Origin of the sequence: Tenacibaculum litopenaei (genome assembly GCF_964514025.1) — a bacterium.
GTDB lineage: Bacteria > Bacteroidota > Bacteroidia > Flavobacteriales > Flavobacteriaceae > Polaribacter > Polaribacter litopenaei.
Genome location: NZ_CAZEQT010000007.1, coordinates 359971 through 417641 on the forward strand (window position 1 = coordinate 359971; position 57671 = coordinate 417641).

At 37.5% G+C, this 57671-nt stretch carries 47 protein-coding genes and 1 other RNA gene (2 of these 48 only partly in view); 24 read left to right on the top strand and 24 right to left on the bottom strand.

Annotation, left to right across the window (positions count from 1 at the left end; all coding sequences use genetic code 11):
- Positions 1-1023, bottom strand: partial view of a tetraacyldisaccharide 4'-kinase gene (gene lpxK / locus ACKTS5_RS16255; protein ID WP_408044940.1) — the 5' portion only. 21 nt of this gene lie to the left of the window's left edge; the window shows 1023 of its 1044 coding nt (coding positions 1-1023); it begins with the start codon at positions 1021-1023; its stop codon lies beyond the left edge, outside the window.
- Between the two features lie 52 nt (positions 1024-1075).
- On the opposite strand from lpxK, the gene ACKTS5_RS16260 reads away from it, so the two are divergent.
- Positions 1076-2170 carry a Nif3-like dinuclear metal center hexameric protein gene (locus tag ACKTS5_RS16260; protein ID WP_408044941.1) on the top strand — a complete coding sequence of 365 codons (1095 nt, stop codon included), beginning with the start codon at positions 1076-1078 and terminating at the stop codon, positions 2168-2170.
- A gap of 2 nt (positions 2171-2172) precedes the next feature.
- Positions 2173-2943, top strand: a complete 771-nt coding sequence (locus ACKTS5_RS16265) for a zinc ribbon domain-containing protein (RefSeq protein ID WP_408044942.1) — start codon at positions 2173-2175, stop codon at positions 2941-2943.
- A gap of 289 nt (positions 2944-3232) precedes the next feature.
- Here ACKTS5_RS16265 and prfA read toward each other — a convergent pair whose 3' ends face one another.
- Entirely contained in the window at positions 3233-4309 is a 1077-nt protein-coding gene (gene prfA / locus ACKTS5_RS16270) for a peptide chain release factor 1 (protein WP_408044943.1), read from the bottom strand.
- An 80-nt stretch (positions 4310-4389) separates the two neighbouring features.
- Between prfA and ACKTS5_RS16275 the strand changes: the two genes are divergently transcribed.
- The 5 genes from ACKTS5_RS16275 (at position 4390) to ACKTS5_RS16295 (ending at position 9999) form a co-directional block, all read left to right on the top strand.
- Entirely contained in the window at positions 4390-4818 is a 429-nt protein-coding gene (locus ACKTS5_RS16275; protein ID WP_408044944.1) for a hypothetical protein, read from the top strand.
- A gap of 89 nt (positions 4819-4907) precedes the next feature.
- The gene (locus ACKTS5_RS16280) at positions 4908-5585 is read left to right on the top strand and encodes a TetR/AcrR family transcriptional regulator (RefSeq protein ID WP_408044945.1); all 678 of its coding nucleotides are present in this window, start codon (positions 4908-4910) and stop codon (positions 5583-5585) included.
- Entirely contained in the window at positions 5578-7245 is a 1668-nt protein-coding gene (locus ACKTS5_RS16285; protein WP_408044946.1) for a peptidase domain-containing ABC transporter, read from the top strand. The genes ACKTS5_RS16280 and ACKTS5_RS16285 overlap by 8 nt, the downstream gene beginning before the upstream one ends.
- Before the next feature lies 1 nt (position 7246).
- Positions 7247-8605, top strand: a complete 1359-nt coding sequence (locus tag ACKTS5_RS16290) for an HlyD family secretion protein (protein ID WP_408044947.1) — start codon at positions 7247-7249, stop codon at positions 8603-8605.
- A complete protein-coding gene (locus ACKTS5_RS16295) occupies positions 8602-9999 on the top strand; it encodes a TolC family protein (RefSeq protein WP_408044948.1) in 1398 nt (465 codons plus the stop codon). The genes ACKTS5_RS16290 and ACKTS5_RS16295 overlap by 4 nt, the downstream gene beginning before the upstream one ends.
- 345 nt (positions 10000-10344) lie before the next feature.
- Here ACKTS5_RS16295 and ACKTS5_RS16300 read toward each other — a convergent pair whose 3' ends face one another.
- The 7 genes from ACKTS5_RS16300 to ACKTS5_RS16330 form a co-directional block, all read right to left on the bottom strand.
- The gene (locus tag ACKTS5_RS16300; RefSeq protein WP_408044949.1) at positions 10345-10629 is read right to left on the bottom strand and encodes a hypothetical protein; all 285 of its coding nucleotides are present in this window, start codon (positions 10627-10629) and stop codon (positions 10345-10347) included.
- Between the two features lie 2 nt (positions 10630-10631).
- Complete coding sequence (locus ACKTS5_RS16305) at positions 10632-10907, bottom strand: ATP-dependent Clp protease adaptor ClpS (protein WP_408044950.1); 276 nt, start codon at positions 10905-10907, stop codon at positions 10632-10634.
- 5 nt (positions 10908-10912) lie between these two features.
- Entirely contained in the window at positions 10913-11746 is an 834-nt protein-coding gene (prmA, locus tag ACKTS5_RS16310) for a 50S ribosomal protein L11 methyltransferase (protein ID WP_408044951.1), read from the bottom strand.
- A 106-nt stretch (positions 11747-11852) separates the two neighbouring features.
- Positions 11853-12614, bottom strand: a complete 762-nt coding sequence (gene tpiA, locus ACKTS5_RS16315; RefSeq protein WP_408044952.1) for a triose-phosphate isomerase — start codon at positions 12612-12614, stop codon at positions 11853-11855.
- 64 nt (positions 12615-12678) lie between these two features.
- Positions 12679-13182 (bottom strand): TlpA family protein disulfide reductase, encoded by a 504-nt coding sequence (locus ACKTS5_RS16320; RefSeq protein ID WP_408044953.1) that lies wholly within the window; start codon positions 13180-13182, stop codon positions 12679-12681.
- Between the two features lie 3 nt (positions 13183-13185).
- On the bottom strand, positions 13186-13662 hold the full coding sequence (locus ACKTS5_RS16325; RefSeq protein WP_408044954.1) for a TlpA family protein disulfide reductase: 477 nt from the start codon (positions 13660-13662) through the stop codon (positions 13186-13188).
- Positions 13663-13665: 3 nt separating this feature from the next.
- The gene (locus ACKTS5_RS16330; protein ID WP_408044955.1) at positions 13666-14745 is read right to left on the bottom strand and encodes an ABC transporter permease; all 1080 of its coding nucleotides are present in this window, start codon (positions 14743-14745) and stop codon (positions 13666-13668) included.
- Between the two features lie 63 nt (positions 14746-14808).
- On the opposite strand from ACKTS5_RS16330, the gene pyrF reads away from it, so the two are divergent.
- A complete protein-coding gene (pyrF, locus tag ACKTS5_RS16335) occupies positions 14809-15636 on the top strand; it encodes an orotidine-5'-phosphate decarboxylase (RefSeq protein ID WP_408044956.1) in 828 nt (275 codons plus the stop codon).
- Positions 15637-15869: 233 nt separating this feature from the next.
- Here the strand turns inward: pyrF and ACKTS5_RS16340 are convergent, their stop codons facing one another.
- Both ACKTS5_RS16340 and ACKTS5_RS16345 read right to left on the bottom strand, forming a co-directional pair.
- Complete coding sequence (locus tag ACKTS5_RS16340; protein ID WP_408044957.1) at positions 15870-17357, bottom strand: RagB/SusD family nutrient uptake outer membrane protein; 1488 nt, start codon at positions 17355-17357, stop codon at positions 15870-15872.
- Between the two features lie 14 nt (positions 17358-17371).
- A complete protein-coding gene (locus tag ACKTS5_RS16345) occupies positions 17372-20581 on the bottom strand; it encodes a SusC/RagA family TonB-linked outer membrane protein (protein ID WP_408044958.1) in 3210 nt (1069 codons plus the stop codon).
- Positions 20582-21001: 420 nt separating this feature from the next.
- Here ACKTS5_RS16345 and ACKTS5_RS16350 point away from each other — a divergent pair, with 420 nt between their 5' ends.
- Positions 21002-21793, top strand: coding sequence for a LytR/AlgR family response regulator transcription factor (locus tag ACKTS5_RS16350; RefSeq protein WP_408044959.1), 792 nt, complete (start codon positions 21002-21004; stop codon positions 21791-21793).
- Between the two features lie 39 nt (positions 21794-21832).
- Entirely contained in the window at positions 21833-22621 is a 789-nt protein-coding gene (locus ACKTS5_RS16355; protein WP_408044960.1) for an ABC transporter substrate-binding protein, read from the top strand.
- A gap of 304 nt (positions 22622-22925) precedes the next feature.
- Here ACKTS5_RS16355 and ACKTS5_RS16360 read toward each other — a convergent pair whose 3' ends face one another.
- Both ACKTS5_RS16360 and ACKTS5_RS16365 read right to left on the bottom strand, forming a co-directional pair.
- The gene (locus ACKTS5_RS16360) at positions 22926-23633 is read right to left on the bottom strand and encodes a DUF4197 domain-containing protein (RefSeq protein WP_408044961.1); all 708 of its coding nucleotides are present in this window, start codon (positions 23631-23633) and stop codon (positions 22926-22928) included.
- A gap of 61 nt (positions 23634-23694) precedes the next feature.
- Positions 23695-23859 carry a DUF5522 domain-containing protein gene (locus tag ACKTS5_RS16365; RefSeq protein WP_408044962.1) on the bottom strand — a complete coding sequence of 55 codons (165 nt, stop codon included), beginning with the start codon at positions 23857-23859 and terminating at the stop codon, positions 23695-23697.
- A 93-nt stretch (positions 23860-23952) separates the two neighbouring features.
- Here ACKTS5_RS16365 and ACKTS5_RS16370 point away from each other — a divergent pair, with 93 nt between their 5' ends.
- Positions 23953-25062 (top strand): phosphoenolpyruvate carboxykinase (ATP), encoded by a 1110-nt coding sequence (locus tag ACKTS5_RS16370; RefSeq protein WP_408044963.1) that lies wholly within the window; start codon positions 23953-23955, stop codon positions 25060-25062.
- 91 nt (positions 25063-25153) lie between these two features.
- The gene (locus tag ACKTS5_RS16375; RefSeq protein ID WP_408044964.1) at positions 25154-26152 is read left to right on the top strand and encodes a nucleotidyltransferase family protein; all 999 of its coding nucleotides are present in this window, start codon (positions 25154-25156) and stop codon (positions 26150-26152) included.
- Here ACKTS5_RS16375 and ACKTS5_RS16380 read toward each other — a convergent pair.
- Positions 26136-27479, bottom strand: a complete 1344-nt coding sequence (locus tag ACKTS5_RS16380; RefSeq protein WP_408044965.1) for a UDP-N-acetylmuramate--L-alanine ligase — start codon at positions 27477-27479, stop codon at positions 26136-26138. The genes ACKTS5_RS16375 and ACKTS5_RS16380 overlap by 17 nt on opposite strands.
- 195 nt (positions 27480-27674) lie before the next feature.
- Between ACKTS5_RS16380 and ACKTS5_RS16385 the strand changes: the two genes are divergently transcribed.
- Positions 27675-34001: an alpha-2-macroglobulin family protein gene (locus tag ACKTS5_RS16385; protein ID WP_408044966.1), complete on the top strand. Its 6327-nt coding sequence runs from the start codon at positions 27675-27677 to the stop codon at positions 33999-34001.
- A 46-nt stretch (positions 34002-34047) separates the two neighbouring features.
- Positions 34048-34518, top strand: a complete 471-nt coding sequence (locus tag ACKTS5_RS16390; RefSeq protein WP_408044967.1) for a hypothetical protein — start codon at positions 34048-34050, stop codon at positions 34516-34518.
- A 52-nt stretch (positions 34519-34570) separates the two neighbouring features.
- Here ACKTS5_RS16390 and ACKTS5_RS16395 read toward each other — a convergent pair whose 3' ends face one another.
- On the bottom strand, positions 34571-35311 hold the full coding sequence (locus tag ACKTS5_RS16395) for a hypothetical protein (protein ID WP_408044968.1): 741 nt from the start codon (positions 35309-35311) through the stop codon (positions 34571-34573).
- A 375-nt stretch (positions 35312-35686) separates the two neighbouring features.
- On the opposite strand from ACKTS5_RS16395, the gene ACKTS5_RS16400 reads away from it, so the two are divergent.
- From ACKTS5_RS16400 to ACKTS5_RS16410, 3 genes are all read left to right on the top strand, one after another.
- Entirely contained in the window at positions 35687-36421 is a 735-nt protein-coding gene (locus ACKTS5_RS16400; protein WP_408044969.1) for a suppressor of fused domain protein, read from the top strand.
- Positions 36422-36600: 179 nt separating this feature from the next.
- The gene (locus ACKTS5_RS16405; protein ID WP_408044970.1) at positions 36601-38229 is read left to right on the top strand and encodes a DUF1800 family protein; all 1629 of its coding nucleotides are present in this window, start codon (positions 36601-36603) and stop codon (positions 38227-38229) included.
- 23 nt (positions 38230-38252) lie between these two features.
- Positions 38253-39893, top strand: coding sequence for a DUF1501 domain-containing protein (locus ACKTS5_RS16410; RefSeq protein WP_408044971.1), 1641 nt, complete (start codon positions 38253-38255; stop codon positions 39891-39893).
- 464 nt (positions 39894-40357) lie between these two features.
- Here the strand turns inward: ACKTS5_RS16410 and ACKTS5_RS16415 are convergent, their stop codons facing one another.
- The 5 genes from ACKTS5_RS16415 to ACKTS5_RS16435 form a co-directional block, all read right to left on the bottom strand.
- On the bottom strand, positions 40358-42034 hold the full coding sequence (locus ACKTS5_RS16415) for a tetratricopeptide repeat protein (protein WP_408044972.1): 1677 nt from the start codon (positions 42032-42034) through the stop codon (positions 40358-40360).
- 284 nt (positions 42035-42318) lie between these two features.
- Positions 42319-43182 (bottom strand): neutral zinc metallopeptidase, encoded by an 864-nt coding sequence (locus ACKTS5_RS16420; RefSeq protein ID WP_408044973.1) that lies wholly within the window; start codon positions 43180-43182, stop codon positions 42319-42321.
- Between the two features lie 3569 nt (positions 43183-46751).
- A complete protein-coding gene (locus ACKTS5_RS16425; RefSeq protein ID WP_408044974.1) occupies positions 46752-46916 on the bottom strand; it encodes a hypothetical protein in 165 nt (54 codons plus the stop codon).
- 56 nt (positions 46917-46972) lie between these two features.
- The gene (locus ACKTS5_RS16430) at positions 46973-47695 is read right to left on the bottom strand and encodes an SMI1/KNR4 family protein (protein ID WP_408044975.1); all 723 of its coding nucleotides are present in this window, start codon (positions 47693-47695) and stop codon (positions 46973-46975) included.
- Between the two features lie 57 nt (positions 47696-47752).
- Complete coding sequence (locus ACKTS5_RS16435) at positions 47753-47905, bottom strand: hypothetical protein (RefSeq protein WP_408044976.1); 153 nt, start codon at positions 47903-47905, stop codon at positions 47753-47755.
- Between the two features lie 157 nt (positions 47906-48062).
- Between ACKTS5_RS16435 and ACKTS5_RS16440 the strand changes: the two genes are divergently transcribed.
- The 5 genes from ACKTS5_RS16440 (at position 48063) to ACKTS5_RS16460 (ending at position 54169) form a co-directional block, all read left to right on the top strand.
- Complete coding sequence (locus ACKTS5_RS16440) at positions 48063-48404, top strand: nucleotide pyrophosphohydrolase (RefSeq protein ID WP_408044977.1); 342 nt, start codon at positions 48063-48065, stop codon at positions 48402-48404.
- Position 48405: 1 nt separating this feature from the next.
- The gene (locus ACKTS5_RS16445) at positions 48406-50091 is read left to right on the top strand and encodes a DNA/RNA helicase domain-containing protein (RefSeq protein WP_408044978.1); all 1686 of its coding nucleotides are present in this window, start codon (positions 48406-48408) and stop codon (positions 50089-50091) included.
- A 703-nt stretch (positions 50092-50794) separates the two neighbouring features.
- Positions 50795-51400, top strand: coding sequence for a hypothetical protein (locus tag ACKTS5_RS16450; protein ID WP_408044979.1), 606 nt, complete (start codon positions 50795-50797; stop codon positions 51398-51400).
- Between the two features lie 124 nt (positions 51401-51524).
- On the top strand, positions 51525-53270 hold the full coding sequence (locus ACKTS5_RS16455; RefSeq protein WP_408044980.1) for an AAA family ATPase: 1746 nt from the start codon (positions 51525-51527) through the stop codon (positions 53268-53270).
- Complete coding sequence (locus tag ACKTS5_RS16460) at positions 53267-54169, top strand: HNH endonuclease family protein (protein WP_408044981.1); 903 nt, start codon at positions 53267-53269, stop codon at positions 54167-54169. The genes ACKTS5_RS16455 and ACKTS5_RS16460 overlap by 4 nt, the downstream gene beginning before the upstream one ends.
- 263 nt (positions 54170-54432) lie before the next feature.
- Here the strand turns inward: ACKTS5_RS16460 and ssrA are convergent.
- Positions 54433-54827: a transfer-messenger RNA gene (gene ssrA / locus ACKTS5_RS16465) on the bottom strand.
- A 199-nt stretch (positions 54828-55026) separates the two neighbouring features.
- On the opposite strand from ssrA, the gene ACKTS5_RS16470 reads away from it, so the two are divergent.
- The gene (locus tag ACKTS5_RS16470; protein ID WP_408044982.1) at positions 55027-56235 is read left to right on the top strand and encodes an NAD(P)-dependent oxidoreductase; all 1209 of its coding nucleotides are present in this window, start codon (positions 55027-55029) and stop codon (positions 56233-56235) included.
- A gap of 43 nt (positions 56236-56278) precedes the next feature.
- Positions 56279-56491 carry a DUF3820 family protein gene (locus tag ACKTS5_RS16475; protein ID WP_408044983.1) on the top strand — a complete coding sequence of 71 codons (213 nt, stop codon included), beginning with the start codon at positions 56279-56281 and terminating at the stop codon, positions 56489-56491.
- Here the strand turns inward: ACKTS5_RS16475 and ACKTS5_RS16480 are convergent.
- The 3 genes in view from ACKTS5_RS16480 to ACKTS5_RS16490 are tightly spaced (at most 53 nt apart) and all read right to left on the bottom strand, a layout consistent with a single transcriptional unit that may run on beyond the window.
- Entirely contained in the window at positions 56484-56864 is a 381-nt protein-coding gene (locus ACKTS5_RS16480) for a ribosomal maturation YjgA family protein (RefSeq protein ID WP_408044984.1), read from the bottom strand. The two genes, ACKTS5_RS16475 and ACKTS5_RS16480, sit on opposite strands and share 8 nt — an antisense overlap.
- Positions 56861-57337 carry a Coq4 family protein gene (locus tag ACKTS5_RS16485; protein ID WP_408044985.1) on the bottom strand — a complete coding sequence of 159 codons (477 nt, stop codon included), beginning with the start codon at positions 57335-57337 and terminating at the stop codon, positions 56861-56863. The genes ACKTS5_RS16480 and ACKTS5_RS16485 overlap by 4 nt, the downstream gene beginning before the upstream one ends.
- Positions 57338-57390: 53 nt before the next feature.
- Positions 57391-57671: the 3' portion of a winged helix-turn-helix domain-containing protein gene (locus ACKTS5_RS16490; RefSeq protein ID WP_408044986.1), read on the bottom strand. It continues 16 nt past the right edge of the window; the window shows 281 of its 297 coding nt (coding positions 17-297); the start codon falls outside the window, past its right edge; it ends in the stop codon at positions 57391-57393.

The window sequence follows — 57671 nt, forward strand, 5'->3', positions numbered from 1 at the left end:
AAAGGCATCGATATGCTCTGTAATAGCTTGGTCAAAGGCTTCTCCTCCTTCTATAAATTCACTTTCTATAGCAAGGTATTGCAAACTGGGTAGTTTCCCTTCTAAGCGCACAAAATCTTTCTCTGTAGTCAAAATACAAACTGCATCTTCAGTGCGTTCAAATCGTTCCTGAATCCCCTTTAAATCGCTTTCGTTGAAATTGTAATGATCTGGGTAACTCAAATGTTCAAACAGTACTTGCTGACTTTCTAAATATGTTAATAAAGGCGTCGGATTCGCAATTCCAGTTACTAAAACCACTTTCTTCTTTTTTAAATCCCCGATGTGTATGACTTGTGCTCCCCTTAATTGTTCATCGTATTTAATTCGTGAAAAAAACAAGCGTTGCCCAGCTGCTAATTGCAGTGATTTTTCAATGCGTTCTCGTTCTGAGTTCGACAGATTGTTTGGACATTTCGTCACAACTACCAAGGCTGCTCTGCGCGCTCCTGCTCTCGATTCTCTTAAATTCCCCGTCGGCAATACATAATCTCGACTGTACAAGTCGTCGTACTTTGTTAATAAGATGTACAAACTCGCTTTCACTTTTCTGTGTTGAAAGGCATCGTCTAACACCACCAATTCTGGAATAGGAGTTCCCTGCAACAAGGTTTCAATTCCCGCTACCCTGTCGGCATCTACAGCAACTTGAATTTCCGTTCCAAATTTCCTAAAAAATTGTTTGGGCTCGTCTCCTACCTCCCCTGCAGTATGGCTAGCAGTCACTAACTGATATCCTTTGGTACTTCGCTTGTATCCTCTGCTGAGCGTCGCCAATTGAAAGCGATCTTTAAGAAGTCGAATAAGATATTCAACTTGAGGTGATTTCCCTGTTCCTCCCACACTCAAATTTCCGACTGCAATGACTGGTATTTGAAATGAGCGTTGCGGAAACAATCCCCAATCAAAAAAGGCATTTCTCAGGCTGGTAATCCCGCGGTACACTAGTGACAGCGGAAACAATAGATATCTCAGTAGTTTCATCAGAGCGAAAATAATTAAAAATCTTAACTTTGAATTTCAAAAAAGAGCCAATATGCAAATAAGAGACATTACCAATTATATAGAAGAGTTAGCTCCTTTAGCCTATGCAGAGGACTTTGACAATGTAGGCTTATTGGTAGGAGACTACCAAACTACCGTTACCGGAGTCTTAGTCACTTTAGACACCTTAGAAAATACTGTAGACGAAGCCATTTCCAAGGGATGCAACTTAATTGTTAGTTTTCACCCTATTATATTCAAAGGCTTAAAAAAGATTAACGGATCGAACTATGTCGAACGCGTTATTATCAAAGCCATCCAACACAATATTGCCATCTATGCTACACATACAGCGTTAGACAATGTTAACCGAGGGGTGTCAGCAAAAATGTGTGAGGTTTTAGGATTGAACAACTACCAAACACTTATTCCTAAAGCGGGCAACATTAAAAAACTAACCACTTTTGTTCCAACGACGCATGCGAACGCACTGCGTTCTAAACTATTTCAGGCCGGCGCAGGAACTATAGGAAACTACGACAACTGTTCGTTCAACTTTCAAGGCATGGGCAGTTACCGCGGTAACGAACACTCGAATCCAACCGTGGGAAAACAAGGTGATCTTATGTTCGAAGAAGAAACTTCTATTAATGTGACCTACGAATCACATAAGGAGGGAGCACTGCTGAAGGCCTTGTTCGTCAATCACCCCTATGAAGAAGTTGCCTACGAACTTACCCAACTCACCAATACAAATCAACACGTAGGAATGGGAATGATCGGAGAATTCGATACTCCCATGGCTCCAGAGGCGTTTTTACAACAAGTAAAAACTACCTTTAATACCGGTTGCGTAAGACATTCAAAAATACTGGACCGCCCCATTAAAAAAGTAGCCGTTTTAGGCGGATCTGGAAGCTTTGCCATCAAAAATGCACTTCGAGCAAAAGCGGATGCTTACCTCAGTGCCGATTTCAAATATCATGAGTTTTTTCAAGCAGAAGGGAAAATTTTACTAGCAGATATTGGACACTATGAAAGTGAGCAGTTTACAAAAAATCTTTTGGTTGATTATCTTAGCAAAAAATTTAGTACTTTTGCAATTATTTTAAGTGAAGAACGAACAAATCCAATATATTATATATAAAGATGGCAAATAAAGAAATAACGGTAGAAGAAAAGTTAAGAGCGTTATACGACTTACAATTAATCGATTCAAGAATTGATGAGATTAGAAACGTTCGCGGTGAGTTACCTTTAGAAGTTGAAGATTTAGAGGATGAAGTTGCAGGATTAAACACCAGACTTTCGAACTTAGCTAACGATTTAGCCACATTGGAGACAGATATCAACAACAAAAAACTTGCGATTACCGAATCAAAAGGATTGATTGCCAAGTATGTTGAACAACAAAAAAATGTGCGTAACAACAGAGAATTTGACTCGTTGACAAAAGAAGTTGAATATCAAGAATTAGAAATTCAATTATCAGAAAAGCGCATTAAGGAGTACAAAGCAAAAATCGTTCAAAAGAATGAAGTGATTGCCAATACTAAAGATAAGTTAGCTCAGCAAGAAAATCACTTGGCTCACAAGAAGAACGAATTGGATGCGATTTTAAAAGAAACTGAAAAAGAGGAGCAATTATTAAAAGAAAAGTCAGCGGAATTTGCGGCTTCTATCGACAAGCACCTCATTACCGCTTATACGCGAATCCGAAATAAAGTAAAAAATGGATTAGCTGTTGTATCTATCGAGCGTGGAGCTGCTGGAGGATCTTTCTTTACCATCCCTCCACAGGTTCAGTTAGAAATTGCCAACCGTAAAAAAATCACTATCGACGAGCACAGTGGTCGTATTTTAGTTGATGCTGCTCTTGCTGCCGAAGAGCGCGAAAAAATAGACAACTTGTTCTCTTAAGATAAAAAGAACAAACTCAATATAACTTAAACCATCGATACATATCGGTGGTTTTTTTGTTAGTACCCTGAACTCTACGGCAATCGTCAGATCACCTCCTCTCTCCTATCAATCCTTATCAACACCAATGTACCAATACCGATATCCTTATAACTTCATTCGCTGGGCTTTCATATCCCCATAGACTTGTGACGCCAAGCATAAAAGACGCTGCTTAAAAATGGAAGAATTCAGGATTCAAGAGCTATATAAAGAGCAAAAAAAACTCGCCTTTTCGGCGAGTTTCTTTTTAGATGGTTTCTCCAAGCTCTTTGAGCTTCGAAGTATTTTCTGCGAGCATGAGCTCGTCGATAATTTTCTGTATATCTCCGTTTACGATGTTTTGTAGATCGTATAAGGTTAACCCTATTCGGTGATCGGTTACCCTTCCTTGCGGATAGTTATAAGTTCTAATTTTAGCAGAACGATCTCCTGAGGTTACCATAGATCCTCTTTTTGCAGCATCTTCTGCTTGTTTCTTGGCTAACTCTAAATCGTATAAACGAGAACGCAGTACTCTAAAGGCTTTTTCCTTGTTTTTATGCTGAGATTTCTGATCCTGACATTGCGCCACTAATCCCGTTGGGATATGGGTTAAACGCACTGCAGAATAGGTAGTGTTTACAGATTGCCCTCCAGGCCCTGACGAACAGAAATAATCAATACGTACATCTTTCGGGTTGATTTCTACGTCAAATTCTTCTGCTTCTGGGAATACCATACAGGTAGCTGCCGATGTATGTACACGCCCTTGAGTTTCTGTTTGTGGTACGCGTTGTACACGGTGCACCCCAGCCTCAAACTTTAGCGTTCCATACACATCTTCTCCTGACACTTCAAACTGGATTTCTTTAAATCCTCCGTTTGTTCCTTCACTGTAGTCTACTACCGATACATTCCAACCTTTACCTTCACAGTACTTGGTATACATTCTGAACAAATCACCGGCAAAAATACTAGCTTCGTCTCCACCAGTACCTGCACGTAGCTCTACAACGGCATTTTTAGCATCTTCAGGATCTTTTGGAATTAATAAGAACTTGATCTCATCTTCGAGCTCAGGAATTCTCCCCTTCGCTTCATCCAACTCCATTTTAGCCATTTCCACCATTTCTGCATCACTTCCATCAGCAATGATTTCCTTAGCTTCTTCCATGGTATTTAAAAGTCCTTCGTACTCATTGGCCTTCTTAACCACTTTTCCTAAGTCCTTGTATTCTTTATTTAACTGAACATATCGCTTTTGATCAGAGATAATGTCCGGTTGAATAATCAAATCGGATACCTCGTCAAATCGTTGTTTAACTATCTGTAATTTATCTAGCATTGTATCTTTTCTATGGTCTGCGAATTTACGATTTTTCTTTAAATTTGAATAATATATAAAGAACTAAAAACAAAGCCATTATGCGCAATGCTCTTTTACTACTCCTCTTCGCCATTCTTATTTCCTGCCAACAGGACACTACGCAATACCCTAACTTTCTGTTAGGTTCATGGAAACGGGTCAACGACTCTCCTGAAAATCACACCTATGAACACTGGGAACCCGATTTTACAGGTATCGGATACACACTGCATAGCAACGATACCGTATTTAAAGAGCACTTAGCAATCATCAAAAAAAATGGGAAGCTCTATTTATCGATTACCGGTGTGAACGAATCGCCTACCTTGTTTGAATTCACACAACAAAACGCCTCGAGTTTTACTTGCAACAATCCCGAAAACGCCTTTCCTAAAATTATTCATTATGAGTATAAAGACAACTTTCTCCACGCGAGTATCTCCAACGAACAACAAACCATTAATTTTAAATTTGAGAGACTCCCGTAGTCTCTTATTTTTTTCTTAAGCTAATTTTAACATCTTTTCTCTCATTATTGATAGTAATACTATTAAATTTGCAATGTAAACGATTACGCATGAAAAATTTACTATCAAATCTAAAAATTGACATTCCGTCGGGGATTTACCTGAAAGACCCAGAGTCTTCCGATTTAGGAAAGCGAATTATAGGAAACAGCATAGTACTCATCGAAGAAATTGGTTTTGAGAAATTTAACTTTAAAAAGCTAGGTCAAAAAATCGGAAGTAATGAGAGTTCTATCTATCGTTATTTCGAGAGTAAACACAAGTTGCTAATTTACCTCTCTTCATGGTATTGGGGATGGGTAGAATACCAACTGGTACTCGAAACCTTCAGCATACAAGACCCGAAAGAAAAATTAGAAAAAGCCATCGAAGTAGTTACGAGAACTACCCAGCAAGACAACAACTACGGACATATTAATGAAGTTGCATTGAATCAGATTATGATCAATGAGAATTCTAAATTTTATTTGACCAAAGATGTAGACACTGAAAACAAAGAAGGCTACTTCTTAACATTCAAACGAGTAGTTCGACGCCTCTCAGAAATTATCGAAGCTTACAATCCAAAGTATTCGTATCCGTTAACACTGGCGAGTACACTCACGGAAAACGCACTGCATCAACACTTTATCAAATCGCATTTTCCATCAATTACGAATTGTAATGATTTAATAACACCTACCTCGTTTTTTAAATCATTAATTTTAAACACCTTAGCAAATGAATAACCAGCCACTATCGCCTTGGAAGCGATTTATAAGTCTACTTGAAACCGATAAAAAAGACATCTTTCAGATAGCCTATTTTGCCATTTTTGAAGGTCTTGTAGCACTCTCTCTCCCTTTGGGAATCCAGGCCATCATCAACCTTATCCAAGGAGCCCAAATTTCAGCTTCATGGATCATTCTGATCATCTTAGTGACTTGTGGTGTCGCTTTTTCAGGTACGCTTAAACTCATGCAAATGCGCATTATTGAAACCATCCAACAGCGTATTTTTACGAGGGCATCTTTAGAACTCAGTTATCGCTTTCCAAAAATTAAGACGAACGAGTTACGCAATTACTATTTACCCGAATTAGCGAATCGTTTTTTTGATACGCTTACCATACAAAAAGGTCTGTCAAAGATATTGGTTGACGTTCCTTCGGCGTTCTTACAAATACTTTTTGCCCTGGTATTGCTTTCATTCTACCATCCGTTCTTTATTTTCTTTGGTTTGTTATTGTTGGTATTGATTTACGGAGTATTTAAGTACACTGCTCAAAAAGGACTCGATACGAGCTTAATAGAATCAAAACACAAGTACCGTGTTGCACACTGGTTACAAGAAATTGCTCGAACCGTTATAAGTTTTAAAATTTCAGGAAGTACCAATCTGGCCATCAATAAAAGTGACAGCCTAGTAAAAGACTATTTAGATGCCCGTGAAAAGCACTTTAAAATTCTCGTTATCCAATTCATTCAAATGATCGGTTTTAAAGTACTGGTAACTGCGGGGCTACTCCTCATTGGTGGATTTCTAGTACTCAATCAGAAAATGAATATCGGGCAATTCGTCGCGGCAGAGATCATCATTTTATTGGTAATCACTTCGGTTGAAAAACTCATCATAGGACTTGAATCATTTTACGATGTACTGACATCTATTGAAAAATTAGGACAGGTAATTGACAAGCCTTTAGAGCGTCAAGAAGGTGAAGAAGTCAATAACAAAAAGGATTTTACCCTAGAGCTTCAAGATGTTACTTACGAAGTAAAAGATTTAAACAAACCTGTATTAGACGAAATTTCCTTAACCGTTAATCCTAAAGACAGAATTCTTATCGAAGGAGAAAGTGGTAGTGGAAAATCGAGCTTATTGCAATTGATATCGGGTATTATTCAACCCACTAGTGGATATATGTTTATCAACAACGCTTCAGTAAGTAGTTTAATCATCAGCAAATACCGAGCACATCTTGGCTTATCCCTTTCTGAAGAAACTCCTTTTGAGGGAAGTATTCGAGAAAACATCACCTTTGGAGATACGTCGATTAGTGATGATGTCATTTATGAAGTATTGGACAAAGTTGGTCTGACGGAATTCATCAAGCTACAGAAAAATGGATTAAACACCTTGTTAAAACCGGACGGAAAGCAAATAGCCTATACCATTGCTAAAAAACTCGTTTTGGCAAGAGCTCTTGCCAAGCGCCCTAAGGTTTTAATTTTGGAAGATCCACTTGACCAGTTCAAACAAGAAGAAACACAAAAAATCATTCAATATTTATCGTCTCCTAAACAACCGTGGAGCCTTATAGTAGTAAGTAATAACAAAGCTTGGAAACAACAGTGTAACAAACACATCACTCTTGAAAACGGCGCTATTAAAAACATTACCCTCTAATATGTTAAATATTTCGCACAATAAAATCACAAAATACGTAGATGAGACCTCTTTTAAATCGGGGAAAAACATCTTTACCAAAGAATACCACAAACGCTTTAGAAAATTCCTATTGTTTTTTACTGGATTTCTATTTGTTATCTTGTTCTTACCGTGGACTCAAAACATCAGTAGTGCAGGAAATGTAACTACCTTAAAACCGAGTCAACGACCACAAAGCATACAATCGCAAATTCCAGGACGCATTGAGGAATGGTTTGTACAGGAAGGAGACCTGGTACAAAAAGGAGATACGATATTGCGCATCTCAGAAATCAAAAGTGAGTATTTTGACGAGCTACTCACCAAGCGAACGAATCAGCAGTTAACTGCTAAATCGTCCTCGGTAACTGCTTACAAGAACAAGGTAAAAGCATTACAAAACCAAATCAAAGCACTGAAGCAAGAGCGAACGCTCAAGTTAGCTCAGGCCCAAAACAAATTGATACAATCCCGCTTAAAGGTTACCAGTGACAGTATTGATTTGGTTGCAGCGACTACCAAAGCAAGCATTGCAGAAACGCAATATCAACGAGCGGTTACGCTACAAAAGGAAGGATTAAAAGCAGTCAAAGACGTCGAAGAAAAACGCGCCAAATTGCGTGAGGCACAAGCAAAAAACATTGCCCAGCAAAACAAATTACTCAGCGCTAAAAACAATGTAATTAACAGTGAGTTGGCCATTTCCACATTAAAAGCGACTTACAGTGATAAAATTGCCAAAACCGAAAGTAACTTGTACTCAGCTGAATCGAGTGCATTGGATAGTGAAGCACAAGTTTCTAAGCTCGCGATTAATTTAGCCAATTACGAAAAACGAAGCAGCCTTCGTTTTGTCACGGCTCCACAAACAGGCTTTATTAACAAGGCTATCAAATCAGGGATTGGTGAAACCTTTAAGGAAGGTGAAAAATTAGTGAGTATCATGCCTGCTGCCTATGAATTAGCCGTTGAAATGTACGTACGTCCTATTGATTTGCCACTCATCCACCTCGACGAAAAAGTGAGAGTTCAGTTCGATGGTTGGCCGGCCATAGTTTTTAGCGGTTGGCCTAATGTATCGTACGGAACCTACGGAGCCCGTGTAGTTGCCATTGAAAACTTCATCAGCGACAACGGTAAGTACCGCGTACTAATTGCTCCCGACGAAACAACGGTTCCTTGGCCTAAAGCTATTCGAGTAGGTTCGGGAGCACGTACTATCGCGCTTTTGGAAAACGTTCCTATTTGGTATGAATTATGGAGACAAATCAATAGTTTCCCTCCAAATTTTTACCAGCCCAACAAAACGAAGTCAAGTTCTGATACAAAGAAAAAATGATTAAACGAATAATACGTATACTACTCCTCTGCACTGTTTTTAGTGGTTATGCGCAACAAAGCGACCAGACGCTGAGCCTGGAACGTTATTTGACCGTGGTAAAAAAAAATCACCCACTGTTAAAACAGGCGCAATTAATTAGTAAAAAAGGAAGTGCGAAGCTCCAAAAAGCTAGAGGAGGCTTAGATCCTAAAATTGAGTTGGATTACGATCTTAAAAACTTCAAGAAATCGACCTATTACGACAAACTCAATACCGTTTTAAAAATCCCAACTGCCTACGGGATCTCGTTTAAAGCGAGTTACGAAGTTAACGATGGAAAATATTTAAATCCGGAATACACGACTCCCGATCGCGGTTTATACAGCGCAGGGGTTTCTATTTCTCTTGCCCGAAACCTGCTTATTAATGAACGTGCAGCAACTTTACGCCGTGCAAAACTGTATCAACAACAGTCGCTAGAAGACCAACGTTTACAAGTAAATGAATTACTTTTTAAAGCCCTGGCAGTGTATTTTGATTGGTTGCAGTATTACGAAATAAAAAACACGTATAAAACCTATATTGCTAATGCGGATTTCAGACTGCGTAATGTCAAAAAGAGTTTTGAAGCTGGTGACAAACCCGCCATTGATACCTTGGAGGCTTCGATCAACTTAAAAAATAGGAAAATCGATTTTGAAAAGGCCAAACTAGACTACCTAAAAGCATCTTTGAAAGTAGCTAACTTTGTTTGGTCATCAGAAGAAGTTCCTATGGAATTACGCGAAGGAACCATCCCTTCAACGGTAAGCTCTGAAACCTTAGACGCGTTACTCAACCAGTCGCTTAACGAAGCAACTACCAGTTTTATCAATAAGCACCCTAAAATAAAGGCCTTAAATTTAAAACGAGAAAGTGCGTTGATCAACAAAAAACTCAAAGCAAACAACCTGTTGCCTATAATCGATTTGGAATACAATTTTTTGAGTGCAGATATTCATCGTTTTAGCTCATTTAACACGGCGAATTACAAAGGAGGCATTCGTTTTAGCATACCGTTATTTATGCGCAAACAACGAGGTGACTTAAAACTGGCTAAACTCAAACTGGAAGAGTTAGATTTTGATATCCAAAATACCACGCGTACGTTAAAAAATAAGATCAGTGCTACAGAACAAAAAATCGCCTCTTATACCGAACAAAACAGACTCTTAACGGAGTTGGTTGATGACTATCGCAAATTAGTTGCCAGTGAAGAACGTAAATTTAATCTTGGAGAGGGTTCCTTATTTCTCGTTAACTACAGAGAAGTAAAGCTTATTGAACAGCAATTAAAAGCTATCAAAACTCAAAACAAACTCTACACTTCGAAATCCGAATTGGTAAAAACGCTGGCTAACTTTAGTCTATAAATTAAAAAGGACCTTGAATCTGCAGATTCAAGGCCTTTTCGTCTAACCAAACTTAGTATAAAAACTAACTACTACTATTTTAAAATTAATTATCTTCAAATTAAAAGCTCTCCTTTCAGTTAGATGTCATCAAGGACTTATATAAGGGAATCCTACTCAGAGAGACTTGGGGGGTTTACTTTTATAAACCGAGGGAAAACAAACTAAAACTAATTATATATTGAAATTGTTTAATGATCGTATTTTGTTCAAAGCGGCTTTTTTAAAACTGCCTTCATTCTTTTGACACCCTTTTTTTTGATAGGTCACATTAAAACAAAAAAAAATCTCAAAAAAATTTGAGATTTAATATAAATACTTTCGCAACACGATGCGATGTTCTGGTTTTGACTTGTCATAATCCTCTACAAGTAGCTCTATTATTTCGGGTTTCGCTTTACCAACTTCCCTTGCTGATCCATAGCGGGATACGTATAAATCATAGGACTCTTGGCCTTCGTGTGTTTTTTTTACGAAAATTAAAAAGTGTTGTTCATTTAACACAGAATAACAAATTTCATTTCCTTCAAACTGTCCAGAATTATCCGAAAAAAAATCGGAGAATTCGTAATATCTAAAAACATTTTCCATTGCTATACAATCTCAGCAGATAATCCGAGGTCCAATAATTTTGTACATCTCGGTTCCAAATCCTTATACTCTCCGGTTTTAACGGCACATTTTCCTTTATAATGTACGAGAACCGTACATTGTTCAGCCTGTTCTGGGGTGTGTTCACACACACTGATTAAACTATCGATTACGAAATCAAAGGTATTGACATCGTCGTTGTACAAAATAATTTCGTGCTTTCTAGTCGAAGCTGTCAGCACATCCAGTTCTTCTTGAATTTTCTCTATGGTACTCATACTTCTTATTTTTGATATCGAAGGGCTACCCAATTATTTCTTTCTATAGTTTTCTCTAAAGACAAACCGTACTTAGTGACTTCCGCATCAATGATAGGAATGTCTTCACGGTAAAATCCACTCAACAACAAGACTCCATTTTCATTCAGAGTACTCGTATAAGTTTCCATATCTTTCATCAAGATATTTCGATTGATATTGGCAATAATAACATCGTACTGCTTCCCTACCAATAAACTTGAATCACCTTCGTAAACACTGATACTTTTACAGGCATTACGAGCTGCATTTTCAACAGAATTTTCATAACACCAATTATCGATATCAATGGCATCGATAGGCTCAGCGCCTTTCATTTCAGCGAAAATAGCTAGGATTCCAGTTCCACAACCCATATCTAGCGTTTTCTTCCCTGTAAGGTCGAGTTCCAGTAAATGTTGCACCATCATGTGAGTAGTTTCGTGATGCCCCGTACCAAAACTCATTTTAGGTTCTATCACAATATCAAACGGCAGGTTTGGATTTTCGTGAAATGGCGCTCTAATACTCACTTTATCCGCCACTTGAATCGGTGGAAAATTCTTTTCCCACTCCGCATTCCAATTGGTTTGAGCAACTTCTTTCTTTTCGAAATTCACCGAAAACTCATCAGAACTCAGAATAAATATATCTTCCAAAATACTTCCATTCCACTCGTCTTTTTGAATATACGCCAAAACTCCTGCTTCGTGCTCGACAAAACTTTCAAATCCCACACTACCTAGTTCGGCAATCAAAATCTCTGTTCCCGGTTCTTTGGGACTCACTTCAAAATTATATTCGATATAAATATTATCCATCTAAAATATTCCTTCTATTCTTATTTTGCTCTAAATCATTGTATTCAAAAGGCTACTCTTAAAACATCTACAACGCGTTTTAAGCCTTTCTCGCATTTGTAGGGTCTTACTCCGCTGCAGCAACAATCGCCAAGAAATCTTCTGCTTTCAATGAAGCGCCTCCAATGAGCCCTCCGTCAACATCAGGTTTTGAAAAAATCTCCTTCGCATTTGCCGGCTTCACACTTCCTCCGTATAAGATAGCAACGCTATCGGCTAATTCTTGGGTATATTCTTTAGCTAAGATACTACGGATAAACGCGTGCATCTCCTGTGCTTGTTCGGGACTTGCTGTTTCACCAGTTCCGATGGCCCAAACAGGCTCATAGGCTAACCCCACCTTTTCAAAATTCTCTTTTAACAGGTGAAATAAGCCGTGACGCAATTGATTTTCAACTACTTCAAAATGCTTTTCTGACTTGCGATCCTCTAGTAGTTCACCAAAACAGAAAATCACTTCCAAGCCTTCTGCCAAAGCACGATCTACTTTTTCAGCCAATTGCTGATCGGTTTCTCCAAAATAGGTTCTTCTTTCAGAATGCCCTATAATCACAACGCCAACTCCAATATCTGTTAACATATCTGCCGCTACCTCCCCAGTATATGCGCCATTCTTTGCTGCGTGTACATTTTGTGCAGCCACCTCAATTTTTGATTTTCTGGTGCGTTTTACGGCCCCTACCAAGTTTACAAATGTCGGTGCAATAATTACTCGCTTATTGTCTGTATCTATCGATTTAAGACCTTTTTTAATTCCTTTGATCAATTGCTTAGCCTCGCTAAGATTTTTGTTCATTTTCCAGTTTCCTGCAATGATATTCGTTCTCACGATTAAAATATTTAAGTAATTATTGATTAGTTTTCTACAAATAAATTTGTACTGCAAAAGTACATCATTTTTTTAAGCTTTCGGCGATTTGTTGACTACTCGCTTCCGTTGCATTAAAGACGATAATCTCATTGGCTTCATCGAGTACCAAGTACCTCGGGATCCAGCTCAATTGCAAGAAGCTTCCCAACGGCCCTTCCCAACCAGATGCCAACCAGTAATGCTGCGCTCCTATGTGGTATTTTGTGGCAGCCACTTTAAAATCTTTTAAGGATCTATCTAACGACAGGTATAGAAACTCCACATCGGTAAATTCTTTTTCCAGGGCAGTGAGCTTCTCACTGTCATTCAAGCAATCTCTACACCATGAAGCCCAAACTACGAGTACTTTCTTCTGCTTAGTATTGGATGCCAAGACTGTCTCTAATGGAATGGATTTCCCAGAAGTATCGATCAAAACATCTCGTAAAGCTTCTTTGCTAAAGCTCGTTTCTTTTTTTATGCCACAGGCGGTAAACAGTACAACACTCAGCAAGAGTAAGTATTGTTGAATTTTCGGTAAAATCATCTCCTATAATTTTTTAGCTATATCTCCAACTTTAGACGATTTATACACCAACAACTTACCCGTAGGATCTACTAACAAGAAGCGCGGGATTGTTTTCAGTTTTAAAAACTTCCCCAAGGTTCCTTTACCTTTCCTTGGCAAGTAGTAGTGATCTCCTTTTACAGGGAGGTCTGTCAATCCTCTTTTCCAATCGTGATACGAGTGGTCAACTGACAAAAACACATAGGTCAACTCTTTGTGCTCCTTTTGAAGTGCTACCACATCTTTAAAACTGTCTTGACTATACGGACAGTAACTTGCATATACCTGTATCAATACTTTTTGTCCCCTGTACTTTTCAGTAAGTTCCTCCAACGTTATGGAATTTCGGTCGGTTGTTTGAATGGTATCTTTAAGCGCCGCTTCACTAAAGGTAGCGGGATGAAAAATTGCGCAACTCGAAAAAACCAAGCCACACAAAAGCAAAAAACAATATTTCATAATCTAACTTTTTAAGCGGATTCTAGGATCTAACCAACTGTACACGATATCCACTGCGATATTTATAGCTATAAACAAACTCGCTATAACTAATACACTTCCCATAATAACGGGTAAATCCAAATTATTCAGTGCATTTACAATCTCTTTACCTAAACCGTTCCAATTAAAAACGTATTCAACAAAAACGGCGCCGGCCAACATCGAAGCAAACCATCCGGAGATCGCTGTTATTACTGGGTTCAAGGAGTTTTTCAATGCGTGTTTCACCACGACCTCTCCCCTTCCTAAGCCTTTGGCTTTTGCTGTTCGAATATAATCTAAACTCAGTGTTTCTAAAAGCGAATTTCGCATCAACTGTATAACCACGGCAAGAGGACGGATACCTAATACAACGGCTGGTAACACGAGGTTTTTCCATTGTAGGTATACTCCCTCCCCAAAATCATCGACGACAAACAAACTTCCCGTCATTTCTAATCCAGTGTATTTTCGCCAGACAAAACCAAAAAGCCAAGCTACTAAAATTGCCGAAAAGAACGAAGGAACGCTCATTCCAAAAGTACTTATGATCGCTATAAGCCTATCGAACACACTGTCTTTCCAGAGTGCCGATAAAATTCCCAAGGCAATTCCTAGTACAATCGCAATACAAATCGCCACTAAGGCAAGAACTGCCGTATTGGGTAAGGTTTCTCCGATGATTTCACTTACGTATTTTCCATTCTTTTGAAAGGACTGCCTCAAATACGGAAACTTCAATACCACTACCACCTGGTCCGTAGCAATGAACTCTCGGTACTGATAGGCCTTACTCTTCAAATTCGTGTAGGCATTCTCTTCCGTACTGTGAAAAGATATCGGTGACAGGTCGTTGAGATAATAGCCATACTGAGTTAACAGTGGCTGGTCAAAGCCGTATTTCTTACGTATGAGCTGAAGTTGCTCAGAATTTTCTTGCTGATCGAGCATCATTCGAGCAGGATCGCCGGGGAGTATCGTGAACAGTATAAAAATGACTGTAACTACCCCAAATAAAGTTAGGAAACCGTAAAATATTTTGTTTAAAACATATCTGAACATTAGAGACAAAGATAACAGAAACTAGTAAAATTCATTACTTTTGCCTCATATTTATACAGACCAATGACAACACAACAACTCATCAATCAAATACATAAAAAACAATCCTTTTTATGTATTGGACTAGACGTAGATCTCAACAAAATCCCTGCACATTTATTAGAAAAAGAAGATCCCATCTTTGAATTCAACAAGGCCATCATCGATGCCACTCATCATTTATGCGTTGCATACAAGCCCAATACGGCTTTTTACGAGGCCTATGGGATTAAAGGATGGAAAGCTTTGGACAAAACTATTAGTTACCTCAATGAAAAGCATCCTGAAATCTTTACTATTGCAGATGCTAAGCGCGGAGACATTGGAAATACATCGACCATGTATGCCAAAGCTTTTTTTGAAGATTTAGCCTTTGACAGTGTCACTGTAGCTCCGTACATGGGAAAAGATTCAGTAGAGCCGTTTTTAGCTTTTGAAAACAAACATACCATCATGCTTGCATTGACCTCGAATCAAGGCGCCTTTGATTTTCAAACCAAAGAAACGGCGGGTACCGAGCTTTACAAAAAAGTGATAAGTACCTCTAAAACGTGGCAAAACAGCGAAAACCTTATGTATGTAGTTGGCGCTACGAAAGCCAGTTATTTGGGCGAAATACGTCAATTAATTCCCGATAGTTTTTTACTTGTTCCAGGCGTGGGTGCCCAAGGAGGAAATTTAGAAGAAGTTTGTCATTACGGAATGAGTGCCAATATCGGCCTACTCATCAATTCATCACGTGGAATCATTTATGCCAGTCATGGAACTGATTTTGCGGAGGCAGCGGCAACAAAAGCGGCAGAGCTCCAAGTAAACATGGCGAGCATATTGCAAAAAAAAAGTCAAGGTTAATTACTCCTTGACTTATTAATTAATTCAAAATAATATACCATAAGAGAACAAAGTAATGGTATATCGATTTCAAAGGTAAGCACAGGCTTACCTTTTTTTATTGGATATGATATGAACCACTAGAGTTTTGAACTAAACGCCTTAGAATATTCATTAAACAAAAAAGCTGGAATCTTTCGATTCCAGCTTTCGATATTGAGGGATCCTCCAAGGAGAATCAAACATCCAATGTATTAGTTGATGAACGGGTTGTTTTGAACCTCAGATTGAGGGATTTCAAAATCTAATTTATCATCGTTATAAGGAATGGTTTGACCAGCTAAGAATAAGTGGTTAGCACCTCTAACTACAGGCGACTTGTGTCTTCTCTGAGCCCATAAACTCTTCCCTTCACCCCATAACTCGATACGAGTTTGTAAGTGAATTTCACTTTGTAGAGCAGCACCATTTAAAGCGTCAACATAAGCGTAATCTGCCGCGTTGTCAAAACGTTGCGACAATACCTTCTTTAATTGAGTTTTCGCTTCTGCATCTTGACCCATTCTCGCAGCTAATTCAGCTGATAATAACACCATTTCGTCTACTCGCATATAAATGTAGTCAGTTGTAATGTTACGTTGTCCTCCAGCTACTCTTTGAGGAGCGTAGAACTTGTTAAATGGAATCAAGTTGTTATTTCCGCTTCCAGTGAAGAATTGTTTCTTTCTTACGTCATTAGCACGGATTGCGTTGAATAATCCAACATCAATGGCCTTCTTATCACCAGCAAACTGGTAACTATACGTAAAGTAATCCATTTGACCCCACCAAGAAACTAAATCTAATCCGTTATCAAGAGTAATATCTACTCCCCATAACCAACTAGGGTTTTTAGCGATATCGTTAAATCCACCTAGAACTTGCTCTTTAGTAGTAATTGGAGTTCCACCAGCCACTACTTCGTCAGCTAATTGTTTAGCTCTTGCATTATCAGCAGCAGTTCCTCTTGCAGCATATACATATGCTAAGATTCCCTTAGCTACTTCTTGGTTGATTTGATATTTATCAGAACGAGTAAATCCATTTAAAAGAACCACCGCTTCTTCTAAATCTTTGATCATGAACTCGTATACTTCCTTCGTAGTGCTCTGTGGTTTTGCATTTCCGTTAGGCTCGATATAAATTGGTAACACCTTTGACGTTTCTGAATACTCAGTCATGTACAATTGTGCCAAGTTAAAATACGAGTGTGCACGTAAAGCTTTTGCTTGTCCCATAGATGCCTTATTCTTTGCATCTGTCAACACAGCATTATTACCACCTAAACCTTTAATTACTAAGTTAGCCGCGTTAATTAAACGGTAATAGTATCTCCAAGCTGTGTAATTTGCTTGTAGGTAAGTGAAATCTGTAGTAGTAATCAACTGAGCAAAGTTACTATAACGGCTGTAGTTATTCACCGTTAAAGCCATATCACCTGATAACATATCACTATAGATATCGTATCCTTTTTGACCGAAATCCTCATGACGTGTCGTACCTCCTAAACCAGTGGTAAACATCATTTCATAAATACCACGAACGGTACCATCAGCCAATGCAGGGTGAATACCACTTAATTCAGTAACATCCGCTACAGTTACATATCTCGTAGGAGACTCATCGAGGAAGTCTTTGCTACAGCTTACAGCTAACAAGGCCGCAGACCCTGCTAAAATAGATTTTATATATGTTTTTTTCATTTCTCTTTTATTATTTAGAAGTTAGCTCTTACACCAAAAGTCAATGTAGATAATGGTGAATAACGATACGTATCAGAAGCACCAGTTTCTGAAGTAGCAGGGTTAAATCCGTCACGAGCACTTAACAAGAATAAGTTATCTCCAGACACCCATAAGTTTAATCCATTAAGACCAGACTCTCCTAAGAAACGTGTAGGTACAGTATATCCGATACGGATGTTGTTTAACGACAAGTAATCAGATGAAGTGATGAAACGACTAGAACGAGAGTTTACCTGAACATTTCTGTTACTGATTAACTTCGGTACGTCAGTAACATCTCCTGGTTTTTTCCAGCTGTTTCTGATATCTGTATGCCAGTTGTTAGATCCGATTTGACGGTTACTCATTAATCCAGCGTATACACCATCATATGAATATCCTCCTAAGCTATATCCGAACAATGCGCTAATAGTAAAGTCGTGAACTTTTGCATTTAATCTGAAAGCACCACGTACTTTAGGGATTGCTGATTTTCCGATATACTTTTGAGTTGCATTTGAATATACACTAGTAGTAGTTCTGCTAATAGTAGCATTTGGATTTTTTTGTTGGTACTCGAATAAACTTTGGATACCTTCTCCTGAATCAACAGTTCCGTTACCATTTTTATCATCGTAGTACTGGTACCATAATGGGTTACCATTTGCTTTATCAACACCTGCCCACTCTCTCATGTAGAAGTCGAATAAACCATGACCTTGTGCACGACCGTAGTTACCAGCGATATCGATAACTTTTCTCTGTCCAGTAGATGGGTCAAGAGGCATTTCAGTTAACTCATTGTTAAAGATTTCACCATTAACAGAGAAATCTAACTTATAGTTTTCTTTATCTAAAATGTGAGTAGTTAAATCGAATTCAAAACCAGTGTTTCTCAACGTTCCGTCATTAACAGCGATTAAAGCATTTCCTGTAGATGGCGCTGTTCTTCTGTTGAAAATTAAGTCGTCAGTCTTTTTAATATAGTAATCAAAAGATCCTTCTAATCTGTTGTTAAACAAAGTAAACTCTAAACCAGTTTGGAACATTTTAGAAGTTTCCCAAGTTAAGTTAGGATTTTGGATAGCACGAGGTTGTAATGAAATCTGACCTCCTAAGTTACCGATAGTATAAGTATCTCTACCAGAGTACACATCAACACCAGCTTGGTCTCCTAAGATACCGTAACTAGCTTTCAACTTCAAGAAGTTTACGAAATCTAAATTAGTCATGAATGATTCCTTAGAAATTACCCAAGACGCACCTGCAGAACCGAAAGTTCCCCATTTGTTAAGAGCGAAACGAGAAGAACCATCACGACGGATAGATCCAGTAAAGTAGTACTTACTCATATAATCATAAGATACTTGACCAAAATAACTTTCTAAAGCTGCTTTTGTAGAATAACCTGTAGGTAAAGATGAATTTACTACATAGTTGTTTAAATCTTTTAATCCTCCGTTTAAGTTTACTACTTTGTTCTTAGAAATAGAAGAAGTTTTAAACTCTCTTTGGTTGGTTTCGTGAGCCGCTAAAGCAGAAATCGAGTGATCTCCGAATGACTTGTTATAACGGATAATGTTCAAGAAGTTTTGAGTCAAGGCGCTTGAATACGTTTTGAATAAGCTTCCTCCTTGTCCTTGAGCAGAACCGTAGAATGGGTTACGTACTGTGTTTGCCTCTCTTGTGTAGTATTGAGCACCGTACTTAGTTTCAAATTCTAACCCTTCTAATAGTTGGAATTTAAACGAGAAATTACCGTTTAAAGAGTGTCTGTCATTTCCTACGAAATCTAAGTTAGATCCAGCGATTGCATTTGTCAATCCACCAAATCCTCTGTTTTCACCGTAATCGTATTGGTTTCCACCGTATTTTGTATCAGCAACGATGTTACCGTTTGTGTCTCTTAAGAATAATGGATAGATTGAAGGAATGTTATCTACAAACCAGAAAATACTTCCTGAATCTTCAGTTTGACCGTTGTTTAAGGTTCTTCCTAAAGAGTACCCAATATTAGCAGTTGCAGTCAACCACTCTTGAGGTTGGTGTACTAAGTTTAAACGCGTAGAATAACGCTTGTATCCTGAGTTGATTAAGTATCCTTTATCATCTAAGTATCCAAAAGAAGAGAAGTAACGAGTTTTATCGTTTCCTCCACTCATTTTTAAGTTTGCCTCTGTTCTGATAGAAGTTTGGAAACCGTAGTCAGACCAGTTTTCTGGAGTGTACTTAGTTGCTACGTTTGGACGTACTTTTCCTGTTGCAGGATCAATAATTTGACTCACGTCATTCGTTCCAAAGTAGTTATACGTTGGATCAATACCTCTAGAAGAGAATAAATAAGTATTTGCATACGCTACTGGATCATTAGCAGGGTTGAACGATAAGGTTCTGTTCCCGATAGAGTGCCATGCTAATTCGATGTATTCAGTTGGCGACTTGATTACGTCGTAACGAGGTAACGCTTGGAAGTTTACACCAGTTTTAACATCTAATTCCATAGAAGTTTTACCTGCTTTACCTGCTTTTGTCGTAATTAAGATAACCCCGTTTGCACCACGTGATCCGTAGATAGCAGTTGCAGTTGCATCTTTTAAAACGGTAGTATTTGCAATATCAGCAGGGTTAATAGAGTTGATAGATCCAGAGAAAGGAACACCGTCAACTACGTATAAAGGATCTCTGTTTCCGTTAACAGAACCAAATCCACGAATACGTACCGTAGCTACAGTACCTGGCTGTCCAGAAGTGTTAATTACGTTAACCCCAGCAACCTCACCTACTAATGCTTGTGAAACGTTGGCTACAGATTTTGCTTCTAACTGCTCTGCATTTACCACTTTAGCGGTACCTGTATACGATTGTTTAGTTGTTTTACCATACCCTACTACAATAACTTCTTCTAATAAGTTATCATTTTCAAGTACGACACTGATTTGGTTAGCAGCACCAACTTTGCGCTCAACTGTTTTCATTCCTACAAAACTAAACACAAGAGTTTCTCCTGTATTTACGCGTATAGAATAATTACCGTCAAAGTCAGTCTCAGTACCTTGAGTAGTACCTTTTTTCAAAACTGTAACTCCAGGAAGTGGCCCCGATGCATCAGAAACCGTCCCCGAAATGGTTCTTTCTTGCGCAAAAGAAATCTGCACAACTAACGCCAATAACAGCGTTAGAATTCCATTAAACTTTGTTTTCATTATAAATTATTGAATTATTATTAACAGGCATAAAACTACCCCGAGTAACCTTTTCTTAACACCGTTTTGATGCAAACAACCTTTTTTTTGATGCAAACAAACCTTATTGAGATTTTAACCTAACACACTTGTTAAACATTATAAATGTTAATTCCTGTTAAATTTTTGCAAAAGCGCACAAACACTGTGCATACGTAGCATTTCTTCGCTACATTTGTAGCAAAAAACTGAAAAATCTGCAGAACAATCCCCTTTAAATTACGAACTATGAACAAGGCTGCTTTCTGTGAAGAAAAAAGCAATGCACAAATACCCCTTGAGCCCCAGTAAAATAAATGCTCAGCCCCTATCTTTAACATTTTTTTAACATTTAAAAATTAGGGATTAGTAATTCTGCACTTGTTTTAAAAGAAATTAAAAATGAATATGAAAATCTCATGTCTTATAGTCAATGAAAAAACTGCTATCCAGTCGAAGATAAAGAAACTGGTTGACCTTCACGGTCAGTTTGAAATCAATGCCACCGTAACTACCGGAAGCGAAGCATTAATACAACTTAAAGAGTCACAACCAGCTGTTATTTTTCTCGATGTAGACCTTCCTGATATGAGCGGTTTTGAATTGCTGGATGAGATGAGTACAATGGGTAAAAAACCCTTAATCATATTTGTTACCGAAAATAAAGAAAGTGCTTTGACTGCTTTTGACTATTTTGCTTTTGATTATTTGATTACGCCTTTCAAAGAAGAACGCTTTATGACTTCGTTGAACAAAGTGATCGAATTTCAAAATCGCGAGCAGATGAGTAGCTTGCAAAACAATTTAGAAAACATTCTTGATTTGGTTAAAGCCAACGCTGCACCTGTTAGTAACAGCACGGTAAAACGAATCAATATTAAATCTGGTAACAAAATTATCTTTATCGAGGTGGATACGATAAAGTACATTTCTGCTTCGGGGTATTACGTGGAAGTATTTACTACAGACAATAAGAAATTTTTACTCCGCGAATCGCTATCAAGTATCATAGAGCGCATCAATTCAGCCAATTTCATGCGTATACACCGATCGACCATTATCAACATCAATTTCATCGATGAAGTGATCACCTCGAACTACGGTGAAACCGATGTAAAAATAAATGACAATAAAACTTTTAGAGTTAGTAAAGGCTATAAAAAAGAGTTTCAAGAAATCATGGGAGTCAAATAGGTTTACTATTTGATTCTTTTTATCTTGCCCCTCAAAAACATGTTGTTCGATCAATTACAACGTCCGGTAAAACTCACACACACTCCAAAGAGAATTGTTTGTCTGGTACCCAGCCAAACTGAACTTCTGGTAGATTTAGGCTTGGAATCCTCCCTAGTAGGAATCACAAAATTTTGCGTGCATCCCGTTCATTTAAAGAAAACCATTACCGTTGTTGGAGGGACAAAGAACGTACACATCGATCGAATCAAAGCATTAAACCCCGATATTATTCTTTGTAACAAAGAAGAAAACACACAGGAAATTGTAGCAGCATGTGAACAAATAGCCCCTACCCACGTAGCGGATATTTATACATTGGCAGATGTTTATGAACTGATTTCACAGTATGGCCAACTTTTCGCCTGTCGAACTCAAGCTAGGGCTATCATAGACAAACTACAGTTTAAAGTTAATGATTTCAGCGGCTTTATACAGGATAAACCTGTAAAAAAAGTGGCCTACTTTATTTGGAGAAATCCTTGGATGGCCGCTGGTAATAACACGTTTATCGACCACTTACTGCGCTTAAATAAATTCGAGAATATATACCACAACAAACCTCGATACCCTGAAGTTGCATTGAAAAAAATTCGACTAGAGGGTGATCCTGATTTGGTTTTTCTCTCATCAGAACCCTATCCATTCAAAGAAGAGCACGCCTTTGAATTAGGACGCTTCACGCATCATGCAAAAACGGTATTTGTAGATGGTGAAATGTTCTCTTGGTATGGCAGTAGACTTCTGAAAGCTTTTGATTACTTCAAACAACTACACAATAGAATTTGAGAATTCCTTATCTAAGTCTAAGTACTTAATCCGGTTCAGTTTTTCGAGGACTTTCATTGCCTTAAATGCAGAGCGATCGCTTTTGCACTCATCAACATATTTGTAATCATTGGCTCTCTCAACTAGCCTTCCGTACCTTTCTTCTAGGTGCTTTCTGTATTTTTGAATTTGACTTACTCGTAACATTTCCCTTGATTTAACGACCTTATAAATATACACAAATAATTGATTAACAACTAATTAAAATTACAACACAAAAAAAACTCCACTTAGCAGTGGAGTTTTTCTAAAATATATCGATCGGTTATTTTCTATCTTGTAAGGCAAATACTCTTTTCAAAAGTGCTGTGTTTCTAAGGCCAACCTTCTCACGAATACCTTTTTCTTCCACGGCAATCATGGTAAACACCCCTTTTAAAGCTTCTTGAGTTACGTAATCCGTCAAATTAGGATTCACTCTTGTAACAAAAGGAATACTATTGTACTTCTGAATTAAATTACTCCAAATTTTATCGGCACCTACTTTTTTAAATGAGGCACTGATTACCGGGCTAAATTCAGCATACAAGGCCTGGTTGGTTTTACTTTGTAAATACGTAGTCGCAGCGTTTTGCTCTCCTAACAGAATATTTTTAGCATCGTTAAACGTAATTCCTTTTACGGCATTAACGAAAATAGGTCCAGCCGTTTTTACCGCATCTTCAGCGGTTCTGTTAATCGCTTTTAACCCTTCGTCTGCTAGAGAACTAAGGCCAATTTTACGAAGCCCTTTATCTACTACTTGTAATTCTTTTGGCAATACAATTTTAACCAGCTCGTTTCTGTAAAATCCATCTGTAGCAGTCAACTTAGCTACCTGGTGGTCAATTCCGTTTTGCAAAGCCTGACGCAATCCTGCTCCAATTTGATCTTGGGTAAGCGGCGCTTGCGTTGGCAATTGGCTCACTACTTTTTTAATCTCATTACATCCAAAACACTGGATTAACAAAAAGAGGAACACTAGTTTTTTCATAAAATACTTCAATTTAAAAGGTTTATTTATTTGTTAAGATACTAAGATTGCAAAAAAGTCACTACCTAAAACTATCTGTTTTTTTGTCATATCCGTACGGACAATGTTTACATCCACTTTTACAACAGTACCCTCGTCTTAGATGAAATTGCTCGGTAAACACCTTGTATCCTTGTTCATTTAAGTAATAATCACCCTCTTGTAATTCTAATCGCTGTCTATACATGGTACAAAAGTAAGGATACTGTGCTAATTTTAACGGATTAATTTATTCAGGTTACTCACTCCATACCAATCGTTTTCTTATTTTTGTTTTACTATGATACTACGAAAAAACATGGGAGACACTACTGTGGTTTGGTTAAAAAACTCAAATCAATACCTGGTAGTCGAAGCACTTGTTGCAGACCTTCTTGAGGAACTTCAAGCAGGGATTAAGACAACTACCTTGGCCCAGAAATTAACTAAAATCACCGAAGCTCCACTTACAGAAACCACAGAATTTATTACAGAGTTGGAGACGCTTTTAAACAGTTCTTCAACTCGTACAGACGAGGCACTGACGCACGACATTCCGAAACAATTTGATAACACGGTATTTTATCAAATCAATGACCTTGTCCTTAAAGTGGATTTTGAATCGGAGTACGAACTCGCTTTGATTCATCCTAAATTTGCCCATCTGGAAATCACCCCCCCAAAAGAGGTTCACCACAGCTATCAAGTATTTAGCTCCGACTCACATCTGTTTTTTTATAGAAATCAGCAAAGTGTAGGCAGTTGGACGAAGAAGAACAGTCATTATTTTCAAGGAAAGTTTTCCATGAAACTCATAGAAGACACTCACCAATTTCCAGAAAACGAATGGATGGGAATTTTTCACGCCTCAGCTGTGAGCAATGGAAAGGAATCTATTTTATTTTTAGGAGATTCTGGAAATGGTAAAAGTACTTCCTTAGCCTTATTACAGGCTCATGGTTTTCAGTGTTTAGCCGATGATTTTGTTCCTATACTCGCCAAGAACCACCAAGTATATAGTTTCCCTTCTGCTATATCTATTAAAAGAAATAGCGTTCCTGTTTTGCGCTCCTTATACCCCACGCTAGAGAATAAAGCGGAATTTCATTTCCCAAAAGTCAATAAAATAGTTCGTTACTTACCACCAAACAACGACAACTACAAACAAAATCGACCTTGTCATACCTTGGTGTTTATCAAATATACTCCGGATGAACTTTGCAAATTAACCGCCATCACAAAACAAGAAGCATTGCAACAATTGGTACCTGATTCTTGGTTATGCCCAGAGAAATCCAATGCTCAGGAATTTCTAAATTGGTTCGAAAAATTATCCTGTTATCAATTGCACTACTCCAACAATGAACAAATGATTGCGAAGGTTCAAAAACTATTTAACCATGACCTATAACGACTGTTTCCTCTTTTTATCACAATGCTTAACACTTAGTCATAGCTCCAAACATCATCAAAGTGTTAAGTATACACTAGAAAATACTACAATGGACTGGGAAGCTCTAGTTAAGCTAAGTACCACACACTACGTATTACCAGCTTGGTATTACAATTTAAAAACGGCTAATTTTCTGAATTTCCTACCAGAAGACCTCGTCGCTTATATGGAACATATTGCCGAGTTAAATACCGATCGCAATACTGAAATCATTAAACAAGCCCAAGAAATCAACACCTTACTGCAACAAGAAGGGATTGTTCCTATTTTTTTAAAAGGTACGGGAAACCTCTTGTCTAAACTCTATAAACATCCCGGAGAAAGAATGATTGGTGATATTGATTTTCTAGTTGCTCCAGAAAACCTCGGCAAGGCTCAGGAACTCTTATTAAACGTTGGCTATACCCCAATTGCAGCTGATGCCCTTGACGCTCCTATTACAAAACACTTACCTCGAATAGCACATGCACATAAAATCGCTGCCGTTGAAGTACATAAGGACATGACTATAGGGAAATACGCCGAAGAATTTAACTATGCTACAATTAAAGACAATCTTAGCGTTTCTGATCAAATACACACCTTAAGTGATGTCCATAAATTAGACCTCAGCATCATCGCAAAACAAATTAATGACGATGGTCAATTCTTTAAAAATCTCTCCCTTCGTAATGCCTACGATGTTCTTTGCTTGAGCTTCCAGAGTCCTGAACACCCTGGATTCCATAAGTACCGATTGCTAAGCTCCCCTCTCAATAATTTTGTTTGTTTGTGCGGCTATGTGTTTGACCTTCCTATTTTCAACTTTGAATTCGATGCCTCAGCGAAAGCATACCTTGAAAACTTCAAAAAACTACTCAGTTCAGACAGGTATAGAAAAAGGCAATTTAAAAAAACAAAACGCCGAGTTTTTCTAAATTCAAGAGCAAGGATGATTGCTAAAGCGATTACTGATAAAACACTCCGAAAATGGCTTATTAAACACCTATTCAGTAGAGAATGGATCAATAGACGAATCTTAAAAAAGACCCCTACGCAAACATCGTAAAATCTATCCCTCCATAATTTCCAGAACTCATAAACAACAGGGCTGTATCTTGTAAGTTTTCGCGTTGTAAATGCTCACGAAATTCCTCTGGGCTGGTAAAAATCTCTAAGTCTTCACGCTGAAAAGCTGCTGCTATTTGCTCTTTTTCAACAGGGTTTAATCGTTTAATTGCTACGGCGTCTGGCGAGTAAAAGACCACTGCCTTATCTGCCGCATCCAAAGCACCTCGGTACTCTTCCAAAAAGGTAGCATTTAAACTACTGTACGTATGCAACTCTAAACAAGCCAATACTCTTCTATTCTGATATTGTTTCTTTACGGCCTCCGTGGTTGCCTTTACCTTACTCGGACTGTGAGCAAAATCTTTAAAGACTACGGTCGAATCGTTTTCTGAAATCTTTTCCAATCGCTTACTCGCTCCAGCGAAACTACTAATTGCCTCGTAAAAGTCTTCTTCATCGATTCCCATATGCTGGCAAATCCACTTAGCCCCTGCCAAGTTTTGCAAATTGTGCTCTCCAAACACTTCCAAAGGCATTGCTCCCTCAGGAGTATCTAAATAGGTAACACCGTCTGTAATACTGTAATTTGGCGTGGTATAGGGATACTTTTTTATAACGTGTTCTGACGACTCTACCACAGATTTTACCGCTGCATCTTCTTCATTGTACACCATAATACCACCATTGGTCAACGAATTTGTAAACAGCTTGAACTGCTCAACGTAGTTTTCATAGGTAGGAAATACGTTGATATGATCCCAAGCAATCCCCGAAATCAACGCAATATTCGGTTTGTACAAATGAAACTTCGGACGCAAATCTATTGGTGAACTCAAGTACTCATCACCTTCCAAAACTATAAAGTCATTGTCTTCAGTCAACTTTACCATGGTTTCAAAGCCCTCTAGTTGTGCTCCAACCATATAATCCACATCGCGATCGTGGTAATTTAATACGTGTAACACCATAGAGGTAATGGTCGTTTTTCCATGTGATCCTCCGATAACTACACGCGTCTTATCTTTTGATTGTTCGTATAAAAATTCGGGATATGAATAAATTTTAACGCCTAACTCCTGTGCTTTTACCAATTCTGGATTGTCTTGTTTTGCGTGCATTCCTAAAATAACCGCATCTAAGCCCGCGTGTATCTTTTCAGGAAACCACCCAAACGCTTCCGGGAGTAACCCGTATTTTTCTAATCGTGCTTTTGAAGGATTGTGAATAGTATCATCACTTCCGCTAATTTGGTATCCTTTTTGGTGTAAAGCTATGGCGAGGTTGTGCATGGCACTCCCTCCAATGGCAATAAAATGTAGTTTCATAAATCCGTTTGCATTTGCAACAAAAATACAAAACCGCAGTTCAATTTCGTTATCTTTAAAACCAAAACTCAGTGAAAAAGTAAATTCACCAATTTAACGGCTAACTTTACGAAGAGCAGATTGACTTACATCACTGTAATCCGTTGCTTTACCCCCAATAATCTATGTGTAACTTACACTCTAAAAAATCAAAAAATGAATAAACTCACGCCCATACTTTTGTTATTTTGTTTTTTTTCAAATAACATTCAAGCTCAGCAATCCTATGAAGACCTTTGGAAAGAGGTATACCAATTCGAGTTGGACAAGCTTCCTAAGTCTGCCGTCGCTATTGTCAATACTATTCACGACAAAGCGGTACAAGAAAACAATTCGCAACAATTGATCAAATCCATAATTTACCAAAGTAAATTTTTATTGGTCTTAGAAGAAAATGCCCAATTAAAAGTAATTGAAAGATTGCAAGAACAAGCAGCAAAACAATCTTTCCCGAGTAAAAACATACTTCATAACATACTTGCCAATTTGTATTGGGAATATTTCAAGGAGCACCGTTGGCAATTTTACAACCGTACCCAACTGGGAAGCTCTCAAAAAAGTAAGGATTTCAGAACTTGGGATCTCACCACACTTTTTAAGGAAATCCAACACAGGTTTACAGCCTCGCTAAACCAAGCACAAGAATTGCAAGCTCTTCCCATCACTCAATTTAAAACCTTGCTTAAAATAACAAACAGTGCTCCCACTTACCAGCCTAGTTTGTACGATTTTTTAGCTCAGAATGCCTTATCCTTTTACAAGTCATCTGAACGAAGCATTACCCAACCAGCTGTTGCATTTACAGTAGACAATCCGGATTATATAAAACCGCTAACAGATTTTCTCAGCCTTAACATTAAAAGTGATGATCCTTATGCATTGCCTTACCGAGCATTGGCGCTTTATCAGGAACTGCTAAAATTCCACCAAAAAGCACAGCACCTTGAGGCGTTGGCTTATAACGATTTACAGCGGTTATACTACGTAAAAGACGAAGGAAGCTTCCCTTTAAAGACAACGCTTTTCGAAACCGCTTTACAAACGCAAATTGATAGGCAAGTAGACGACAATGCCAAGGCACATTACCAATTCGCTTTGGCCAATCACTACCACGAATTGGCCTCGAGCTACCATCCGCATAACACAGCGCACCAATTCAAGAACAAAGAAGCTTTAAAACTGTGCACAAGCCTTTTAAAAAGTGTACCTAACCACAAGATTGCAGCGTCGTGTAAACGCTTGATTAAAAATATCGAGTTGGTCGCCATCAACATTACTAGCGAAAAGTTTTTACCTATCAACGCCTATACTCGCGCCTTGATCAATTATAAAAACACGCAAAAATTATACATGGCGATTTATAAAATCACTCCTGAAGCATGGGATAAAATAACACAGACGCATGGAACGACCGAGCAGGTTCAACTCATACAACAACTGCCCCGCTTAAAATACTGGAGTACAGCTTTAAAAAAAACGGATGACTACCAAACGCACAGCACAGAAATTGGACTCCCTAAATTGGCAGGAGGTCAATATCTTCTCATCGCTCATAATTCGCCTAGCTTAACAGCGACAGACATTTACGGTTATACAGCGTTACAGGTCACCAATTTGGTACTCATAGAAAACCATCAGGCTAGTGATAATTTTCAGGTGGTCAACAGACAGAACGGAAAACCCATAGCAGGTGCTAGCGTAGTTTTCGCAAATGAACCAACGCGTCATCATCAAAAAAAACTCCACAAAAAGTTCACTACGAATCGCCATGGAGCCTTTAGCTTTGTTCCTGAGCACAATTACTATTCAAATGTCAAAGCGAATGTCCGATATAAAAATGATCGCGCTCAATTCGGTAACTTTTACTTAAACCCTGTACACCGCTCAAGAAAGAATTACGAGGACAAGGCTCGTACCCACAGCTTCCTGTTTACCGATCGCAGTATTTATCGACCTGGACAAACCGTCTACTTTAAAGGAATTGCTTTACAGCAATTAAAAACGCGTACCCAAGTACTAGCCGCTAAAAAAGTGACCGTAATTGCCAGAGATCCGAATTATCAAATTATCGAAACAAAAAACTTTGAAACCAATGATTTCGGTTCCTTTCACGGAAACATCCAACTTCCTTTTGAAGGAATTACTGGAAGTTATGCGCTTGAAGTTATCGTGGACGGAAAAACAACCCATGAATACATTAGCATGGAAGCCTACAAGCGTCCCAAATTCAAAGCTGCGTTTACTCCACTTACATCTACTTTTAAAATAAACGATAGAATAACACTACCTGGTAAAGCTACGGCCTATTCAGGGGCTAATATTTCCAAGGCAAAAGTAGTGTATCGCGTACATCGAAGAGCGGTATTTCCGGAATGGTGGTATTGGAGTCGACCTCAACTCACATCACTGGCCCGAGAAATTGCTCAGGGTGAAACCACTACCGATTCGCAAGGAAACTTTTCTATTCACTTTACAGCCCTTCCCGATGCAAGTATCGATCCTAAAAGTTTACCGACTTTCAAATTTGAAATTCATGCGGACATTACTGACCTCAATGGCGAAACTCAAAGCACACAAAAAACAATTTCTGTCGGGTATCATTCCATTGTGGCAAGTATCACCATGGATGACCAACTCAACAACCAAATTTCACAAGAATTCAATATCACCACCAAAAATCTCGCTGAGCAATTTGTTTCTGTTGACGGTGACATTACCATTCACAAACTACAAGCTCCTGAGCGAATACTAAGAGAACGCCCCTGGCAACAGCCCGAATTTCAAACCATTGCTAAAGCGGATTTCATCAAGAAATACCCACACGATGCTTATGGCAAAGAAGACGATTATCAATTTTGGAAACTAGGCAAACTCGCCTTTCAAAAAAAGCTCACTACCAAAGCGGAACAACGCATTGCTATTCCGGACATGAGCAAGTGGACCCCGGGTAAATACCTCGTTCAATTCAACGCTACAGACGCAGATGGCAACAAAGTACTCGCTAAAAAATTCATCAGTGTATTTGATACTAAAGCTTCAACACCAGCCGACAATGCTTACCTGAACGTACAGACAGATAAAGCGTCGTACCAACCTGGTGATACTGCCAAGATTGCTGTACAAACCAACACTCGTGATGGCCACCTCGTAGTCGTCGTTGAAAAGGACTACAAAATTTACAAGAGGTATTACCTCCGTCTTCGCAAAAACCAACAAATTATCGAAGTTCCTGTAACTAAAGAAGATTTAGGAGGATTTGCAATTAAGTGGTACGGGGTATTTGCAAATTCTATTATCAAAGGAAACGAAACTATTAAGGTTCCTTATCCGGCTACCCAATTAGACATAGAAACCGTTACATTTCGTGACAAATTACTTCCCGGTAATAAAGAACAATGGACCTTTAACATACGTGGACCTCAACAGGAAAAGGTAACTGCCGAAGTATTGGCAAGCATGTATGACGCTTCATTAGATACCTTTGCTCCGCACGATTGGAATTTTACTCCAATACGACGTGCTTATTACAGTAGTTATCACAATACACAAGCCAATCACAGTATTTCCACCGTAGGACTCCGCATGAGAAATCAGTTGTACCCCGAACGTATCAGCCCTTTTCAACCCGTTGCGCCACTACTAAAAAATTTCGGGTTTAGCTTTCATCAAAATCAATGGATTCAAAATCAATATTTGCAGCTGTTAAAAGCACTCCAACGAAATCCGGATGGAACTCTTACGGGTATAGTCAGCGATCATAACGGTCCTCTAGGCGGGGTAAGCATACTCCTAAAAGGAACAACTTTAGGTACGCAAACCAATTTCGATGGAGTTTTTAACATCCCTGTAAAGGTTGGAGATACGCTAATAATAAGCTTTATTGGTTTTGAGACCCTCGAATATACCATAACCGATATGAAACCGATTGCTTTCCAATTAAAAACTAGCGATGAAACATTAGATGAAGTCGTAATGATAGCTCACGGAAAGTCCGAAAGAAGATTTAATAAAGCGCTCAGTGCTCAAGGCAATAATGGTGTAGCTATTGCTAAGATGGAAGCGGATGATATCTCTGGATGGTTGAATACGAACGATCTGAACATCAAAGAAAAAAAAACCACCTCACCATCACCAGCGAGAAAAAACTTGAAAGAAACAGCATTTTTCTACCCACAATTACGCACAGATGATCAAGGTAAACTCTCCTTTAGTTTTAAAACTCCTGAGGCCCTTACCACCTGGAAACTTCAATTATTGGCGTATGACAAACAAGCACATTCCGCAGTGAAAAGTTTTGAAGCTGTCACGCAAAAAAAACTAATGATTTCCCCGAATGCACCGCGATTTATGCGTCAAGGTGATGTCGTTCGCTTTTCAGCCAAAATTGACAATCTCTCGGAAGCCCTACTGCAAGGGACTGCGACACTTGACTTAACAGATCCGACAACCGGTGCTGTCATTCCGCTTCAAAATTTCAACGCTCATCAATCTTTCTCAATTACACAGAACCAGAGCGTCCAAGTATCATGGACATTTCAAGTTCCTCAAGAACTCTCAGTTGTTCAATACAAAATAACAGCAAAAGCTGGTCAGTATTCTGATGGTGAGCAAGCACTCTTACCCGTGTTGAGCTCTAAAAAACTAGTTACCGAAACACTTCCACTTTGGACAGCTGGAAACGAATCAAACTCTTTTCGTTTTAACAAACTCGTCAAAAACAAATCAAAGAGCCTTGAACAGCATCAACTCACTTTAGAGCTTACTAGCAACCCTACTTGGTACGCTGTAAAAGCGCTTCCTTTTTTAATGGAGGGCTCTAAAGAATGTAGCGAACAAGTCTTTGCTCGTCTGTACGCCAATGCGCTAGCAGAAAAAATTGTTTCAGCAAATCCTGCAATTCAAACTGTATTTAAGCAATGGAAAAACAGCAAAGCTCTTTTGAGTCCTCTGGAAAAAAACCAAGAATTAAAGGCTTTAACAATCCAAGAAACCCCTTGGCTACGCGAAGCGCAATCCGAATCTGCTCAGCGCAAACGCCTCGGCTTGTTATTCGATAAAAACAACCTCAACAATGGACTTAACAACGCTCTTCGTTTACTCGAAAAATTCCAATTAGAAAACGGAGGGTTTCCTTGGTATCAAGGTGGTAGGTATCCAAACTCGTATATTACCTTGCACATTGCTAGCGGACTTGGACATCTCAAAAAACTCGGGGTTACTCTCAACACTTCGAAAATTAGTACCAAAGCCCTTCGATTTTTAGACAATGAAATTGTAGAACGTTATGAATCTTTACAAAAAGAGGCGAAGAAAATCGCTGCTACCAAAAGTAGTGAGGCTTCAAAGTTATTTTTAGCAAAAAATCACCTCAATAGCTTTATCATCGGTTACCTGTACTTAAAGAGTCTTTACCCAGACAGCAAAAGTACTGACGAACACTGCTCCCAAGCAATTGCGTACTACGCACAGCAAAGTACCCAGTTTTGGCAGGAGTTTCCTTTAGCAAGCCAAGCCATGATTGCCTTAGTACACCAACGTAATCACAGTTCCACGCTACCTAAAAACATTATGAAATCACTGCACGAACGCAGCATTCACTCAAAAGAGTTAGGGCGTTATTGGAAAGCTAACAAACCTAATTGGCATTGGTATCAATCGCCTATTGAAACACAGGCACTCCTTATTGAAGCCTTCGCAGAAATTACGAAAGACACTAAGACCGTTGATGAATTAAAAATATGGTTACTCAAAAACAAGCAAGTGCACCAATGGAAAACGAGCAAAGCGACCACGGAAGCCGTGTATGCTTTGTTGCAACAAGGAAGCTCTTGGATCGCTAACACAGAGTTACCAGAAGTTACACTCGGAACTACCCCCTTGACCATTCCTCGTGCATCAGCGGAAGCTGGTTCTGGTTATTTCAAAAAAAACTGGTCGGCCAAAGATATACGTCCTGAACTAGGTACTATCCGCATCAAAGCAAACAACAACAGTACTACCTGGGGAGCTATGTACTGGCAATATTTTGAAGAGCTCGACAATATCAGTGCTGCGGCGACCACGTTGAAAATTCGTAAAAAGTATTACAAAAAGGTAAATACTGCTCAAGGTCCTAAACTTATCCCTATCACAGAAGGGAGTCCGTTAGCAGTAGGAGATTTGCTCACGATTCGCTTAGAATTACAAACTGATCACGACTTGTCATTCGTTCACCTAAAAGACGGAAGAGCTAGTGGTGTTGAACCGCTATTTACACCGTCAGAATACCATTGGCAAGACGGCTTGTACTACTATCAAAATACCCAGGATGCTGCAACAAACTTCTTCTTTGATCGTTTACCTAAAGGAATTTATGTATTCGAATATGATGTTCGCGCGAACAACGCAGGGAATTTTAGTGGTGGTATCAGCGAATTACAATGTATGTACGCTCCCGAATTTAACAGTCATTCTAAAGGGATTCGCCTGCAGATTGCAGAATAATAAATATCTTTGAACCGATTTAAACTGAATATTAAAATTTAATCATATGAAAAAACTATTGGCGTGTTTGGCCTTTTTAGCGATTGCTTTTTCAGCTTCAGCACAACAGATTGCTGACAATGCAATTGGTATTCGTTTTGGAGGAAACAACGGTTTTGGTGCTGAATTATCGTACCAACGTAAAATGAGTCCGGTAAATCGATTAGAAATAGACTTGGGTATCCGCGGAAAAAGTGATTATAGCGCTTTTAAAGCTACAGGTTTGTACCAATGGGTATGGCCACTTCAAGAAGGATTTCAATGGTTTGCTGGTGCCGGTGGAGGATTAGGAAACTGGAAAAACAAAATCACGGACAACTCCAATACTTTTTTATTTGCTGCTGGAGTGGTGGGTATCGAATACAGTTTTGATTTTCCTTTGATGATTTCTTTGGATTTCCGACCTGAATTCGGCTTTAGTGATGCCTATGACGGATTCAATAGTGACTTCGGATTAGGGGTGCGCTACCAATTCTAAAACATAAAAAAAGACCTTCAAATAGAAGGTCTTTTTTATTTCTTGTCAATTACTAGTTCGTTTTAAAAGTACCTGTATTCGTACCTCCATAACTTTTAGTACCGTCTGCATATATCGCAAATGGCTTGATATAATAAGTCGTTGCCGATTTCAACCCTTTAATAACCGCTTGGTATTTCTTTTTTTGGATGTTACCAGTAAGTCCGTTCACATTCCATTGTTTTGCTCCGCTAAAGTTTGCTTGCTCACTGTATTCAAAACCGATGGTCACGGGTGACTCTTTCAATAAATTTGTCACTTCCATCGTTGGAGTCAATTGATCTTTAGCTACGAAAAATGGCTTGTCTTCAATTTTTAAAGCTAGCTTACGCACCGCCTTCATATCTGATGGTGTCAATACCTGCACTGACTTTCCGTAAAAGAAGGTTCCTGTTTGCATTTTAAAATAACCGCGAACGTAATACGTCTTTCCTTTTTCTAAACTCTTAATTTCTCCCACTACTGCATTCTCGATTACTCCTTTAGCAACCACCGTGTTGCTTGCTGTAACTTCTGGATCTAATTTTAACCCGTATACAAAACCTCTCTCTACCACTACTGAATTCGGATTGGTATCTTCAAAGGCCCCTTTTACAATAGCAGTAACACTACCATCGCGATTGATAAAATGCTCAGCCTCTCTTTTAGTTACAAAGCTCTGCTTGTAATTCAAATCAACCATATCGTCTTTCGAACATCCTACCGTTAGTAGAGCCGCCATTGCTACTACGACTCCTCTCACTACTAATTTCATTTTGTTTAATTTTTTGTGTAGGGGTGAAACAGCTTAATCGGCGAAGACCATAAGTTAAATTTGTTAATAAAATGTTAAAACAACTTCATTTACTAGCCTCAGCTTCCAACAGAATTGCCAACTTATTGAAAAAAAGAAGCGATTCACAAACAATTCTTAATTTAGGCCACTAATCCCTGACAATCTCACCGTTTTTTACTCATTTTATTGAGACCTACAATTTCGAGCTTCCCGCCTTTAAATACGCAAGGAATTCCCCCAACATTTTCTGCTTTAATACTTTCATTGTGTACAATTTGTTAGTACCTTGTGTGCAAAAGAATTGTAGGACATCGTTTTTATGCTAGCGCGATGTCTTCAAAAAAGATAAAAGAAATGGATACAAAAGAACCAACACTGTCTGCATCAGGGGCACCAATCTACACCTATGACGAGCGGGATTTCTCTGATTTTGAAATTCCCACAGGAACCTCCGCTATCGAAGAAATTTCGAACCACATTGAGCAACACGTAGGAAACATTGATCAGGTATTTCACGAAATTATTTCTGACCAAGTCCACATCGACGTTCATTGGATTAAAGCAACTCCCACCCGACCTTTTCACACCTTTGTCACGTCAGGAATGAGTGACCTTCCTATGAACACACCGGATGGTCTGGAAGAGTACGCCTTTGCCGAACTGAGTATTTGTTTACCTCAAGACTGGAAAGTTTCTGAAGAGGACTTTAAAGACGAAAACAACTATTGGCCAATACGCTGGTTAAAATACTTAGCTCGATTTCCACACAAGTACAATACATGGCTGGGATATGGACATACGATTCCCAATGGAGATCCAGCAAAACCCTTTGCTGAAAACACCGCGTTAAATACCATGGTTTTGTTACCCACCATCGTATTTGAAGAATCCTTCCATCAGTTAGAGCTCCCAGAAAAAACCATCAATTTCTACAGTTTGATACCACTCTACGAGCAAGAAGTTAAACAAAAAATGAACAAGGGTATTGAATCGTTATTTCCCGGATTTGACACCTATGAAGTCACGGATATTTTAACGCTTAATCGCTCAAACACCATTCGTAAAAAACGATTTTTAGGCTTGTTCTAAAATCCTTACAACTCCTCTTGCTAAGAGGAGTTTTTTTGGCCTTACCCAATGCGTATCAAGCTCATTTAGAAGCTGAATTACAATCCCTTTCCCTTTTAAAAAAATCACCTTCAAGTTGGGTTCCTAAAAAAATCCGTATCTTTAAGGCTCCTTAAATACATCATAAATCCCCTTTTACAATGAGTTACTCCGATTTACAATCCGCGAGTTTAGGACTCCGTAAAGCCAAACACCTATTAAGAAGAACTTCTTTTTCCTACACCAAAGAACTCCTCCTTAGCTTAGCTGACCTTACTCCAGAACGGGCTGTTGAACAACTGGTAAACACTACAACTAATTCATGGCCTGCCCCCTATGACCCACTCCCAACAGGGAATCCGGACGGACATTGGACTTCTTCGGCGGCTACTTTTAGTGGTCAAACGAGAAAAAAGAGAATTGTCACTGCTTGGTGGTGGTACAACGCACTCCAACAAAATTCACTAAAACAAAAAGCGAGCTTTTTCTTACACAGCTGTTTTACGGTTTCAAAATCCGTCGGTGGAACGGCGAGCGCGTCGTATTTTTTTGATTATGTCCGTTTGTTAGACCACTATGCCTTAGGAAACCTCAAAGACTTGGCTAAAAAAATCACTTTTGACAACGCCATGCTGATTTACCTTAACAATACTCGTAACAACGCTCGTAACCCCAATGAAAATTACGCTCGTGAATACTTAGAATTGTTTACCATACTGAAAGGACAACAGATTGGCCCGGAAGATTACACTACCTATACTGAAAAAGACGTTCAAATAGCCGCAAAAGTTTTTTCAGGGATTAAAATCCAGCCCAAGCGTGATGTGATTGATACCGACACCGGAATCCCGAGAGGAAAAGTCTTCGTAAACCAACACGATAAAACAGATAAAACCTTTAGTACTGCCTTTAACGAAACCAAAATTGTTGCCGGTACTACGGAAGCAGCTATTGAAAAAGAACACGACGACTTTGTTAACATGGTTTTTCAGCAAGAAGCCACTGCACTTTCTTATTGCAAAAAGCTCTATCGATTTTTTATACGAAGTACTTGGGACCCGGAAACTGAAGAACAGTTTATTAAGCCCCTGGCACAAGATCTCATCACCGAAAACTTCGAGCTTTTACCCATTTTAAAAAAGCTCTTAACCTCAAAGCATTTCTACGATCAGGATGATGCCAAAGATAGTGATGAAATCATTGGAAGTATCGTCAAAAGCCCCTTAAATCTCCTCAGCGAAATTGTCTCTTTTTTCAAATTAGAAATTCCTCATCCAGAAAACAACGCTTTGGAATTCTATCGCTTTTTTAATTTTGTCCACAACTCATGTTTCACCAAGGCTGGAATGCCCTTTTGGGAACCCAATACCGTAGCTGGATATCCTGCCTATTATCAAGAACCAGATTTTGATCGACATTGGTATTCTTCCAATACCATTTTACCCCGATTTAACATCATACAAAGTTTGCTCGCAGGTAGAGACCGAAGTAATAACAACGCTCGAATTTACGTGACTTTGGACATTACTTCTTTTGTTGAACAAAACATGACCAACCCGTCATCCTCGTCGGACTTAATTACTGAATTTACCGATTTACTCTATCCCGAGGCCGTTTCGGAAGAACGCAAACGCTACTTCTCGAAAATTCTACTCGGTGATTTCCCAAGTGGATACTGGACTAGCGCATGGATTAACTACACGAGTACACGTGATAATACCATTGTAAAAACACGATTAGAAGCGCTAATTACCGTCCTTATTAACGCACCTGAATTTCAACTCATGTAACCTTCCCCTTAAATCGAACTCCCATGAAAAGAAGACATTTTATAAAACTCGCCACCGCTACCACAGCCATTGGATTGCTCCCCTCCGACGTGAAAGCCATGTTTTCAGCATTTGATCTCGCCTCAAACTGTGGCGATTTATCCAACAGAAAACTAGTACTTATCAATCTCATCGGTGGCAATGACGGCCTGAATACTGTGATTCCTCTCAACAACTACGATCAATACCGAAACCTCCGTCCTAATATTGGGATTCGAGATACTGGTTCACAAGCTTATATTAAACTCGATTCTACGCTCCCCGACAATCAACAAGTAGGTTTACATCCTGCTTTAACAGGCTTAAAGGCACTCTATGACAGTGATCAATTACGCATCATACAGTCTGTAGGCTATCCGTCTCAAAACGGAAGTCACTTTGCGTCCAAAGATATTTACTCTACTGGAAATGATGGTAAAAGCTGGAGTAACGGAAAAAACTCGGGATGGATAGGTCGATTTCTTGAAAACCACTATATCGATGATTTGACCAAAAGCTATCCGCTGGCGATACAAATGGGATTGAGCAAAACGGAGTTAGGCTTCCACGGAGCCAAAGAGCACGGGTTGTCTATCAACCTTACCGGACAAGATCCCAAAGGATTTTACACCCAGCTTTCTGCTCTTTCTGACAATGCCCTTACGCAAACTACTATCGATACGCATTTCTTAAAAGAGCTGCAATACATTATTGATACCACCAAAAAATCGAATACCTACTCCAAAGCAATTTCTGAAGCTTTTGACAAAGGTAAAAACGCTCTTAGCTACCCCGACAACAAGCTCTCAGATCAGTTAAAAACTGTTGCTCGTTTAATCAGTGGTGGGCTCGAATCTAAAATTTATTTTGTGAGCATCGGTGGTTTTGACACCCATGACCAGCAAATAGAATCGGCCAATGATATTAACGGAACACACAACAAATTACTCACGCAAGTGTCTACTGCCATCACAGCCTTTATGAAAGACTTGCGTCAGCAGGCGCTCGACGATGATGTGGTAGGATTAACTTTTTCAGAATTTGGTAGAAAAATCAAAGAAAACGGAAATCTGGGAACTGATCACGGAAAGGCAGCTCCGATGTTCGTATTTGGAAAACCCATACGAGGTGGTGTTTCTGGTACCAATGTTAATCTTGCCGAGGCTACCGATGCCAATAACTATCAACTAGAAACGGTTCAGTTTGACTATCGTCAGACCTTTGCTACCCTATTACAAGATTTTATGGGATCGAGCAACGGCACTCTGGATAAGACGTTCTACAATCACTCCAGTAACCAGAGTTTTGCCGACTTAAAAATAGCGCCACTCGTGAAAGGAGCTTTTTCTGTTGCAGCCGGATGTATCCCTGATTCCTCTGAAAGCGACACTACTTCAGGATCAGCGCAGCACTGGAATCTCTTTCCGAATCCGTTCAAATCTCGACTGCTGCTATCAGCCGATGAAGAAGTGGCGCAGCTCTATTATCGCGTGTATACTGCCGAAGGTAGTTTGCTATTTGAAAGCAGTAAAGAAGTAGTAAATCAACGAACGGCATTAGAATGGCCTTCCCTAGCACCTGGCATCTACTTTTTACAAATTGAAAGTGCCTTAGGAACTGAAACCCACAAACTCATAAAAGAATAAACACCAAAAAAACTCCTCAATCTTGAGGAGTTTTTTACTTATCAAAAGGCCAGTCCGTTTCTAATTAAAGAAGTTCGTTTTTTGGAGACAACGGTTCTTGTATCGTTCCAACCAACCATCAAAATCAACTATAATTCAAGGGAAAAGGAAATCTCAGTTGATTTTATTTTGAACACCGTTATCATGTAAAGAATTAATGCCTAAAGCCCAATACTACTTTTAAGCGCTTCCTTTACACCAATAGACTTCTTCATTCCAACGAACTGACCACACTCTTACACTTTTTAGTTATTCTGGATAGCGAACTTGATAAATCGCGAGGGGGGCACTAAATGGCAAGCGTTGTTTTCGTTCGTCGACAAATGTAGGAGCTCTTTGGGGAAACCACCTAAAAAAGAGCATTACAAAATATGTATGTCACTCAATAATTGACTTACAATACCGATACAAATAAGTACAAAAAACTAGCGATCAATATTTTGTAAAAAAGAGCACAAAGAGTCTTCTTTGGTCAACTGCAACTTCGATTTTAATCGCGTTTTACCAACATTGACGGTATTGGGTGTTTTTTTCGTAATTTCTGAAATTTCTCGTGTACTAAAATTGAGGCGCACCAGTGCGGCGAGCTTCATTTCATTACTCGTTAACACAAAACCTTTTTCTTGAATTTTACTAAAAAAATTGGGATGTGTTTTCCCGAACACCACCTCAAATTCCTTTTCGAGATGCTCCTGACGGTTCATCTGAATTTCTTTATACAGAGATTGCAAAAACTCTTTCTCTCGCTGTCCTTTAGCCAAACGCATTTGCTCTTTTAACTTCTCTAACAAGGACTTCAAAAAAGACTGTTTTTCACTGATAACAATACTCTTTAACAGCAATTCGTGAGTAATTTGCTTACTTTCATCTATTAACTCCACGACATCTGATGACAATTCGTTATTCTTTTTCTCCATGTCGAGCACCTCTTCTTTTTTGCGCTGTTTAAAATGTATAAAAAACAATACTCCCAACAGCATACCTATCAAAAGGCTCGCTATCGCAATCGGTAAAAACTTTCTGTTTTTATGTTGTCGTACACGTTGGTTCTCTAATAATTTCTGATAGCTTTTCAACAGAGGAATCCCTTGTTCCACCACTAATTTTCGCTGTTTTTTTTGTGTACTTCCCAACTGTAAAAAGGCCTTAGAAGTACCATATGCCTTTTTGTAATCTCCAACTTTTACATATGCTTGTTCTAAAACCTCATAGGCTTTCTTTAATTGGGCATAATCTTTTCGCTGTTCAAAAAAAGGAAGTTCTTTTTCAATTTTCTCTATCCCTGAAACAAGGGTACCTTTACGAACCTCCCAGTAGCCTCGATACATATCTACTTCGTGTAAATAGGCTTCTTGACCATTGTTTTTTGCGCTGCGTTTTGACAAGGTCAGTAGGCTATCAGCAGCCTGCAAATTTCCTGCATCCGTTTCTATCACTCCTAAATTCAACCAACAGAGTGTCATCATCAAACTGTCGTTCTTGGCCACTACATGATCCAAGGCTCTTTTGGTATAATAGTACGACGAATCTCTACTGAGCAGTAAATGTCCTAAATTAAAAAGGCAGCCTACAGCGGGTTGCTGATGCGCGTCTCCTAGATTAATGCCCTTTTTATAATAGGCATAAGCGCTATCTCGGAGGTTTGCATCTTCGTATAAATTTCCGAGGTTGTTATACACGCTGGCAATATCACTAATAGAATCAGCGTGTTTCTTTTGCATAATAGCCAAGGCTTTTCGGTACTTTTCTTCGGCGATGGTTGTTTGATGGTACTCTTTAAAAATCACCCCAATACCATTATAGGCATTTGCTTGGGTATAACTGGCTATGGCTTCATTTTCCAAGGCCAGGTAAAAATTGCGAAAAGCGGCCTCATTATCTCGCTTTACTACATAATAAAAATTACCGAGTTCGGTATACAACTCGGCCTTTAAAGAATCGGACAGTACTGCAACTCCTTGCAGTTCTGCATCTATTTGGGTTTGGGTAATACTGCTATCAAAACTCTTTAATCTGAATAAAAAGTCTTCTATCGCTGTCTGTTGCGCCCATAGCTGGCTGCAGCACAAACAGCAAACAATCCAATACAATACTTTTTTCATTTCACGAATATTAGGGGACATCTACTCAAACTACGAAACACTAGGAAATCTGAAATATTGAGTAGGTCGATAAAATTAACAAACTCCTATTAAAAACAGGAAGATATCCCATGTGATTTTAGCGGTATCTGAAGCTTCCCTATACTCCATACACCTCTTAAAATCAGGGATATTTACAGCTGTACTAGCTGGCAACACTCAGAAACAAGAAATCTGTCCAAACATAAAATTTAGACAGATTCTTCGTTACCCGAATGATCGATGTTAATTCAATCTTTTATCTATTAGTTTAATTTTGTAAATTCTTCTTCCGAAATTTCCCCGTTGTTAATTTCCTGTAACTCGGTAATTTTGGTCATGATATACTCATGGATTTCTTTACTGATTCCAGCAGGTTTTTCAGCTCCAGATGGCGCTTTCCCTTTTCCAGGTAATACGTAAGAATTGTAATAATAAAAGAAATTATAGTCTAGGCGTTGGTTGGTTAAATCGTATTGACCTAATAACCAACCCAATCTCAATGCAGATCTACGTTGTGCAGGTGTTCCGTGTGAAGAACCGTTAGCACCACCAATCGTTTGAGAAAAATTATAAGCGGCAGATACGTTGCTCCAAGTAGAAGTATAACGCTTACGTAAGTAGTATCCAGCAAATCCATCTGCTTCTAACTCTGTGTTTGAGTTTCCGCGTACTGAAGGATATCCTTGTCTGAACTGTACTTGGTGCGCTACTTCGTGTGCAGCGATATAAGCTACTGCAGGTCTACCATACTCTAATCCTTTGCGCATCATGTCTTCACCCCAGATAATAAAATTGTTAGGAGGTCCGTATGATAAGGCATTAAATGTTCCCGGTCCACCAGCGAAATATAACGGTACATTAGCTAATCCAAATAAATTAGATGCACTGTTGTTTTGCTGGATTAAAAAATTAGTTTCTGCAGTGTTTACTAAGGTTTCTGTCCAGTATGAATTTGGACCAAACTGAGAAACGGTTGCACAGTCGTGGTTGTCACCTTTGAAATCACTAGGTGTCAATCCTGCTTTTGGCGACAGGAGATCTTTACCTACTGCTTCAGTTTCGTTACTATCACAGCTCTGTGCCATTAATAACACGGCTAGTCCCGCTAGTTTAATAAAATGTCTCATAATTTTGAAGGGTTTTAGTGTGATCATTCGAGCTAATCAATGCTTTTTAAAAACGATTCCATATCTTAAACTTAAACCAATGATACAATCTATAAAAGATCGATACGAATCATTTTCAAAAAGCGAGGTCAAATATAGATGCTAAACTGAAAATCCTGTAAAATATTTGCTTACAAAATCGTTACAGCTATAATTCTGCACTTACAGAAGCTTTACAAACCAACATAAACACCTAATAACAAAACACTTAAATATCAAATATTAATTTTACTGAATCTGCAGAATTTTTTATTCCGTTTTCTGCTACCAGTAAAAAATTGTCCTTATTTCAGGTTTTAGGCATTCAATCGCTACATTTTTTCTCTTTTAAAAACGCATAAACGTTCATCAAGCTCTGCAACAAGGAAAATAGATTCGTAAAATTATTGAATCTCCCCTATTCCACAGTTCGATTTTAACTTCGATGTTTGGTCTCTTTACGAATACCCAACCAGTAATTTATATATGTCTGCAGAATTTCTATTAAACTCCCCTGTTCCTCAGAGAAATAAACCTTAAACAACAGAACATCAGCACTTATTAACAATGAATGAACGTTTCACATGAAATTTCAAGGCTAGACAAGCTCACAAAGCTCCGATATTCACAAAATAATGAGCTATTCACAAAAAAACAGATCAAAACTCACAAGCGATACCGCTTTTAACCACAAAATTCATCTTAAACCCCAGAAGTTCAACACTTATTAACAATAAATACACGTTTCCAGAAAAATTTTTAGGCTTGGCAGGCTTACAAGGCCAGGAAATCCAAAAAATGCTGAGCTATTTACAACTCAAACTCATCAAAATTCACAAAGGACTTCACTTTTAACCACAGAAACCAACCTAAACAACAGAAGTTCAACACTTATCAACAATACATACCAGTTTCCAGAAAATTTTTCAGGCTAGGTAGGCTTACAAGGCTAGGATATTCACAAAATACTGAGCTATTCACAGCCAAAACTCAACAAACCCCATAAACAAGTCCACTTTCAACCACTAAGACTACCCTAAACCTCAGAAGTTCAGCACTTATCAACAATACATACCAGTTTTTAGAAAAATTTCGAGCCTAGGCAGGCTTACAAGGCTAGGATATTCACAAAATACTGAGCTATTCACAGCCCAAATTCAGCAAAACCCACAAACGACAACGCTATTAACCTTAAAAATCACTCTAAACCACAGAAGTTCAACACTTATTAACAATAAATACCGATCTCCAGAAAAATTTTTAGACTAGGAACGTCTACAAGACAGGGATATTCACAAAAGATCTTGCTATTCACAGAAAAACTCAGCACAACTCACAAGCGACACCGCTTTTAACCACATAGACCATCCTAAATCACAGAACCTCAATACTTATTAACAATAAACACCAATTTTTAGAAAAATTTCGAGACTAGGAATGTCTACAAGACCGGGATATTCACAAAAGATCTTACTATTCACAGCCCAAACCCAGTAAAACTTACAAGCGACAACGCTATTAACCACAAAAACCACCCTAAACCACAGAAGTTCAGCACTTATTAACAATAAACAGCAATTTCAAGAAAAATTTCGAGCCTAGGCTGGCTTACAAGGCTAGGATATTCACAAAATACTGAGCTATTAACTGAAAAAACTTAGCAAAACTCATAAGCGACACCACTTTTAAGCACAGAGACTAACCTAAATCACAGAACCTCAATACTTATTAACAATAAATACCGATCTCCAGAAAAATTTTTAGGCTAGGCAGGCTTACAAGACGGGGATATTCACAAAAGATCTTGCTATTCACAGAAAAACTCAGCACAACTCACAAGCGACACCGCTTTTAACCACATAGACCATCCTAAATCACAGAACCTCAATACTTATTAACAATAAACACCAATTTTTAGAAAAATTTCGAGACTAGGAATGTCTACAAGACCGGGATATTCACAAAAGATCTTACTATTCACAGCCCAAACTCAGTAAAACTTACAAGCGACAACGCTATCAACCACAAAAACCACCCTAAACCACAGAAGTTCAGCACTTATTAACAATAAACAGCAATTTCAAGAAAAATTTCGAGCCTAGGCAGGCTTACAAGGCTAGGATATTCACAAAATACTGAGCTATTAACTGAAAAAACTTAGCAAAACTCGCGAGCAACACCACTTTTAAGCACAGAGACTAACATAGATCACAGAACCTCAACACTTATTAACAATAAACAGCAATTTCAAGAAAAATTTCGAGCCTAGGCTGGCTTACAAGGCTAGGATATTCTCAAAATACTGAGCTATTCACAGAAAAAACTCAGCAAAACTCGCGAGCGACACCGCTTTTAACCATAAAAACCACCCTAAACTACAGAAGTTCAACACTTATTAACAATAAACACCAATTTTCAGAAAAATTTTGAGACTAGGTACGCCTACAAGACAGGGATATTCACAAAAGATATTGCTATTCACAGAAAAACTCAGCAAAACTCGCAAGCGACACCGCTTTTAACCAAAAAAACCACCCTAAACCTCAGAACTTCAACACTTATTAACAATAAATACCGATCTCCAGAAAAATTTCGAGAATAGGCAGGCTTACAAGGCTAGGATATTCACAAAATACTGAGCTATTAACTGAAAAAACTCAGCACAACTCACAAGCGACACCACTTTTAAGCACAGAGACTAACCTAAATAACAGAACCTCAACACTTATCAACAATACATACCAGTTTCCAGAAAAATTTTGAGGCTAGGCATGCCTAAAAGACAGGGATATTCACAAAAGATCTTGTTATTCACAGAAAAAACTTAGCAAAACCCAAAAACAAGTCCACTTTTAACCATAAAAATCACCCTAAACACCAGAACCTCAACACTTATCAACAATACATACCGGTATCTAGAATAATTTTAGGCTAGGCATACTTAAATCACTAGGATATCCACAAATTACTGAGTTATTCGCAGAAAAAACTTAGCAAAACTTACAAATGAGTCTACTTTTAACTAAAAAAAAACCATCTTAATAAACAGAATTTCAACACTTATCAACAATAAATTCCAATATCTAGAAAAATTTCGAGGCTAGGCATACTTAAACCACTAGGATATACACAAAAGATCTTGCTATTCACAGGAAAAACTCAGCAAAACTCACAAGCGACACTGCTTTTAACCATTAAAACCAACATAAATCCCAGAAGTTCAACACTTATCAACAATACATGAAAGTTTCCAGAAAAATTTTCAGGCTAGGCATACTTAAATCACTGGGATATTCACAAATTACTGAGCTATTCACGGGAAAAACTCAGCAAAACTTACAAATGAGTCTACATTTAACTACGAAAATCATTTTAACAAACAGAAGTTCAGCTCTTATCAATAATCAATACAGTTCTCACATCAAATTTTGATGCTAGGCATACTTAAACCTCTAGGATCTTCACAAAAGACCTTGTTAACAACAAAATCAAAACAATGCCTACACAGACCACCTGATGACTGCAAAAAAAATTGGCACTATAATCGATAATTAACACTCAATATCGAATTCTGGATCAGCAAACCATTTTGTTTCTTCAAGACTAATGAACTCTCTTTCCAAAAGCTTCAAGTATGAAAAATCACCTTTCAATGATTTTACCGAATTATCTAAATGGTACTCTAAATTTCCCTTTATCAATTCATTCTTATTCATATTTCAATTATTAAATTGTTCTTTTTCAATACAAAAATACAATGGTAAATTTACCATTAACCAAGTTCTAATGTAAAATCTTTATCTAATTCCGAGATTACCTCATTTTTGCATATTACTAGAATCTTCAACCACGCTGCGAAATTTTCCACTTTATAAAATAATTTCTCATGCATCATACTATAATAGGCTAAAGACCATTCGTTATCTTCCTTAACTTCATCTGTCAACCAAACCCAAGCTCCTCCGTTAGAATCTTCAGTCATTAAGCATAATAAAGCATCGACTTTTACGTCTCTTTCTCCAACAAGTTGAATAGTATTACCTAATTTTTTTCGATAATCTTTTAAAAAACTAAAATCTTGAATACTATCAACAGCATTGGCATATACCCATTCTCCTCCATCTCCAAAGTATTTTAGAAATATTTTGTACGATTTAGGTAATGCAAAACCTAAACGATTTTCAATAGTATTAATCTCAAAATCATCTAAAGTATCATTTATTTCTATATGGTCATTCGAATCATGGAGCAATTCTATAATAATAGAAGAGATTTCATAGTCCTTGTAAACTAGGCTTTGTAATACTGCGATACTATCGGTTTTTCTTTTTTCCAGTCTCCCTTTTTGAACTTTTTTCTTTCTTTCTTTTTCAGCAATATACCGCTTGTCATACATTTTATGGTTAGTGTCCTTAGTTTTCTTCGTCTTCTTATGATATAAGAATACAATACCGAGTGAAACAACACCAACAATACAGAATAATATTAGGTTCATTTTTTATTAGACTTACTTTTATAGAACTCTAAAGTAAGCGATTAAATCATAATTCATTTATTTTCTGGTCATTTTCTCCGCTATGATAAAAGCCTTATAAGGATTTAAAACTTTTCCTGATTTAGATAATTGATTGAAAGGGATTTTTTTATTTTTATCTTCACTTGTTGGAGTTAAAACTTCAAAATTATACTCTAATCCGGAATTCATTAAAATATTCTTTCCTTGAAAAGCTGTTAAATTTGGATAATATGAAAAAACTCGCAATACAGTTAAAACCTCTTATTGGAAAATATTAAAATATGTATCTATAATATTTTTATAAAATTATCTGTAGATTAGTCCGTAATCTTTATAAATTAATACCATGTCAGATATCGATGAAATAATCAAAGCGTTAACTGAATTTAGAGATGCTAGAGATTGGAAACAATTTCATGACTCCAAAAATTTAGCATCGGCAATAGCTATTGAAGCTGGTGAGCTAAACGAATTATTTTTATGGAAAAATAAACTTCAAGAAATAGAATCTGTTAATAAGGAAAGGTTGTCTGAAGAATTAGCGGACGTATTTTCTTTCGCTTTTCTCTTAGCTGATAAAAACAATCTTAACGTCAAAGAAATTATTTTAAAAAAAATAGATCTTAACGATAAAAAATATCCCGTAGAAAAAGCCAAAGGGACTTCCAAAAAGTACAACGAACTCTAATATGGACCTGACTCAAAACCACCTATATATAAATCAATACATTTTTAAAAAAGAAAAAATAAAAAGCATTGAAAAAGAACAAGAACACACCTCTAATCATCCAATCATATATATTCTCTACGATGATTTAAAAAAAGTAGCCTACGTCGGTGAATCTACAAATGTGACGAAACGTATGAACGATCATTTAAAGAACATCGATAAAAAAAGACTAAAATACCTTTATGTGATTTCTAGTCCTTATTTTAATAAATCAGCTGCTTTAGATATAGAATCAAATTTAATAAAATACATGAGTGCCGATACAGGATACTCATTATTAAACGGAAATGCCGGAATAGTTGAACATAATTACTATCAAAAAAGATACTACTTCGAAATTTTTGAAAATATCTGGAAAAATCTAAAACTCAAAAAGGTTGTAGCAAAAGATATCCTCGATATCGACAATTCGGATCTTTACAAATACTCTCCCTACAAATCCCTCTCGGTTGATCAAAATGAAGTCGTCATTCAATATCTTGAAAGGTTAAGTAATCAGAAAGAAGGTCCTGTTTTCGTTGAAGGAAGTGCTGGTACAGGTAAAACTATTCTTGCCGTTTATCTCATAAAACTACTTGTTACTCATGTAACTATTGATAGTATTGATAAAGAAAACACAGACATTCTAGAGAAATATCAAAAAATAAACTCATTTAGAAATTATCTGCAAAAGTCGCCAGAAATTGCCTTGGTGGTCCCAATGACATCTTTGAGAAAAACTCTAAAAAACGTGTTTAAAAGTATTCCGGGATTAAAAGCCAACATGGTTATTGGTCCCTCAGAAGTGGTAAAGAAAGACTATGATATTCTTATAATCGATGAAGCTCATCGCCTAAAAAGAAGAAAAGGACTAACTGCTTATGGTAGTTTTGATAATACGAACAAATCTTTAGGAATGGGACATGAGGGAACTGAACTCGATTGGATTCTCAGTAAAAGTAAATATCAGATGTTTTTTTATGATGAAGCACAATCTATACGACCTTCAGATATCTCCAAAAAAACATTTTCCAAACTTAAGAATACCGAAAATACAATTAAACTTAGCTCTCAACTAAGGGTAAAAGCTGGTATAGATTATATAAAATTTGTCAACCATTTACTAACTAAAAAAAATGTTCAGAACTTAAAAAAATTCTCTAGTCCCAATTACGAACTTGCTTTATTTTCTAATCTACAGGAAATGATTCATCAATTAGAATACAAAGAAAAAAAATATGGCTTAACCAGAATGACTGCAGGTTTTTCTTGGAAATGGGTATCATCAAATGGTACAGACGCCTATGACGCATTAATTGATGGAGTAAAGATGACTTGGAACCGTGAAACAAAAGACTGGATTAACTCGACTAATAGTCTTACGGAAATGGGGTGTATTCATACAACGCAAGGCTATGATTTAAACTATTGTGGTGTAATTTTCGGTAATGAGATTATATACAATACAAAAACCAATAAAATTGAAATCGTAAAAGATAACTATTTTGATACGAAAGGAAAAGGAGGTGTAAACGATGATGATTTACACTTGTACATAATAAATATCTATAAAACTTTGATGTATCGCGGAATTAAAGGCACGTTTGTTTATTGTTGTGATAAAAATTTAGAACGTTACTTCAGTACATTCATATCACTCCAATAGGCTAATAAGGAACTCGTACACCTGTGTTAGAATTCTTCATTACAAGACTACGAGTTCCTATAGAATAAAGCTGATAATCTTGTTATATACCATTTAGTTTAGCAGATATGTTTGATTACAAGTCTACCTAGAAACCCCATTTAACTAAAGAGAAATACACTATTAGCACTTATCTATTGTGCTGAGCTACTGTCTAAATTTTTAATTGATGAAAGTTATCTGCATTTCAATCAACAACTCCTAAACCACATCCTTGTGATTTATCCTCTCTAGTTAGGTTTAGTTGTATTTCTAATGATACTAGTAGCTAAATACGGGAGGAGATCACGCTCTTTCAATACTTCCAAAACAACTGTCCCACTTGCAGGGGATGATGATATCAACGGCATCTTTGTTGATTAAAAGCGAAATTCTTATGCTCAATTGAGGATATCCGTAATAAAAAAAGTCAAACATCCTTACATTTATATTATGAAAAAGTGTGAGAGAAAAAAAGTTAATTAAGGTCCCTATTTCTTTAGAAATTCTTCCTTTATATAAAACAGCTTCCACACTATAATCATTTACGTGAATAATAAAAGTTAAGAACAAGAGCCTTCGTTAATCAAAGGTTTCTGTTTTGATCCATAGTTTGTTGATTGAGAGTGTTAAATAAAATCATCATAACTGTAAATGGATTTTAAGAGTATAAAAACTTAAAAACATGAATAAAGATAAGAGTTATAACAGTTTTATAATAGTTCTTGTAATTGTAATTGTAATTATAATTTATGTAGCATCTTTAGGACAAGTAGAAGTTACTTTAGAAAAAAGTACTAAAGAAAATGATGAAGAAAATAACAGTTTAAGTAAACTACAATTAAGACATAAAAAGCTTAAAGAATTAATACAAAGAAAGGAGCAATTAAACATAAAATTAAACAAGAAATTTAACCGCATTTATTTTGGCGTCCGTTTTGTTTTGGCATCTTTATTTATAGGTTATAACCTAATACTTTATTTCGTGTTTAAAATAACAAAACTTGGAGATTTATTGAACTGGAATCAACTAGTATTAATAATTATGGCTTTGTTTTCTTTTATAGCTTTTGGGACTCTTACTAATGTTAAAGAGTTTGTTCAAAACATAAAAATGAGATTAGAGCTTAGAACATATGATAAGTATAGAGATATTACTGAGCAGTTAGAAAATCACAAAGAAGAGGTTACTAAAATAACTACTTCCATTGCTGAGGCTAAATTAAAAATATCTAAGCAAACTGTTGTTGAGGATGTTGTTTTGATAGAAAGTAATGATGGAGTAGTTTAAAATAACTTGATAAGTTATGAGTGGTTTTAAGTTAATAGGTATTAGAGTCTGCTAAAAGTGCAATTGGATTATAACCAACAAATAAAGATGGTTAAACATTAAAAGAAATAAGGAAAGTAAAAATATGGCAATTACAGATATACACAATGAGCTTTTAGAGTTGTTAGATAAAGCTTCTATAGAGAACCCAGATATAGTATTTCGTTTAAGAAAAACAAACAGATCTAATAGACTAGAAGAAGGTTATTGGTTTTTAGGAAATACAGAATATCTTTCTGTAGGTTTTTGGAAAGGTTCCGATTGGAAAAGAAAAGTACCTAATATAAGTTTTATGGTAGATTATCATGGAGCTTGTTGGTTACATTTTTCTGTATCAGATGATAGAGAAAAATTTGATTTTATATTAGATAAAGTGTTTCCTAGTTTAGGAGTTGAAATGAGAGAAAAAGACTTTTTACTTAAGTCAAGCAAGCATACTTTTGAATTTAAGAGTAGAGGACTTAAGGATTGCCTCTCAGAGTTTCTAACTAAATATTGGTCTAAAATTGATTCATTAATTCGTGAAGAAAAGAGTAATAATGAAGATTTTGGAATAGGAATAATTCCAAAAGAGGAGTTTATACAAGACCTAAGTAAAGTAAAAGGTTATAAATATAAAATAGAACATTACGAACGAGAGTTAGATTCTATTCGGAAATTGAAAATTAAAAGTTTTGAAATAGAGAATTACGGACCGATAAAATCGTTGAAATTAGATAATATTCCTATAAATAGCCAATGGATTTTTTTAACAGGAGAGAATGGAGTGGGAAAAAGTAGTGTTTTAAAAGCTCTGGCAAGAACTATAGGGTTTAGTAAAGTATCAGAGAAAGAATCAGTAGATGTAGGTTCTTTTGAGTGTAAAATAGACACACATTTATCTAACAATGTAACAGGATTTAATCAGTTTTTTAAGAGGAAAGGTAATAACCAAACGAAAAAAAGAAAAACACTCTTTTTAGGCTTTGCTGCTTATGGCGCAATGAGATTGAATCCGATTCATAATAATTTAAGTGAAAACCAACTACAAGAAGCTAGAGGTAAAAATGGACATTCAAGTACGTTATTTAATAATAATGCTTACTTACTCGATTTAGAAACTCAGTATAAAGAGTGGTTTCAATCGCCGAACAATGAGGAGTTTGCTAAAAGATCCTATGCTATCAAAGAGTTTTTGGAAGAATTGTTATTGAATGTAGGAAAAGTAGAATTTGGATTTAATGATGAAGGTCCTTTTACAGAAGTACAAGAAATTGATGAACATCAAGATCTTTTAGAACCAGTTCCTATAGAAAAATTATCTTCAGGGTATATGAGTATTTTTGCTATGATGAGTGATTTATTAGTAAGGTTGTATCGTCAACAACCCAAAGTAGATGACCCAGGAGAATTAAGAGGACTTGTTTTTATTGATGAAATAGACATACATCTGCATCCTAAGTTTCAAAAACATTTAGTAGAGCAATTAACAAAAGCTTTTCCTAAAGTCCAATTTATTGCTTCAACACATAGTCCAATTCCTTTATTAGGGGCTCCAAAGAGTAGTGTTGTTTGTGTTGTAAAAAGGGATAAGAAAAAAGGAACTTATTTAGTAAGAGTTGACGATAAAATATATTTAGAAGAACTTTTACCTAATACTATTTTGACGTCCCCCATTTTCGGTATGGACAATATTTCTAATGAAAGTAGAGATAAAGGAACTTTTGTTAGAACTGAAGAATCTTTTGAAGAATTAGAGTTTAATGATAGGCTTAAGAATAAGATTATGGCATTTTTAGATGATGCAAAAGAAAAAGAATTAATAGAAAGGTTTAAAAATAAACGCAAATGAGATATGTAATTAAGCCTAATAGTCATAAAACAGCAAAGTTGTCTAGTGATGAAACTAAAGAAGCTCTGTTAGATATAGCTAAGAATATAGCTAAGGATAATATTTCAGATAGCATTTATAGGGAACCATATGGAGATCCAGATGAGAATAGATCTAAAGTAGAGGATCAATTAGCTATTAGTTATCATAATAAATGTGCTTATTGTGAAAGATTAGCCAAGGCAGATATTGAACATTATCGACCAAAGAAAAAAGTGAGTGAGGATGAAACACATAATGGATATTATTGGTTGTGCTACGAATGGACTAATCTATTACCTTCTTGCGTTAAATGTAACAGAGATGGAGGGAAACACAATAAGTTTCCAATAATTGGTAATAGGGTAATTGTACCAAGTTTTTTAGCAAATGGAGAGTTAAATCTTTCGCATCAATTAGCTCAAAACAATCCATTGTTAGCTGAAGCACCATATCTCTTACATCCTGAAATAGATAACCCTGAATTATTTTTTGATTTTTTTAATGATCCTTTAGGAAATGGAATTAGAATAAGAGGAATTGATAATCAAGATAGAGGTAAGAACACAATCAAGATTTGTAAACTTAATCGTCAGGAATTAAGATTAGAAAGAGTTGAAAATGTAATTAATCCTTTTAAACAAGCAATTGAAAGTGCTTTTGTGATGCTGGCTGATGGAACGCTTAGTAGTGACCAACTTAATAGCCAGATAATTTTTCAATTACGACAATTGAAAAGTAATGCGAATAATGAGAAAAGTACACATACTTTATTAAGAAAATATATTGTAAAAAATTCACAAAATTTTTCAGCTATAATGATTCCTTATCTAACTAATAATATTCAAAATATAGTTCTAGCCGCATTTAATTCCATTTAATTATTTCATTCAATGAATTAAATGTGTGTAAAACTATATGGTAAAATAGTTTATTTAAATACAGTATAGTTTCAGAAGAAAAGTAATAACACAATGGTAGAATAAATTTCCTCAATAGATACCATATTAAAAAGTATAATGGATGTTAGTAAATTATGTTTTAAGTTAGATGTAATTGTATAACGTAGTAACTGCTTTTTTTGACACCTAAATTGACACCCAAAAACAACAAACCCTGTAAACATAATGCTTACAGGGTTTGTTTGTGGAGACGCCGAGAATCGAACTCGGGTCCAAACAAGCAGCTCAAAGGCTTTCTACATACTTAGTCTTTAGTTAATTTTCGACTAAAAGCTGATTAAAGACGACCCACTTTTAGCTTAACTTCTTTAGCTTCGGAATCCTATCGAAGTACTAGAATTCCTATGTTTACTTTTACGATGCCCATAAATAAAACGCCGTAAACCAAGGCTTTTTGTGGACATTTAGCTTGCACACCTAGTGTGCCGAGGCTCTATCTTACTGTGATTCAGATTAAGCAGCTAAAGCGTAATTATCTTCGCCGTTTAAATGGTTGAAATAAGTTTAACGAGTTGTCATCTCACTCCTCGATATGCTTACATTATCACTGACCTTGCTGTCAAAACCAGTCGTCCCCTTTATTTTACTATACCTGCAAAAGCCATACCATGGCCGTCGCAAAGTCTTAAAGTTTCTTGAGTGGCTAGCAAATTTAGCGAGTGCAAATATAAACAAAATTAGTACTTGTAAAATCCTTTTAAATAAAGTATTTTCGCAGGAGTTTGTTTAAACTACAACATTTAACGCAAAATTGTTTAATTTTAATACAAAGTGATATGAAATTCGGAATTATTCGTGAACGTAAGAACCCTCCTGATAGACGCGTTGTTTTTTCTCCTGAAAAACTGCAAGAATTTCAACAACAGTTTCCTCAAGCAGAAATCGTAGTTGAAAGCTCTCCCATTCGCGTGTTTTCAGATGATGCCTATAAAAACGCCGGTTTTGAGGTTACCGATTCATTGGAAGATTGCGATGTGCTCCTCGGAGTAAAAGAGGTGCCCGTTGAAAATTTGATTCCGAATAAGAAGTATTTTTTCTTTTCGCATACCATTAAAAAACAACCGTATAACCGAAAGCTGCTGAAAGCAATGCTGGATAAAAACATCGAACTGTTCGATCACGAAACCATCGTGAAAGAAAACGGTGCCCGCCTTATCGGTTTCGGACGCTACGCCGGACTCGTAGGTGCCTATAACGGATTTAGAGCTTTCGGACTCCGCGAACAGTTGTTTACACTGCCTAAAGTAGAAACACTTCCCGATTTAGAAGCCGTAAAAGCCGAACTCGATAAAATTACCATTCCCCCTATTAAAATTGTACTCTCAGGAACTGGAAAGGTAGCCTATGGAGCCAAGGAAATTTTAGATCACTTGAAAATTAAACAGGTAAGCGATGCCCTGTACCTCACTAGCAAATTCAGTGAGCCTGTGTATTGTATGATCGACGTAATGGAGTACAACAAACGCAAAGACGGTAAAGTTGGTGATAAATTTGAGTTTTATAAGGACCCTAGTGGCTATGAGAGTAATTTTATGCCCTATGCCCAAGAAACCGATTTCTTTATCGCTGGACATTTTTACGGTGATGGAGCTCCGTATTTATTTACGAAAGACGATGTAAAAAATCCTACCTTTGCCATCAAGTACGTAGCAGATATTTCATGTGATATTGACGGACCAGTAGCGACTACTATTCGCCCTTCAACTATCGCAGATCCAATTTATGGATACCACCCGGAAACCGGTGAAGAAATAGCGTATAACGATCCAGAAGCTATTACCGTTATGGCCGTAGACAACTTGCCTTGTGAGTTGCCAAAAGATGCCAGTGATGGCTTTGGAGCTATGTTCTTAGAACACGTAATTCCGGCCTTCTATAACAACGATGCCGACGGAATTTTAAAACGCTCGCAAATGACCGATGCTGCAGGGAAACTCACCCAGCGCTTCGCGTACTTGCAAGATTATGTAGACGGAAACGAATAAACCACCCTATACGATCCCGCCTTAGTTGCGGGATCTTTTTTTTATGATACCAGACAAACAGTTTTTAGTAGATACCGCAAAAATGAAAATGCCCTTCGGCAAGTACAAAGGATACTACCTCGTAGATATTCCCGAATACTATTTGGTGTGGTATAAAAACCAAGGATTTCCAAAGGGTAAACTCGGTACCATGATGGCCTTGGTATACGAAATGCAACTCAACGGTTTGGAAGACATACTTAGAAAACTCAGGTAAGTATACGACGATCTATTCGATAGGTTTCAAAGCACCAAACAAGTGCTATTCCCAGCGTATAGGCCAACACATCGCCCCAACTAAAGGTAGCGCCAAAAACCAACTGTGCCCAGCGTTCTCCCTCCCACCCCATAAAGGTGACAAAAGAAGTTAGCTGCAAGCCTTCTATACTCAAGGCAAGCAAGTATACTCCTACCGCCGTTCTGTTAACAGTACTACCACCTACCAATGCCACGAGGTAATACAACCAAATAACCACGACAAAATCGCCAAGGGTATGACGCAAAAACCCCGTTGTTTTCTCAAGCCCATACAATACTCCAAACAACATGAGAGCCATGCTCCCCAATCGCCATTGTTCTCTTCTTATCATCCTTTATATCCTATTAAATTAGTTCGAATCGCTAAGCTCGCACGCACTGTATCGAGTGGTAGTTCCAACAAAGGTCTAAAGTCCGTATTCGTAAAAGGTCGGCATTGCCTTCCCCGCTGATAGCTCTCCCAAAAATACCGGTAATACTCCGGAAATAAGAACAACCCCAAACCGAGGCTCCCCACCAAATAAAGACTCCACTTGCCATTGCCGTAACACAAAAACTGCAAGGCCAACTCATCTTCTACCTCCGTACCGATGTTGAACAGCACGTGAAAAACATCGTGCTCCTCAACTTTCGGCACCATCGAAAAGCCATGCTGAGCTAAAAAAGCTCCTAAGGCATAGCCCAAACTGTTTGAAGGTAGTGTTAGCAATTCTCCCTGGTTGATCGTCCAAGCGTCCTTTCTCTTTACTTTAACATACATTTTTCGGGTGTTTTCAAACAACCACAAAATCAATTTTCTTCTCATAACTTATTTTTAAAGTACTTTGAATTTCAAAGTTTGTTTTCAAAAAAAATAGACTACTCTTTTTTCAGCAATCTTTCCAAGGCTTCGATATGCTTTTCAAAAGCCTCTTTTCCCGCGTCAGTGGCATAGTACCTCGTATTGGGTTTACGCCCTACAAACTGCTTTTCTACTCGGATATACGTCGCTTTTTCCAAGGCTTTAGCATGACTGGCTAAATTGCCATCGGTAGCTCCTAAAATTTCTTTTAACGTTTTAAAATCGGCAAACTCGTTGACCATAAGAACCGACATAATTCCCAATCGTACGCGATGATCAAACGCTTTATTTATATGTG

What these genes read in the sequence shown, in the direction of transcription:
- ACKTS5_RS16430 (WP_408044975.1), bottom strand. Translation starts at nt 47,695, where the DNA reads ATGAACCTAATATTATTCTGTATTGTTGGTGTTGTTTCACTCGGTATT.
- ACKTS5_RS16485 (WP_408044985.1), bottom strand. Translation starts at nt 57,337, where the DNA reads ATGAGAAGAAAATTGATTTTGTGGTTGTTTGAAAACACCCGAAAAATG.
- ACKTS5_RS16455 (WP_408044980.1), top strand. Translation starts at nt 51,525, where the DNA reads ATGGCAATTACAGATATACACAATGAGCTTTTAGAGTTGTTAGATAAA.
- ACKTS5_RS16470 (WP_408044982.1), top strand. Translation starts at nt 55,027, where the DNA reads ATGAAATTCGGAATTATTCGTGAACGTAAGAACCCTCCTGATAGACGC.
- ACKTS5_RS16260 (WP_408044941.1), top strand. Translation starts at nt 1,076, where the DNA reads ATGCAAATAAGAGACATTACCAATTATATAGAAGAGTTAGCTCCTTTA.
- ACKTS5_RS16480 (WP_408044984.1), bottom strand. Translation starts at nt 56,864, where the DNA reads ATGATAAGAAGAGAACAATGGCGATTGGGGAGCATGGCTCTCATGTTG.
- ACKTS5_RS16370 (WP_408044963.1), top strand. Translation starts at nt 23,953, where the DNA reads ATGATACTACGAAAAAACATGGGAGACACTACTGTGGTTTGGTTAAAA.
- ACKTS5_RS16360 (WP_408044961.1), bottom strand. Translation starts at nt 23,633, where the DNA reads ATGAAAAAACTAGTGTTCCTCTTTTTGTTAATCCAGTGTTTTGGATGT.
- ACKTS5_RS16330 (WP_408044955.1), bottom strand. Translation starts at nt 14,745, where the DNA reads ATGTTCAGATATGTTTTAAACAAAATATTTTACGGTTTCCTAACTTTA.
- ACKTS5_RS16290 (WP_408044947.1), top strand. Translation starts at nt 7,247, where the DNA reads ATGTTAAATATTTCGCACAATAAAATCACAAAATACGTAGATGAGACC.
- ACKTS5_RS16275 (WP_408044944.1), top strand. Translation starts at nt 4,390, where the DNA reads ATGCGCAATGCTCTTTTACTACTCCTCTTCGCCATTCTTATTTCCTGC.
- ACKTS5_RS16285 (WP_408044946.1), top strand. Translation starts at nt 5,578, where the DNA reads ATGAATAACCAGCCACTATCGCCTTGGAAGCGATTTATAAGTCTACTT.
- ACKTS5_RS16385 (WP_408044966.1), top strand. Translation starts at nt 27,675, where the DNA reads ATGAATAAACTCACGCCCATACTTTTGTTATTTTGTTTTTTTTCAAAT.
- ACKTS5_RS16475 (WP_408044983.1), top strand. Translation starts at nt 56,279, where the DNA reads ATGATACCAGACAAACAGTTTTTAGTAGATACCGCAAAAATGAAAATG.
- ACKTS5_RS16325 (WP_408044954.1), bottom strand. Translation starts at nt 13,662, where the DNA reads ATGAAATATTGTTTTTTGCTTTTGTGTGGCTTGGTTTTTTCGAGTTGC.
- ACKTS5_RS16380 (WP_408044965.1), bottom strand. Translation starts at nt 27,479, where the DNA reads ATGAAACTACATTTTATTGCCATTGGAGGGAGTGCCATGCACAACCTC.
- ACKTS5_RS16320 (WP_408044953.1), bottom strand. Translation starts at nt 13,182, where the DNA reads ATGATTTTACCGAAAATTCAACAATACTTACTCTTGCTGAGTGTTGTA.
- ACKTS5_RS16305 (WP_408044950.1), bottom strand. Translation starts at nt 10,907, where the DNA reads ATGAGTACCATAGAGAAAATTCAAGAAGAACTGGATGTGCTGACAGCT.
- ACKTS5_RS16425 (WP_408044974.1), bottom strand. Translation starts at nt 46,916, where the DNA reads ATGAATAAGAATGAATTGATAAAGGGAAATTTAGAGTACCATTTAGAT.
- pyrF (WP_408044956.1), top strand. Translation starts at nt 14,809, where the DNA reads ATGACAACACAACAACTCATCAATCAAATACATAAAAAACAATCCTTT.
- ACKTS5_RS16400 (WP_408044969.1), top strand. Translation starts at nt 35,687, where the DNA reads ATGGATACAAAAGAACCAACACTGTCTGCATCAGGGGCACCAATCTAC.
- ACKTS5_RS16265 (WP_408044942.1), top strand. Translation starts at nt 2,173, where the DNA reads ATGGCAAATAAAGAAATAACGGTAGAAGAAAAGTTAAGAGCGTTATAC.
- ACKTS5_RS16280 (WP_408044945.1), top strand. Translation starts at nt 4,908, where the DNA reads ATGAAAAATTTACTATCAAATCTAAAAATTGACATTCCGTCGGGGATT.
- ACKTS5_RS16345 (WP_408044958.1), bottom strand. Translation starts at nt 20,581, where the DNA reads ATGAAAACAAAGTTTAATGGAATTCTAACGCTGTTATTGGCGTTAGTT.
- prmA (WP_408044951.1), bottom strand. Translation starts at nt 11,746, where the DNA reads ATGGATAATATTTATATCGAATATAATTTTGAAGTGAGTCCCAAAGAA.
- ACKTS5_RS16300 (WP_408044949.1), bottom strand. Translation starts at nt 10,629, where the DNA reads ATGGAAAATGTTTTTAGATATTACGAATTCTCCGATTTTTTTTCGGAT.
- ACKTS5_RS16460 (WP_408044981.1), top strand. Translation starts at nt 53,267, where the DNA reads ATGAGATATGTAATTAAGCCTAATAGTCATAAAACAGCAAAGTTGTCT.
- ACKTS5_RS16340 (WP_408044957.1), bottom strand. Translation starts at nt 17,357, where the DNA reads ATGAAAAAAACATATATAAAATCTATTTTAGCAGGGTCTGCGGCCTTG.
- ACKTS5_RS16395 (WP_408044968.1), bottom strand. Translation starts at nt 35,311, where the DNA reads ATGAAATTAGTAGTGAGAGGAGTCGTAGTAGCAATGGCGGCTCTACTA.
- ACKTS5_RS16355 (WP_408044960.1), top strand. Translation starts at nt 21,833, where the DNA reads ATGTTGTTCGATCAATTACAACGTCCGGTAAAACTCACACACACTCCA.
- ACKTS5_RS16375 (WP_408044964.1), top strand. Translation starts at nt 25,154, where the DNA reads ATGGACTGGGAAGCTCTAGTTAAGCTAAGTACCACACACTACGTATTA.
- ACKTS5_RS16410 (WP_408044971.1), top strand. Translation starts at nt 38,253, where the DNA reads ATGAAAAGAAGACATTTTATAAAACTCGCCACCGCTACCACAGCCATT.
- ACKTS5_RS16420 (WP_408044973.1), bottom strand. Translation starts at nt 43,182, where the DNA reads ATGAGACATTTTATTAAACTAGCGGGACTAGCCGTGTTATTAATGGCA.
- prfA (WP_408044943.1), bottom strand. Translation starts at nt 4,309, where the DNA reads ATGCTAGATAAATTACAGATAGTTAAACAACGATTTGACGAGGTATCC.
- ACKTS5_RS16445 (WP_408044978.1), top strand. Translation starts at nt 48,406, where the DNA reads ATGGACCTGACTCAAAACCACCTATATATAAATCAATACATTTTTAAA.
- ACKTS5_RS16440 (WP_408044977.1), top strand. Translation starts at nt 48,063, where the DNA reads ATGTCAGATATCGATGAAATAATCAAAGCGTTAACTGAATTTAGAGAT.
- ACKTS5_RS16350 (WP_408044959.1), top strand. Translation starts at nt 21,002, where the DNA reads ATGAATATGAAAATCTCATGTCTTATAGTCAATGAAAAAACTGCTATC.
- ACKTS5_RS16415 (WP_408044972.1), bottom strand. Translation starts at nt 42,034, where the DNA reads ATGAAAAAAGTATTGTATTGGATTGTTTGCTGTTTGTGCTGCAGCCAG.
- ACKTS5_RS16435 (WP_408044976.1), bottom strand. Translation starts at nt 47,905, where the DNA reads ATGAATTCCGGATTAGAGTATAATTTTGAAGTTTTAACTCCAACAAGT.
- ACKTS5_RS16365 (WP_408044962.1), bottom strand. Translation starts at nt 23,859, where the DNA reads ATGTATAGACAGCGATTAGAATTACAAGAGGGTGATTATTACTTAAAT.
- ACKTS5_RS16295 (WP_408044948.1), top strand. Translation starts at nt 8,602, where the DNA reads ATGATTAAACGAATAATACGTATACTACTCCTCTGCACTGTTTTTAGT.
- ACKTS5_RS16405 (WP_408044970.1), top strand. Translation starts at nt 36,601, where the DNA reads ATGAGTTACTCCGATTTACAATCCGCGAGTTTAGGACTCCGTAAAGCC.
- ACKTS5_RS16390 (WP_408044967.1), top strand. Translation starts at nt 34,048, where the DNA reads ATGAAAAAACTATTGGCGTGTTTGGCCTTTTTAGCGATTGCTTTTTCA.
- ACKTS5_RS16450 (WP_408044979.1), top strand. Translation starts at nt 50,795, where the DNA reads ATGAATAAAGATAAGAGTTATAACAGTTTTATAATAGTTCTTGTAATT.